45 protein-coding genes and 1 riboswitch (1 of these 46 running past the window's edge) are annotated in these 57671 nt (G+C 65.3%); of the genes, 16 read left to right on the top strand and 29 right to left on the bottom strand.

The features are described from left to right. Nucleotides 1-1269, bottom strand: partial view of a serine hydrolase domain-containing protein gene (locus tag AB4Y82_RS17595; RefSeq protein ID WP_441604977.1) — the 5' portion only. The gene continues 33 nt to the left of window position 1, outside the view; 1269 of the gene's 1302 nt are visible here — the first part of the coding sequence; the start codon lies at nucleotides 1267-1269; the stop codon falls past the left edge of the window. Nucleotides 1270-1414: 145 nt separating this feature from the next. Continuing rightward, a complete protein-coding gene (locus tag AB4Y82_RS17590) occupies nucleotides 1415-3016 on the bottom strand; it encodes a GMC family oxidoreductase (protein WP_441604976.1) in 1602 nt (533 codons plus the stop codon). Nucleotides 3017-3090: 74 nt separating this feature from the next. On the opposite strand from AB4Y82_RS17590, the gene AB4Y82_RS17585 reads away from it, so the two are divergent. After that, complete coding sequence (locus AB4Y82_RS17585; protein ID WP_441604975.1) at nucleotides 3091-4407, top strand: NTP/NDP exchange transporter; 1317 nt, start codon at nucleotides 3091-3093, stop codon at nucleotides 4405-4407. Between the two features lie 7 nt (nucleotides 4408-4414). Here the strand turns inward: AB4Y82_RS17585 and AB4Y82_RS17580 are convergent, their stop codons facing one another. The 3 genes from AB4Y82_RS17580 to mtgA all read right to left on the bottom strand — a co-directional run bounded on the left by AB4Y82_RS17580 (nucleotide 4415) and on the right by mtgA (nucleotide 6692). Next, nucleotides 4415-4843: a CBS domain-containing protein gene (locus AB4Y82_RS17580; RefSeq protein ID WP_121877911.1), complete on the bottom strand. Its 429-nt coding sequence runs from the start codon at nucleotides 4841-4843 to the stop codon at nucleotides 4415-4417. 103 nt (nucleotides 4844-4946) lie between these two features. Next, nucleotides 4947-5885, bottom strand: coding sequence for a glycosyltransferase family 2 protein (locus tag AB4Y82_RS17575; RefSeq protein ID WP_441604974.1), 939 nt, complete (start codon nucleotides 5883-5885; stop codon nucleotides 4947-4949). A 66-nt stretch (nucleotides 5886-5951) separates the two neighbouring features. Beyond that, nucleotides 5952-6692, bottom strand: a complete 741-nt coding sequence (gene mtgA, locus AB4Y82_RS17570; RefSeq protein WP_441604973.1) for a monofunctional biosynthetic peptidoglycan transglycosylase — start codon at nucleotides 6690-6692, stop codon at nucleotides 5952-5954. Between the two features lie 131 nt (nucleotides 6693-6823). On the opposite strand from mtgA, the gene hslO reads away from it, so the two are divergent. Next, nucleotides 6824-7723, top strand: coding sequence for an Hsp33 family molecular chaperone HslO (gene hslO, locus AB4Y82_RS17565; protein WP_441604972.1), 900 nt, complete (start codon nucleotides 6824-6826; stop codon nucleotides 7721-7723). Nucleotides 7724-7948: 225 nt separating this feature from the next. Here hslO and AB4Y82_RS17560 read toward each other — a convergent pair whose 3' ends face one another. Continuing rightward, the gene (locus AB4Y82_RS17560; protein WP_441604971.1) at nucleotides 7949-10786 is read right to left on the bottom strand and encodes an EAL domain-containing protein; all 2838 of its coding nucleotides are present in this window, start codon (nucleotides 10784-10786) and stop codon (nucleotides 7949-7951) included. Between the two features lie 323 nt (nucleotides 10787-11109). Between AB4Y82_RS17560 and AB4Y82_RS17555 the strand changes: the two genes are divergently transcribed. Beyond that, nucleotides 11110-12027: a hypothetical protein gene (locus AB4Y82_RS17555; RefSeq protein ID WP_441604970.1), complete on the top strand. Its 918-nt coding sequence runs from the start codon at nucleotides 11110-11112 to the stop codon at nucleotides 12025-12027. Nucleotides 12028-12107: 80 nt separating this feature from the next. Here the strand turns inward: AB4Y82_RS17555 and AB4Y82_RS17550 are convergent, their stop codons facing one another. From AB4Y82_RS17550 to AB4Y82_RS17530, 5 genes are all read right to left on the bottom strand, one after another. Beyond that, nucleotides 12108-13010 carry a DUF4097 family beta strand repeat-containing protein gene (locus AB4Y82_RS17550; RefSeq protein ID WP_441604968.1) on the bottom strand — a complete coding sequence of 301 codons (903 nt, stop codon included), beginning with the start codon at nucleotides 13008-13010 and terminating at the stop codon, nucleotides 12108-12110. A gap of 19 nt (nucleotides 13011-13029) precedes the next feature. After that, complete coding sequence (locus AB4Y82_RS17545) at nucleotides 13030-13476, bottom strand: hypothetical protein (protein ID WP_441604967.1); 447 nt, start codon at nucleotides 13474-13476, stop codon at nucleotides 13030-13032. Next, on the bottom strand, nucleotides 13473-14024 hold the full coding sequence (locus AB4Y82_RS17540; RefSeq protein WP_121877918.1) for a sigma-70 family RNA polymerase sigma factor: 552 nt from the start codon (nucleotides 14022-14024) through the stop codon (nucleotides 13473-13475). The genes AB4Y82_RS17545 and AB4Y82_RS17540 overlap by 4 nt, the downstream gene beginning before the upstream one ends. A 155-nt stretch (nucleotides 14025-14179) precedes the next feature. Further along, nucleotides 14180-16024, bottom strand: a complete 1845-nt coding sequence (locus AB4Y82_RS17535) for a phosphoenolpyruvate carboxykinase (GTP) (RefSeq protein ID WP_441604966.1) — start codon at nucleotides 16022-16024, stop codon at nucleotides 14180-14182. 174 nt (nucleotides 16025-16198) lie between these two features. Beyond that, nucleotides 16199-16777: a TetR/AcrR family transcriptional regulator gene (locus AB4Y82_RS17530; RefSeq protein WP_441604965.1), complete on the bottom strand. Its 579-nt coding sequence runs from the start codon at nucleotides 16775-16777 to the stop codon at nucleotides 16199-16201. Between the two features lie 127 nt (nucleotides 16778-16904). Between AB4Y82_RS17530 and AB4Y82_RS17525 the strand changes: the two genes are divergently transcribed. From AB4Y82_RS17525 to AB4Y82_RS17515, 3 genes are all read left to right on the top strand, one after another. Further along, on the top strand, nucleotides 16905-17795 hold the full coding sequence (locus AB4Y82_RS17525; protein ID WP_441604995.1) for an alpha/beta fold hydrolase: 891 nt from the start codon (nucleotides 16905-16907) through the stop codon (nucleotides 17793-17795). A gap of 42 nt (nucleotides 17796-17837) precedes the next feature. After that, nucleotides 17838-20309, top strand: coding sequence for an acyl-CoA dehydrogenase (locus AB4Y82_RS17520; protein WP_441604964.1), 2472 nt, complete (start codon nucleotides 17838-17840; stop codon nucleotides 20307-20309). Between the two features lie 97 nt (nucleotides 20310-20406). After that, a complete protein-coding gene (locus AB4Y82_RS17515) occupies nucleotides 20407-20874 on the top strand; it encodes a hotdog fold domain-containing protein (RefSeq protein ID WP_441604963.1) in 468 nt (155 codons plus the stop codon). 1 nt (nucleotide 20875) lies between these two features. Here AB4Y82_RS17515 and AB4Y82_RS17510 read toward each other — a convergent pair whose 3' ends face one another. From AB4Y82_RS17510 to AB4Y82_RS17470, 9 genes are all read right to left on the bottom strand, one after another. Beyond that, the gene (locus AB4Y82_RS17510; RefSeq protein ID WP_441604962.1) at nucleotides 20876-21871 is read right to left on the bottom strand and encodes a diguanylate cyclase domain-containing protein; all 996 of its coding nucleotides are present in this window, start codon (nucleotides 21869-21871) and stop codon (nucleotides 20876-20878) included. Then, a complete protein-coding gene (locus AB4Y82_RS17505) occupies nucleotides 21868-22431 on the bottom strand; it encodes a chemotaxis protein CheB (RefSeq protein ID WP_441604961.1) in 564 nt (187 codons plus the stop codon). Before AB4Y82_RS17505 ends, AB4Y82_RS17510 begins: the two co-directional genes overlap by 4 nt. Nucleotides 22432-22438: 7 nt before the next feature. Then, nucleotides 22439-23308 (bottom strand): CheR family methyltransferase, encoded by an 870-nt coding sequence (locus tag AB4Y82_RS17500; protein ID WP_441604960.1) that lies wholly within the window; start codon nucleotides 23306-23308, stop codon nucleotides 22439-22441. After that, nucleotides 23305-26973, bottom strand: coding sequence for a response regulator (locus tag AB4Y82_RS17495; RefSeq protein WP_441604959.1), 3669 nt, complete (start codon nucleotides 26971-26973; stop codon nucleotides 23305-23307). The genes AB4Y82_RS17500 and AB4Y82_RS17495 overlap by 4 nt, the downstream gene beginning before the upstream one ends. A 92-nt stretch (nucleotides 26974-27065) precedes the next feature. Next, a complete protein-coding gene (locus tag AB4Y82_RS17490; protein ID WP_441604958.1) occupies nucleotides 27066-27980 on the bottom strand; it encodes a CPBP family intramembrane glutamic endopeptidase in 915 nt (304 codons plus the stop codon). Between the two features lie 69 nt (nucleotides 27981-28049). Beyond that, a complete protein-coding gene (locus tag AB4Y82_RS17485) occupies nucleotides 28050-29651 on the bottom strand; it encodes a peptide chain release factor 3 (RefSeq protein WP_441604957.1) in 1602 nt (533 codons plus the stop codon). A gap of 120 nt (nucleotides 29652-29771) precedes the next feature. Next, nucleotides 29772-30941: a fatty acid desaturase family protein gene (locus AB4Y82_RS17480; RefSeq protein ID WP_441604956.1), complete on the bottom strand. Its 1170-nt coding sequence runs from the start codon at nucleotides 30939-30941 to the stop codon at nucleotides 29772-29774. Between the two features lie 70 nt (nucleotides 30942-31011). Continuing rightward, nucleotides 31012-31674 (bottom strand): M24 family metallopeptidase, encoded by a 663-nt coding sequence (locus AB4Y82_RS17475; protein WP_441604955.1) that lies wholly within the window; start codon nucleotides 31672-31674, stop codon nucleotides 31012-31014. A 77-nt stretch (nucleotides 31675-31751) separates the two neighbouring features. Then, a complete protein-coding gene (locus tag AB4Y82_RS17470; protein ID WP_441604954.1) occupies nucleotides 31752-32108 on the bottom strand; it encodes a DUF1304 domain-containing protein in 357 nt (118 codons plus the stop codon). Nucleotides 32109-32319: 211 nt separating this feature from the next. On the opposite strand from AB4Y82_RS17470, the gene AB4Y82_RS17465 reads away from it, so the two are divergent. From AB4Y82_RS17465 to AB4Y82_RS17450, 4 genes are all read left to right on the top strand, one after another. Then, nucleotides 32320-33111 (top strand): hypothetical protein, encoded by a 792-nt coding sequence (locus tag AB4Y82_RS17465; protein WP_441604953.1) that lies wholly within the window; start codon nucleotides 32320-32322, stop codon nucleotides 33109-33111. 152 nt (nucleotides 33112-33263) lie between these two features. Continuing rightward, nucleotides 33264-33379, top strand: a riboswitch (SAM riboswitch). A gap of 85 nt (nucleotides 33380-33464) precedes the next feature. Beyond that, on the top strand, nucleotides 33465-34493 hold the full coding sequence (gene metX, locus AB4Y82_RS17460; protein ID WP_441604952.1) for a homoserine O-succinyltransferase MetX: 1029 nt from the start codon (nucleotides 33465-33467) through the stop codon (nucleotides 34491-34493). A 36-nt stretch (nucleotides 34494-34529) separates the two neighbouring features. Then, complete coding sequence (gene metB / locus AB4Y82_RS17455) at nucleotides 34530-35720, top strand: cystathionine gamma-synthase (protein ID WP_441604951.1); 1191 nt, start codon at nucleotides 34530-34532, stop codon at nucleotides 35718-35720. Next, nucleotides 35717-36799 (top strand): homoserine dehydrogenase, encoded by a 1083-nt coding sequence (locus AB4Y82_RS17450; protein WP_441604950.1) that lies wholly within the window; start codon nucleotides 35717-35719, stop codon nucleotides 36797-36799. Before metB ends, AB4Y82_RS17450 begins: the two co-directional genes overlap by 4 nt. 163 nt (nucleotides 36800-36962) lie before the next feature. Here the strand turns inward: AB4Y82_RS17450 and AB4Y82_RS17445 are convergent, their stop codons facing one another. Beyond that, the gene (locus tag AB4Y82_RS17445; RefSeq protein WP_441604949.1) at nucleotides 36963-38570 is read right to left on the bottom strand and encodes an APC family permease; all 1608 of its coding nucleotides are present in this window, start codon (nucleotides 38568-38570) and stop codon (nucleotides 36963-36965) included. A 274-nt stretch (nucleotides 38571-38844) separates the two neighbouring features. Between AB4Y82_RS17445 and AB4Y82_RS17440 the strand changes: the two genes are divergently transcribed. Continuing rightward, complete coding sequence (locus tag AB4Y82_RS17440; protein ID WP_441604948.1) at nucleotides 38845-39849, top strand: tetratricopeptide repeat protein; 1005 nt, start codon at nucleotides 38845-38847, stop codon at nucleotides 39847-39849. Between the two features lie 109 nt (nucleotides 39850-39958). Here the strand turns inward: AB4Y82_RS17440 and AB4Y82_RS17435 are convergent, their stop codons facing one another. Continuing rightward, nucleotides 39959-41341, bottom strand: coding sequence for an L-serine ammonia-lyase (locus AB4Y82_RS17435; RefSeq protein ID WP_441604947.1), 1383 nt, complete (start codon nucleotides 41339-41341; stop codon nucleotides 39959-39961). Between the two features lie 161 nt (nucleotides 41342-41502). Next, nucleotides 41503-43671: a TonB-dependent siderophore receptor gene (locus AB4Y82_RS17430; RefSeq protein WP_441604946.1), complete on the bottom strand. Its 2169-nt coding sequence runs from the start codon at nucleotides 43669-43671 to the stop codon at nucleotides 41503-41505. Nucleotides 43672-43881: 210 nt separating this feature from the next. Between AB4Y82_RS17430 and AB4Y82_RS17425 the strand changes: the two genes are divergently transcribed. After that, nucleotides 43882-44121 carry a glutaredoxin family protein gene (locus tag AB4Y82_RS17425; RefSeq protein WP_441604945.1) on the top strand — a complete coding sequence of 80 codons (240 nt, stop codon included), beginning with the start codon at nucleotides 43882-43884 and terminating at the stop codon, nucleotides 44119-44121. Nucleotides 44122-44218: 97 nt separating this feature from the next. On the opposite strand, the gene AB4Y82_RS17420 is transcribed toward AB4Y82_RS17425, so the two are convergent. Genes AB4Y82_RS17420 through AB4Y82_RS17410 form a run of 3 tightly spaced genes read right to left on the bottom strand, consistent with a single transcriptional unit; the run spans nucleotide 44219 to nucleotide 45965 of the window. Continuing rightward, complete coding sequence (locus AB4Y82_RS17420; protein WP_441604944.1) at nucleotides 44219-44779, bottom strand: YceI family protein; 561 nt, start codon at nucleotides 44777-44779, stop codon at nucleotides 44219-44221. After that, complete coding sequence (locus tag AB4Y82_RS17415; protein WP_441604943.1) at nucleotides 44779-45351, bottom strand: cytochrome b; 573 nt, start codon at nucleotides 45349-45351, stop codon at nucleotides 44779-44781. Before AB4Y82_RS17415 ends, AB4Y82_RS17420 begins: the two co-directional genes overlap by 1 nt. After that, on the bottom strand, nucleotides 45348-45965 hold the full coding sequence (locus AB4Y82_RS17410) for a YceI family protein (protein ID WP_441604942.1): 618 nt from the start codon (nucleotides 45963-45965) through the stop codon (nucleotides 45348-45350). The genes AB4Y82_RS17415 and AB4Y82_RS17410 overlap by 4 nt, the downstream gene beginning before the upstream one ends. A gap of 163 nt (nucleotides 45966-46128) precedes the next feature. Between AB4Y82_RS17410 and AB4Y82_RS17405 the strand changes: the two genes are divergently transcribed. Then, the gene (locus AB4Y82_RS17405; RefSeq protein ID WP_441604941.1) at nucleotides 46129-49713 is read left to right on the top strand and encodes an ATP-binding protein; all 3585 of its coding nucleotides are present in this window, start codon (nucleotides 46129-46131) and stop codon (nucleotides 49711-49713) included. 120 nt (nucleotides 49714-49833) lie between these two features. Here the strand turns inward: AB4Y82_RS17405 and AB4Y82_RS17400 are convergent, their stop codons facing one another. Then, complete coding sequence (locus AB4Y82_RS17400; protein ID WP_441604940.1) at nucleotides 49834-50256, bottom strand: DNA polymerase III subunit chi; 423 nt, start codon at nucleotides 50254-50256, stop codon at nucleotides 49834-49836. 161 nt (nucleotides 50257-50417) lie between these two features. Beyond that, entirely contained in the window at nucleotides 50418-51905 is a 1488-nt protein-coding gene (locus AB4Y82_RS17395; RefSeq protein ID WP_441604939.1) for a leucyl aminopeptidase, read from the bottom strand. A 198-nt stretch (nucleotides 51906-52103) separates the two neighbouring features. On the opposite strand from AB4Y82_RS17395, the gene lptF reads away from it, so the two are divergent. After that, a complete protein-coding gene (lptF, locus tag AB4Y82_RS17390; protein ID WP_441604994.1) occupies nucleotides 52104-53201 on the top strand; it encodes an LPS export ABC transporter permease LptF in 1098 nt (365 codons plus the stop codon). Then, complete coding sequence (gene lptG / locus AB4Y82_RS17385; protein ID WP_441604938.1) at nucleotides 53201-54301, top strand: LPS export ABC transporter permease LptG; 1101 nt, start codon at nucleotides 53201-53203, stop codon at nucleotides 54299-54301. The genes lptF and lptG overlap by 1 nt, the downstream gene beginning before the upstream one ends. Before the next feature lie 64 nt (nucleotides 54302-54365). On the opposite strand, the gene AB4Y82_RS17380 is transcribed toward lptG, so the two are convergent. After that, nucleotides 54366-56129: a glucan ABC transporter ATP-binding protein/ permease gene (locus tag AB4Y82_RS17380; RefSeq protein ID WP_441604937.1), complete on the bottom strand. Its 1764-nt coding sequence runs from the start codon at nucleotides 56127-56129 to the stop codon at nucleotides 54366-54368. 153 nt (nucleotides 56130-56282) lie between these two features. Between AB4Y82_RS17380 and ltaE the strand changes: the two genes are divergently transcribed. Then, complete coding sequence (ltaE, locus tag AB4Y82_RS17375) at nucleotides 56283-57296, top strand: low-specificity L-threonine aldolase (RefSeq protein WP_441604936.1); 1014 nt, start codon at nucleotides 56283-56285, stop codon at nucleotides 57294-57296. Nucleotides 57297-57671 lie beyond the last annotated feature (375 nt).

The following is a 57671-nucleotide window of genomic DNA, read 5'->3' as shown; positions in this document are numbered from 1 at the left end:
CTTGCTCTTCTTGCGCGTCTTGCCCTTGGCCGTGTTGGCTGCCGGCGCATCGCTTTCGATGCCCGCCCAATCCACGTGCGGAAGCCCGAGCAGGCTGTCGAATACCATCGGCAGCAGGCCGGCGGGCAGGGGATCGGCGGAGTTCCACATCATCACCAGGCCCACGTGCTGCCGGGGCAGGAAGCCGATCATGGTGCGATAGCCTTCGACCGCGCCGGCGTGGAAGATCATCGTTTCGCCTTCGTAATCGAACACGCGCCAGCCCAGCGCGTAGGAGGCATCCTCCAGCCGCGCGCGACGCCACGGCGCCGAATGCATCTCGACCGGGGTGGACACCTCCGGTGCGTGCAGCGTGTTGAGCAGCGAGGCCGGCAGCACATCCGGTCGACCGCCCATCTGCGCGATCAACCACTGCTCCATGTCCTTCAGGCTCGCATTGACGCCCGCCGCGGGAGCCACGCGGTAATAGGCATCCTTGGGCTCGAACGGAATCCAGCCGTTGCTGCCGGGACGATGCGGGCGTGCCCAGCTCTTGCTCGCTTCCAGTGCTTCGCGACCGTAGCTCGCCGTTTTCATGCCCAGCGGGAAGAAGATGTTCTTGTCGACCTGGCGGGTGAAGAAGTCGCCGGTCTGCGCATAGACCACGTCGCCGATCAGGCTGAAAGCGATGTTTTGATAGCCATAGCACTGACCCACATCGCAGGTAAGCGAGACCTCGTCGAGCCGGCGCACCAGTTCTTCATAGGGCACGTTGTCCTCGAGCATGCTGTCGTAGGTGTTCTTGGGCAGGCCCAGACGCTGGCCGAGAATGTCGCGCACCGTCGCCTGCTGCGCGGCGCTGTCGCTCTTGAGCCGGAAGAACGGCAGCACGTTGACGAGCCTGGTATCCCAGGAGAGCTTGCCATTGCCCACCAGCACGCCCGTGAGGGCCGTCGCGAACGCCTTGGACAGCGATGCCAGCCGGAACACCGTCTCGGGCGTCACCGGCTCGCGCGTGGCGGCGTTGGCGTAACCGATGGTGTCTTCGAACACGACTTTGTTGTCGGCCACCACGGCGGTCGCCAAACCGGCCACCACGTTGCGCTGATCCACGCGCCCCAGCCACTGCTGGTAAGCACTCAGCGTGTCCTTCATGCGATCGGCAGGCACGCCCGGCGAGGACGCAGAAACGTTGGCGTCGTTCGCCGGTGCCGCCGCATATGCGGCGGGCAGGGTGCCGGCCCATCCCAGGGCGGCGGCAATGAGCAGTGGAAGCGTGCGTAACGTCATGCTGTTCGAATGGGCTGGGCGTCGCGTGACGCGGGTCGAAGGACAGCTCGGAGCGAGCTGGGCGTTGAGCCAGGTCGATCCATGACGGCCGCCGGAGAGTAGCGCAGGAAACCTGGAAAATCCTCTGCCCATATGGCGGATGGATCTACTGGGACAATCCCGCCGCCTGCTTGGTTTCATTCAGGATCAGCGCGCTGGCCCGCTCGGCGATCATGATGACCGGCGCATTGGTGTTGCCGGTGGGCAGGCTGGGCATCGCCGATGCATCGACCACGCGCAGGTTCTGCACGCCGCGTACACGCAGCTCGCTGTCCAGCGGCGCATCGCTGTCGCCGCCCATGCGGCAGGTTCCCACCGGGTGATAGATGGTCTCCGCCTTGCGCCGGATGAAGTCGGCGTACTCGGCATCGCTGGCGATTGCACGTTCGGGAAAAACCGGCGCGCCGCGAAACCGGTTGAAGGCGGATTGCGAGAGGATCTCACGCGACAGGCGGGCGCCTTCGATCATGCGCTGGAGATCGTGCCCTTCGGCATCACCCAGATAATTGGCGTGGATGGCGATGGGCTCGGCGGGATCCGCCGAGCGCAGTCGCAGCATGCCGCGGCTGCGCGGATGCAGGCAGCAGGCATGCACGGTGTAACCGTAACCGGGCAGGCGATGGCGGCCGTGGTCATCCAGTAGCGCCGGCACGAAATGGAACTGCAGGTCGCAGCGTTCGTCCGAGGCCAGCCGGCTGCGCACGAAGCCGCCGGCCTCGGCGATGTTGGAGGTGCCCGGCCCCTCGCGATGACGCAGGAAGCGCCACCCTGCCGCCAGTTCGTTGAGATGGTCGTAGGTGATCCTCTGCGTGCTGCCGTCGAGCGTGCAGATGTCCAGGTGATCCTGCAGATTCGCGCCCACGCCGGGCTGATCGACCTGCACGGCTATGCCATGTTCGCGCAGATGATCGGCCGGCCCGATGCCGGAAAGCATCAGCAGCTGCGGCGTGTTTACCGCACCGCCGGCAAGAATCACCTCGCCGCCTTCGATCAGTACATCGCTGCCTTGCAGTTGCACCCCGACCGCGCGCCCTTGGGCGATCACCACGCGCGCCGCCAGGGCGCCGGTACGCACCTGGAGATTCGGTCGCTCCTTCGCGGGTCGCAGATAAGCCGCTGCAGTGGAGCAGCGCGCGCCGTGGCGCTGGGTCACCTGATACAAGCCAAAGCCGTCCTGACTCGGGCCGTTGAAGTCGTCATTGCGCTGGTAGCCGGCGCTCAGGGCGCTGTCGATGAACACCTCCGACAGCGGATTGCGATACCGAAGGTCGCTGACGCCCAGCGGACCACCGCTGCCATGCAGGCTGCTGGCGCCGCGCGTGTTGTCTTCGCTGCGCAGGAACCACGGCAGCACCTGCTCCCATGACCAGCGCGCATCGCCGGTGGCCTGCGCCCAGCGATCGTAGTCTCCCGGTACGCCGCGGACGTAGCACATGGCATTGATCGAACTGGAGCCGCCCAAGGTTTTGCCGCGGGGCCACCACAGCGTGCGGTCATACAGCTGCGCCTGCGGTTCGGTGCGGTAGTTCCAGTTGAGGCGCCGGTTGTTGGCCAGGCGCGCGATGCCTGCCGGCATGTGGATCAATGGATGCCAGTCCGACGGCCCGGCTTCGAGCAGCAACACGCGCTTGCTGCCGCTGGCGCTCAAGCGGTTGGCCAGCACGCAACCGGCCGAGCCTGCGCCGACGATGATGATGTCGTAGGTCATCCCAATCCCCTGGTCCTTGTCGGCGTTCGCTAGGCCGCATGCTAGTCTGTGACGGACCCCCGCTGGAAACGCCGGTGAATACCCCCCGACCCGCCGCAGCGAACGAAGGCCTCGCGTCGATCCTCTCGGCAGTGGCCTTCTTCTTCGTGATGACGGCCTATTACATCATCCGGCCTGTGCGCGACCAGCTCAGTGGCGCCGTCGGCTCCCAATCGCTACCCCTGTTCTACGCCAGCACCTTCGGCGTGATGTTGTTGCTGACGCCGGTGTTCGGCGCGCTGGTCTCGCATTTTTCGCGCAAGCGACTGCTCGGCTGGAGCTACAGCTTCTTCGTCGCCTGCCTGCTCGCCTTTGTGCCGGCCTTCATGGCGCAGGATCGTATCGGTGCGCGCACGCTCGGCGTGGGCTTCTTCATCTGGGTCAGCGTGTTCAACCTGTTCGTGGTGTCGCTGTTCTGGAGCTTCATGGCGGACATCTTCAAGAGCGTGCAGGCGCGTCGCGTGTTTCCGCTGATCGCGCTGGGCGGCATGGCCGGCGCCATCTTCGGGCCGCTGGTCACCAAGTTCCTGGTGCAGGTCATCGGCGTGGCCTCATTGCTGGTGGTCTCGGCGGTGGCGCTGGTGATCGCGCTGACCCTGCTGGTGACACTCTCCTCTCGACACGATTGCCGCGAAGAGGCGCGCAACGACGAACCCATCGGCGGTTCGCTGTGGGCCGGCATCAAGGAATTGTGGACGCGTCCGTTCCTGCGCTACATGGCGGTGCTGATGGTGCTGGGTGATGGCATCGGCACGCTGGCCTATGCGCTGATGGCCGACTACACCAAGGCGCATCTGCCGGATCGGGTGGCGCGCACCTCGTTCTACAACGACCTGGATCTCTACGCGAACCTGCTCGGCGCGGTGCTGCAACTGACGCTGACGCGCTGGCTGCTGGTGCGCAAGGGAGCGGGCCCGGGGCTGGTGCTGCCTTCGATCGTGAACTTCGTGCTGCTCGTGTTGCTGGTGATCGTGGGCATCGGCAACGTCAGCCTGTTCGGTGCCATGGTGCCGATGCTCTCGATCATGCTGGTCGGCTCGCGGGGCTTCGCCTATGGCATGACCAAGCCGGCGGTCGACGCGCTGTACACCCGCGTGCCGCGCGAGACGCGCTACAAGGGCAAGAACTTCGTGGAGACGGCGATCTGGCGTTTCGGCGACGTGCTGGTCACCAGTGGCGTGAGCGTGCTTGGCACGCTGGGCATGGCAGCCACCGGCATGGCCGGCATCGGTGCGGGCGTCGCGGTGGTGGCCACGTGGGTGGCTGCGCGCGCCGGTCATTCACCCGACCTGCTGCCGGAGCAGCGGGCCGGAGAGGACGCGGCCGCGCAGGCCGAAACCGCCAAAGCCTGAGCGTCGCTCAGCTGGTGATGTAGCGCTGCAGTTGTTCGATCTGTTCGGCCTGGGCGTCGATCACTTCCTTCACCAGGTCGCCGATGGAGATGACACCCACGACCCGTTCGCCGGTCACCACGGGCAGGTGACGGATGCGGCTGTCGGTGCACAGGCGCATGCAGTCGAATACGTCGGTATCGGGCCCCACCGTCAGCGGCGGGCTGCTCATGATCTCCGAGACCGCGGTCTGCGCGGAGGAACGACCCTGCAGGATCACCTTACGGGCGTAGTCACGTTCGGAGACGATGCCCACCAGCCGATCCTCGCGCATCACCAGCAGCGCGCCGACTCGGCGTTCCGCCATGTGCTTGATCGCTTCGAGCACGGGCGCGTCCGGTGCAATGCTGAAAATGTCGGTGCCCTTGCCTTCCAGCAAATGCTTGACTTGTCGCATGCTTGAACCTCCCAGGAGGCCGCCGATCGGCCGCATGCAGGGAGTCTAGCGCCGCCGCGCGGACGTGGTGTTGGCCCGATGTGAAGCGCGCGGCGAAAGCCGCTCAGGGCTTGGGACGCTCGTCGTAACGCTCTTCGATGAAGTACAGCGGACGCTGTTTGCTCTCGGCATAGTTGCGCCCCAGGTACTCGCCGATCACGCCCAGTGCGAGCAGCTGCACGCCGCCCATGAACAGGATCACCACCATCAGGGACGGGTAGCCACGCACCGGATCGCCGAGCAGCATCGCCTTGCCGAACACCCAGATGCCAAACAGAAAGGCGAGCAGCGAGGCCAGTACGCCCGTCCAGGTGGCCAGCCGCAGGGGCGCGGTGGAGAACGAGGTGAAGCCTTCGACGGCCAGCTGCAGCAGGCGCCAATAATTCCATTTGCTGGCGCCGGCCTGGCGTGGCTCGCGCAGGTAATGGACGGCCGTCTGCCGATAGCCGATCCAGGTGAACAGCCCCTTCATGAAGCGCTGGCGCTCGCGCAGCTGGCGCAAGGCGTCCAGCGCGCGGCGCGACAGCAGGCGGAAATCGCCGGTGTCGCGCGGCACCTGGATATCGGAGACCTGTTCCATGCTGCGATAGAACAGGGCCGAGGTGAAACGCTTGAAGCCGGTATCGCCCTGGCGCGTGTTGCGCGTGGCATAGACCACATCGAAGCCCGCGTGCCAGCGCTCCACCAGCGAGGGAATCAGCTCCGGCGGGTCCTGCAGGTCGGCATCGATCACGACGGCGGCATCGGCGTCGACCTGATCCAGGCCGGCGGTCAGCGCCGCTTCCTTGCCGAAGTTGCGCGAGAGTTTGATCGCGCCGACGCGGGCGTCGCCGGCGGCCAGGGTGTTGATGAGTTCCCAGGTGGCGTCGGTACTGCCGTCGTCGACGTAAAGCACGTCGCAAGAGAACGGCAGTTCGTCCAGCACCTGGCTCAGGCGGAGGTGGAAGCTTGGCAGCACGGCTGCCTCGTTATAGGCCGGCACGACAACGGTTAGGCGTGACATGGCAGGCGCGACGATTCCCCGGAGAGTGGGCGCATGCTAGTGCACTGGCAGGTCGCGGGGCGAGCCTCAGTGTCGCCGCGTGTCGCGCGGGGGCTGTCGGCTTTGCAGGTAACCCGGGCCGCCCAGTTGCCCCATCTGCTGCTGGATCCAGTTCGCACGGCTCTGTACGTAAGGCGTGGGGCGATCCGCGTGGAAGCGTCGAGGGCTGGGCAGCACCGCGGCGAGGCGCGCCGCCTGCGCCGCGCCAAGGCGCGCCGGGGCCATATGAAAATACGCGTCGCTGGCCGCACCGACGCCGTAGATGCCATCGCCCAGCTCCGCGATGTTCATATACACCTCGAGAATGCGTTGCTTGGGCCAGGTCAGCTCGATCAGCACGGTGAAATATGCTTCCAGCCCCTTGCGGATGAAACTGCGCCCGTTCCACAGGAACAGGTTCTTGGCCGTCTGCTGGCTGATCGTGCTGGCGCCGCGCAGGCGACGGCCTTCATCGGCGGCATCAACGGCGGTCTGGATGGAGTCGAAATCAAAGCCATGGTGGTAGGGGAACTTCTGGTCCTCGCCGGCCACCATCGCTAGTGGCACATACGGCGACACCTGACTCCAGGGCACCCACCGATGCTGCAGGCGAAAGTCTTTCTCGCCATGGATGAGCGCGCCCAGCTGGCGCTCCATCATCACCGCCGAGGTCAAGGGCGGCACGAAGCGCAGCACCAGCACCACCAGCCAGCTCAGCGCCAGCCAGGAGATCGCAAGCAGCATCAGGGTGCGGAGCAGGCGGGCGGCGAACGGGCGTCGTGGATTCATGGCGGCGCTTGGACGGAATTGGCGGCAGTATAGGAGGCGCCAGCCCCTTCCCCGACAGCCCGTATCAAAGGTCGTTGTGCCTGGATGCAGGCGCCCCCATCTAGGGGGATTGCTCTTGAGAGGTCGATCCCGTGGAAACCGTGCTAGTCGAAGATGTACTGCATCGCTTCATGCTTGAGCGCGCCGGCGTGCGCGGCGTGCTCGTCCGTCTCGGCCCGGCCTGGCGCGAAGTTGCCGGCCGCGCCCACTATCCGGCGGCGCTGCGCTCGGTGCTCGGCCAGACCCTGGTCGCCAGCGCGCTGCTGACCGGCAACATCAAGCTTGATGGCGCGCTCTCGGTGGAATTGAAGAGCAGCGGCCCGCTGCGCCTGTTGTTCGCCGAGTGCACCGATCACGGCCGCCTGCGCGGCCTGGCGCGCTGGAACGATCCGCTGCCCGAAACGCTGGACCTGGCGGCGATGCCCGACGCCATCATGGCGATCACGATCGGCAATGCCGAGCGCGGCCAGCGCTACCAGGGCCTGGTCGACCTGCAGCATCCGGAGCTGGCCTCGGCGCTGGAAAATTATTTCAGCCAGTCCGAACAGCTGCCGGCACGCATCGTGCTGGCGGCCGATGGCGAGCATGCCGTGGGCCTGATGCTGCAGAAGCTGCCGGACGAAGGCGGCCACGACGCCGTGGAAGACGAAGACGCCTGGACGCGCATCCAGCATCTCACTGCCACGCTGGGCCAGCAGGAGCTGCTGTCCACGCCGCCGGAGCAGCTTTTGTATCGCCTCTACCACGAGGAGTCCGTGCGCCTGTTCGACCCACGCCCGCTGGCCTTCGGTTGCAGCTGCACGCGCGAGCGCGTGGAAGCGGTGCTGCGCTCGCTTGGCCGCGACGAAGTGGAAGCGGCGCTGGAAGCGCGCGAAGGCGAAATCGAAGTGATCTGCGAGTTCTGCGCGCAGCGCTATACCTTTGATCGCGTGGATGCGGAGCATCTGCTGAGTGTGACGCCGGCGGCGAGTGCGCCGCATACGGCACAGTAAACCTGCGGTGTCACAAAAGGGCCGGCAGCCGAAAGGCGCCGGCCTTTTCTTTTGCCCGTCATTCCGGCGCAGGCCGGAATCCAGTGGCGTGGGTATTTGGTTCTAGCGTTACGACAGCCTGCGTTGGAGGCTCCGCAAAAATCCATTGCATCGCAACTGGATTCCGGCCTGCGCCGGAATGACGATCAGGTGGAACCGAGGGAGAGAAGCGAAGGGTGCGAGGCCCTATGGCAACGCAAAATGATGCTCTCGCTGCAGCCACACCTCAGCCATCTTCGGCGTCGCAAACAGGAAGCCCTGGCCGAAGCGGCAGCCGATGCGCAGCAGTGCCTCGCGCTGGTCTTCTTCTTCGATGCCTTCGGCGATCACCTGCATCTGCAGCGAATTGGCCAGCGCCTGGATGGCGCGCACCACCGCGGCGCCGTGACCGCCTTCGCGCGGCAATTCCACGATAAAGGAGCGGTCGATCTTCAGCGTCTCGATCGGGTACTGGTGCAGATAGCTCAGCGACGAGTAACCCGTGCCGAAGTCATCCAGCGCGATGCTCACGCCATGACCGCGCAGATTGTCGAGCATGCGCTTCACCTGGACAGCGTTCTCCAGCAGCGCGCGCTCGGTCACCTCGACGCGCAGGCAGCGCGGCGGCAGGTGATGCGACTCGATCAGGTCGAGCAGGCGCTTGTCCAGGTCGAGCGAACGGAAGTGGCGACCGGACACGTTGATGCTGACGAAGCCATCGCTGCCCGCCAAGGCTTCGGCCTGCGCGCAGACCTGCTCGAAGATCTGCCAGTCGATGGCTTCCGAGCAGCCGCTTTCTTCGGCCACGGCAAGGAAATCGCCGGGCGTGAGCAGGCCGCGGTCCGGATGGCGCCACCGCAACAGCGCTTCATAGCCCACCGTGCGGCCGGTCTGCAGCGCCACGATGGGCTGGTAGAACGGCACGAATTCGTTGCGGCTCAGCGCGCGGCGCAGGTCGCCTTCCATTTCCAGCAGCGACAGAGCTTCGCGGCGCAGGCGATCGTCGAACACCGCGGCGCGATGGCGACCTTCGTCCTTGGCGCGATACATCGCCGCATCAGCGTCGCGCAGCAGCTCTTCCGGACGCTGGTAATGCGGGCTGGGCAGGGCGATGCCGATCGATGCCGAGGTGAAGATTTCCTTCGCGCCGAGGCGGAACGGCGTCTGCAATTCGTCGATGATGCGTTCGGCGATCAGCATCGCCATCTTCGGATCGGTGATGCCTTCGGCCAGCACGGCAAATTCGTCGCCGCCCAGGCGCGCCACCACGTCGCGCGTCTTCAAGCACGCGCGGATGCGGCCGCCGACCTGGAACAACAGATCGTCGCCGACCAGGTGGCCGACGGAATCGTTGATGACCTTGAAACGATCCAGGTCGATGAACAGCACCGCGAACAATTCCTGCGTGTCGCCGTGATAGCGCTGCAGGGCCTGCTCGAGGCGCTGCAGCAACAGCGTGCGATTGGGCAGGCCGGTCAGCGAATCGTGCAGGGTCTCGTACTTGAGGCGGCGCTCCACGCGCTCGCGCTCGGCAATCTGTTCGCGCAGGTCACGGTTGGCCAGCGCGAGGGCGCGCGTGCGCTCGGTGACGCGGCGCTCCAGGCTGGCATAGGCCTGCTTCAGCGATTCGGTGGTGTGCTTGCGTTGCAGCGCGTTGGCGACGTGGTAGCCCACGAAGGTGAGCAACTCCTGGTCGCGCACGTCGTAAGTATGTTCCGGCGAGTAGCTCTGCACGGCCAGCACGCCCATGGCGCGATCGCCCCAGACCAGCGGCACGCCCAGCCAGCACACCGAACGCGAACCACGATGGGTGATTTCGCCGCTCTGCTGCAGGCGATCGAATTCCGCCGGATCGGCCAGCAGTGGCTTGGCGTGGCGCAGCACGAATTCGGTGACGCCGCGGCCATGCGCGCGCGGCAGGCGCACGGTGTCGAATTCGTCGACGGAGTAGGGGAAGCTAAGGGTTTTCTGCTCTTCGTCCAGCAGCGCGATATAGAAGTTGCGCGCATAGAGCAGGCCGCCGATCACACGGTGAACGGCGGCATAGAAGTTGTCGATGCTTTCGGAAGCATTGGCCAGCTCCGCGATGCGGAACAGCGCCGCCTGCAGGCGCTCGCCACGCTGGCGCTGCAGCACCTGCTGGCGCAGCACGCGGTTGGCTTCGCGCAACGCCGCCGTGCGGCTGGAGACGCGGCGTTCGAGTTCTTCGTGCGCCTCGCGCCGTTCCAGCGCGGTCTGCACATGTTTGGCGACATAGCTGAGCAGTTCGCGGTCGTGCTCGCTGTAATGGGTGTCCTCGCGATAGCTCTGCATCACGATGCCGCCGACCACGCGACCGTCGCGCAGCAGCGGCACGCCCAGCCAGTGTTCGCACACCGGGCCCAGCAGCACGAAGCGTCCCTTGAACTGTTCGGTCAGCTCGGCCACCGAACCCATGATCGCCTGGCCGCCCTGCAGCAGATTCCAGGTGAGGCTGTAACGCATCTCCTGCAGCGGCACCGATTCGTCGGGCGAGGGCGGTTCCTTGTCCATCGTGTCGACGTAGTACGGAAAGCGCACCGTATCGGTCGCGGCGTCGTACAAGGCGATGTAGAAATTTTCCGCGTACATCAGGCTGCCGAGAATGGCGTGCAGCGAGTGCATCATCTCGGTCATGTTGTGCTCGGCGCCCGCCTGGTCGGCAATGGCGTAGAGCGCGCGCTGCAGACGCTCGGCCAGCGCCAGCCGCGAAATGGCTTCGTACAGGCGCGAGGTTTCCGCCAGCTGGCGCAGGCGGCAGGCCAGCAGCCGACCGATCCACGCCAGGTTCTCTCTCATCGGGTCCGAGATCGAACCCGTGGGCAAGGCCAGCACCAGCGAACGCAGGCCTTGCGGATCCTCCGCCAGATCCAGCTGGGTGATCTGCTCGTTCGGCGGCTCGGTGTCGCCCAGCAGGCGCCAGTGCAGGCGGCCTTCGATGCCCAGATCGCGCAGCATGACTTCGCAGATTTCCGCCACGCTCGCAGCATCAGCCGCGCGGAAGAGTCGCTCCACCGCGGCATGCATGGCTGCGACAGCGCTGTCCGCAGGCCATGAGGGCATTGTGCTGGAAGGGACCGATGTCATCAGTCGTGGGGCGATTCCGGGCATTGTCGACAGGAGAGGACTATATATCGCCTCCATTCAGCTTTGTCGCCGGGTCTGTAAACCGGGAACCTATTGGGTTGGCAGATGTCAAAAATTCGTGAGATGGGCCATACGGACTTGGTTCACAAACTGGGAATCTGGGTGTTAGCAAAAAGTAAAATGTGGTATCGTTAGGCCTAACTCGTCTCTGGGAGGGGGCGAATCCGTTCCTGCCTATCTGTATCGCGGGGGTTTCGCGTTTCATGCGTCGTCTGTTCTTGTCATTGCCACTGCTGTTGATGCCGCTGATCGCGGCAGGACAGACTGCGGCCAGTGATTCGTACAGCGCGGCCGGTCGCCTGCTCTCGCAGACGCCGGATCAGACCTCCCAGGCCGCTGCCAACGGCGTGCCCCTGTGGCGCGGCTCCGATGGCCGTTGGCTGGCGTTGCAGTCGAACAGCGACACGCTGGGTTCGGCGCAATTGGCCGATACGCCGCTGCAGTTCCGCGCGGTGGATTCGGCCACCGTGCAGTCTTCCGAATTCCGCTACGGCATCGCCCCCAACGTGCAGGCGCACGTGGGCGTGAGCGAGCACAACTGGGCGAACAACCAGGCGCCGCGCATCATCGGCAGCGAAGTGGGCGCAACGTATAACGATGGTCGCTATTCGCTCGGCCTGAGCGTGGGCACCGACAATGTGCAGGGCGCTGCCACGCTGCCGCGTCTGCTCCCCGGCGCCATGCCGGGTGTCAACGGCCTCTCCGGTTTCGACAGCAGCACCCAGGTCAATGCGCGTGGTCGCTTCGCCCTGGATGGCAAGAGCGGCATCGATCTGGGCGCCAGCGTCGGCCGTGTGCGTCTGCTGCCTGGCAACGTGCTGGGCGTGAATGCACTCGACCAGAAAGCGGTGAGTTTTGGCGTCGATCGCGGTCCGCTGAGCGGCAGCATCGTGGGTCGTACCATGGCGCCGGAAGCGGGTGTGCCCGGTGGCGCCGGCTACAACCCGGATCGTCGCTGGAACAGCATTGACCTGGGCGTGACCTGGCGTCTGCCGTGGCAGGGCCAGCTGAGCATCGGCGCGCAGAATCTGTGGTCGTCGGGCAATGCCATCAATACGCCGGCGGGCCCGGAACCTGACCAGTCGCGCACGCCGTACGTGCAGTACCACCAGGATCTCTGATTCAAGCCGTCGACCATCGGTTGAACGCGCAAAGAAAACGCCGGGCTTGCCCGGCGTTTTTCGTTGCTGCCAGTCGGTGATCAATCCTGCCGGCGGATGCGCAGGTCGCCGCTGAAGGTTTCGACATTCATCTTGGCGCCGCCCGCACCCGCCGTGGCTTCCAGCTCGCTGCCGGGGCCGTGCTCGGGTTTCTTCACCGTGCCGAAGTCGCTGCGCAGGTCGCCGCTGAAGGTGGAGGCCTTGATGATCGCCGACAGGTTGGACGGCACCTGGATCTGCACGTCGCCGCTCATGCTGTCGACGTCATAGCTGCCATTGGGCGCGACGCCGCCGGCCAGCTGCACATCGCCCGAGACCGTGCTCAGGTTGAGCCTGCGCCACGGACCACCGCTGACATGGATGCGGCCGGAGACCGTCTGCAGGTTGGCCTCGGTGCCCACGTTCGGCGCGAGGATGTCGCCGCTCACCGTCTGCAACGCCACCTTGTCCGCGCTGCCGGCCAGCTCCAGGCTGCCGCTCACGGCGTCGGCATCGACGCTGGGCGAGCGGGCATTGATGCGCGCCTTGCCGCTGACCGTGTTGACCTTGATGCTGCCGCCGTCGATGCCGTCGATGTTCATCGGCGCGCTCACCACGTCGACATCGAGCGAGGCGCCCTTGGGCACGCGCACATCCAGCGTGGTGGAACCCATCGAGCTGTCGCTGCCCCAGCTGAACAGGCCGGACTTGCCCTGCGGTTCGACCTTGATACTCAAGCTGCTGTTGCTGCCTTCGATGGCCAGCGGCTTGGCGCCGTCGCCGAGTCGGCCGGTGACTTGCACCTGGTTGCGATCCCAGGCGCTCACGGTCACGGCGCCCTTGACGTTGCTGATGCTCACATGCGCGTTGGGCAACGCGTCGTGGCTGAGGTTGATGGGCGTGTCGGCCAGGGCCTGGCCGATCGACAGGCTGAGCAGGAGTGGGATGACGCGTGCGGTTTTCATGGTGAAGGCTCCGCTGGACTCAACCAGCCTGGTGTTCCATCTGTCGCAGCTGCGACTGTTGTTTCTGGGTGCGCATCAGCAGTCGCTGCAGCGCCGGTGAGTCGGGCGCCTGTTCGATGGCCTGGCGCAGTTCCATGTTGGCGGCATCCAGTTCCACCGCCGCGCCGGCAAGGCGCGGATCGTTCGGACGCCAGCGGCTCACGTCCGGCGTGGTGGACGCCGTGGCATTGGCCAGCGTGCGATCGCGCAGGTGCACCGCAAGACTGCCGGCAAACAGCGACAAGCCGACGAAGCTGGCGGCGATCAGCCAGTTTTGCGGCTGGCGCCATGCGCGTCGTGCAGTGGGCACGACCGTGCTGGTATCGGCTGCATCGAGTGCAGCGTCGATCCCGGACCACAGATCGCGACGTGGAGTAACCGGTTCGCGCAGGGCGCGTGTCTGGCGCAGCCATTCAAATTCGTTCATGAGCGTTCTCCCAAAACTTTCCGCAGCAGGCCGCGGGCGCGATGCAATTGCGCCTTGGACGAACCCACTGCCATGCCGAGTTCGGCACCGATCTCCTCGTGTCGCCAACCTTCCACGTCGTGCAGCACCAGCACGGCGCGCGCCCGTGGCGGCAGTTTGCCAATGGCACGTTCCAGTTCGTCGCGTTCGGCGGCGCAGAACGGCGTTTCACCGTGATCGGGGATCAGTTCCTCGTCCATCATGGTGACCGGGTCCGAACCGCGCGACCTGATATCCATCAACGCGACATTCACCGCCAGGCGATACAACCAGGTACTAAACGCACTATCGCCGCGAAAGCCGGACAGTTTCTGCCAGGCGCGGATGAAAGCTTCCTGGGTGAGATCCTCGGCGCGGGCGTGGTCGTAGCCGGCCAGGCGCAAGATGGCGCCGTAGATGCGGTCCACATGCGCCCGATAGAGCCGCTGGAAAGCCGCACGATCGCCACTCGCCGCCGCCTGGACGTCGTCCATGTCATGAGACTCCGCGGCGGGCGCTGGCGGCGGCATGGTGGTTCCGGTGGCGGGGCAGGCAGCAATCATCTTGCCAGCTTGGATGCACCGGCGCGCAGCAAGGTTTAGAGCCCTTGGGCGAGGAGAGGGTCAGCCTGCCTCAGTAGCAAGAGATCCTCGCCGGCCGCGTCGGGCCGGCGAGGGGGAGGGCGTCAGGAGGCGACGGCCGCGCGCGGCGGGACAGCCGCATCGTTGAGCGCCTTGGCGACGCGCTGTTGTTCGGCATGCAGCTCGTGCGGCATGCGCTGGCCGAAGCTCTCCAGGTACTCGCCGATGGCGGCGAGTTCGGCGGTCCAGCCGGCCTGGTCCACTTCGAACAAGGTGTCGACCGTGGCGCGGTCGAGCTGGAGGTCGTCGAGCTTGATCTCGCCAGCCTTCGGCAGCGTGCCGATCGGCGTGTGGTTGCCCGCGGCGCGGCCTTCCACGCGATCGATCATCCACTGCAGCACGCGCAGGTTGTCGCCGAAGCCCGGCCACAGGAAGCGGCCGTCCTCGCCCTTGCGGAACCAGTTGACGTGGAAAATCTTCGGCAGCTTGGCGCCCGGCTGGTCAAACGAAAGCCAGTGACGGAAGTAGTCGCCGTAGTGATAGCCGGCGAACGGCTTCATGGCCATCGAGTCGCGGCGCAGCACGCCGACGGCGCCGGTGGCGGCGGCGGTGGTTTCCGAGCCCATGGCGGCGCCGACAAGCACACCGTGCTTCCAGTCCTTCGCCTCGAACACCAGGGGGATCAGTGAAGGACGGCGACCGCCGAACACGATGGCGCTGATCGGCACGCCCTGCGCATCCTCTGCGCGCGGCGACCAGGTCGGGCACTGCCTGGCGCTGACGGTGAAGCGCGAATTGGGATGCGCGGCCGGGCCGTTCGCCGGGTCATACGGACGCCCCTGCCAGTCGGTGACCGGCGTGCCTGGCAAGCCTTCCCACCACGGCTGGTTGTCGGCGGTGACGGCGACGTTGGTGAAGATGGTGTCGCGCGCAATCGTCGACAGCGCATTGGGATTGGTGGCGTCGCTGGTGCCCGGGGCCACGCCGAAATAACCGGCTTCCGGGTTGATCGCGTACAGACGTCCATCCGCACCCGGGCGCATCCAGCAGATGTCGTCGCCCACCGTCCACACCTTCCAGCCGTCCTGGCGGTAAGCCTCCGGCGGAATCAGCATGGCGAGGTTGGTCTTGCCGCAGGCGGACGGGAACGCGGCGGCGATGTAATGCGTTTCGCCCTGTGGGTTTTCGATGCCCACGATCAGCATGTGTTCGGCCAGCCAGCCCTCGGACTTGGCCTGGTAGCTGGCGATGCGCAGCGCGTGGCACTTCTTGCCGAGCAATGCATTGCCGCCGTAGCCCGAGCCGTAGGACTTGATGGTCAGCTCTTCGGGGAAGTGCATGATAAAGCGGCGCTCGGGATCGAGTTCGCCAGTGGAGTGCAGCCCCTTCACGAACGTGCCTTCGCGCTCGATGCGCGCCTGTGCGGCGGCGCCCATGCGCGTCATGGTGCGCATGTTGGCGACCACGTAGGGGCTATCGGTGATCTCAACGCCGCAACGGGCGAGCGGGGAGTCGATCGGGCCCATGCAGTAGGGAATCACATACATGGTGCGGCCTTCCATGCAACCGTCGAACAGCGCGTCCATCTTGGCGTGCGCATCGGCCGGGGCCATCCAGTGATTGTTCGGGCCGGCGTCGACCTCGTCCTTGGTGCACACAAAGGTGAGGTGCTCGACGCGGGCCACGTCGGAGGGGCTCGAGCGATGCAGGTAGCAGCCCGGATGGGTCTCCTGGTTCAACTCGATCAAGTCGCCGGTGCCCAGCATGTGCTGCACCAGCTGCTGGTACTCGGAGTCCGAGCCGTCGCACCAATGGATCTTTGCCGGACGGGTCAGCGCCGCGACCTCATCAACCCAGCGCTGCAGCGCTGCCAGCTTGCTCGACATCGTTTCCTCACTCTGGTCTTGAGCTAAAAAAGAACAGAAACGGTAACTTACGTGCACTGGCATGGCAAGGCATGGCGCAGCAAAAGCCAACTGGGCGCACCCCTAATTCGCTGCCAGACCCGATAGTTACAGGTGTAACTGCAGACCACTTTGCCAGCTGGACTACCAGTGGTTGGCAACATAAAAAAACGCCGCCCGAGGGCGGCGTTCGTGCGAGCGATGGTGCCTGGCCGAGGGTCAGGCCGGCGTGAGGGTGCGGATCATGTGCTCCACGTACGCATCGAACTCGTCATGGCTGATGCGCGGCAGGCCCAGCGTAAAGTTGAGCTGGAGGAAGCCCACATAGGCGGCATAAGTCAGCCGGGCGCGATTGAGCGCTTCTTCCGGCACCAGGCCGGCCTCGCTGTAAATGGTGGTGAGGAATTCCATGCGGCGCTGCGAAACGCGCGCCATCACCGGCACCACCTGCGGGTGATCCAGCGCCTTGAGCAACGCGGCATACACGCGGTGCGGTGCGATTTCATGCGCCACGCGGCGGAACAATTCGGGCAGGCGCGCGCGGGGATCGGGCATGGCCTCGATCTGGCTGATCACCTCTTTCTCGCCGTATTGCTCCCAGCGTTCCAGCGCCGCCTGCAGCAGCGCCTCGCGGGTACGGAAATGCCAGTAGAAGCTGCCCTTGGTGACGCCCAGCTGGCGTGCCAGCGCCTCGACGGCGAGTGCGCCAACGCCTTGGTCGGCGATCAGCCGGAGGGCGGCGTCTTCCCAATCCTCGGCGGACAGGCGGGTGCGTTCGGGTTTGGCGCTTGCATTCATACGCGTATGGTAGCCCCTGCGGGCCGCTTTGCAATTGGCGTCCGGGCAAGTCGTTGAATCGACGGAAACTCCGCGTTGCCGCAGCGCATATTGACGCAGCCATTTGTTGCAATCCATACTCATGCGTATGGTATCGACAACCCCGACCCAGAAATCCAGTAACTACGTCACGGCCGTCGACGGCCTGACGCTGGCTATCGATATTCGCCAGCCCACCGGCCATCCCACGCTGCTCTTCGCACACGGCTTCGGCCAGACGCGCGGCGCGTGGTGCACCACTGCCGAAGCGCTGGCGGACGAAGGCTTCCGCTGCGTCACCTTCGATGCGCGCGGCCATGGCGAGAGCGGCCACGTGGCGGGCGGCGATTACCACATGGAGCAATTCATCGGCGACCTGCGCCTGCTGGCGCACGCCGAGCTGAGCAAGCCGATCCTGGTCGGCGCGTCGATGGGCGGCCTGCTCGGGTTGGTGATCGCCGGCGAGATTGATCCGGAGGCGTTTCGCGCACTCGTGCTGGTCGACATCACGCCGCGTTGGGAAACCAAGGGCGTGGAACGCATCCTGGCCTTCATGCAGGCCCATCCCGACGGCTTCGAAAACTATGCGCAGGCGGCGGACGAAATCGCTAGGTACATGCCGCATCGCGCCGAGCGCAAAACCGAAGATCAACTGCGCCCCCTGCTGCGCGAAGGCGACGACGGTCGCCTGCGCTGGCATTGGGATCCGGCCCTGCTCAACGGATTGGTGAGCGAGAGCGAACGTTACCAGCCGCGCCTGATGTCGGCGGCGGCCAAGGTGCGCGTGCCGGTGTTGTTGTTGTCGGGCGGTCGCAGCGATGTCGTTTCGCGCGACACCGTCGATGAATTCCTGCAGCTGGTGCCGCATGCCGAGCATGTGGAGCTGCCGCGCGCCACACACATGGTCGCCGGCGACGCCAACGACGCATTCACCCGCGAGATCGCACGATTCGTGGGCCAGCTTTCTTCTACCGATCGCAGCGATGCGGTCACCGCCTGAATCCATGTTCCACCAAGACGTCATGCGTAACGAGGTGTTTGAATGTCCGTGATACTGACTTTGCTGGCGGCGCTGATTGCCACTGGCGCCTGTGCCTACCACCGCAGCAGTCTGCGCACGTGGGCGATTGCCACGGTGATCACGACCGTCGTGGTCGGCCTGGTTGCCGGCGCGCCGTGGACGACTTTCGTCCTGGTGGTGATCGAACTGGCGATCGCCGTGCCGCTGCTGATGGACGGTTTCCGCCGCAAGCAGATCAGCACGCCGCTGCTGAAGATGTTCGCCAAGGTCACGCCCAAGCTTTCCGAAACCGAACAGACGGCGCTTGAAGCAGGCACGGTCGGTTTCGAAGGCGAGCTGTTCTCGGGCAAGCCCGACTGGCATGAGCTGCTCAAGCAGCCCAAGCCGGAGTTGAGCGTGGAAGAACAGGCCTATCTCGACGGTCCCGTGGAAGAACTCTGCGGCATGATCGACGACTGGCAGATCACCCACGAGCTGGCCGACCTGCCGCCGGAAGTCTGGGCCTTCATCAAGAAGCACAAGTTCTTCGGCATGATCATTCCCAAGTCGTATGGCGGCCTGGGCTTCTCGGCGCTGGCGCACTCGGCGGTGCTGCAGAAGCTCGCGACTATGTCGGCCACGGTGGCATCGACGGTGGCCGTGCCCAATTCGCTGGGCCCGGCGGAACTGCTGCTGCACTACGGCAGCGACGAGCAGAAGAACCACTACCTGCCGCGCCTCGCGGTGGGCGAAGAAATTCCGTGTTTCGCGCTCACCGGCCCGTATGCCGGTTCCGATGCCACCTCGATCACCGACTTCGGTGTGGTCTGCAAGCAGGTGGTGGATGGGGTCGAAACGCTGGGCATGAAGCTCACCTTCGACAAGCGCTACATCACGCTGGCGCCGATCGCCACGGTAGTGGGTCTGGCCTTCCGTCTGTACGACCCGGAGAAACTGCTGGGCGACAAGGAAGACCTCGGCATCACGCTGGCGTTGCTGCCGCGTTCCACGCCGGGCCTGGAAATCGGTCGCCGTCACTTCCCCCTCAACGTGCCGTTCCAGAATGGTCCGCTGCACGGCAAGGACGTGTTCGTGCCGATGTCGGTGCTGATCGGCGGCCCGCATATGGCCGGCCATGGCTGGCGGATGCTGGTGGAATGTCTCTCGGTGGGTCGTGCCATTTCGCTGCCGTCCAATGCCACCGGCGGCGTGCGCGCTGCCGTTGCTGCGACGGGTGCCTATGCGCGCATGCGCAAGCAGTTCGGTCTTTCGATTGCACGCTTCGAAGGCGTGGAAGAAGCACTCGCCCGCATCGGTGGCCTGACATACGCGACGGCCGCTTTGTCGCGTGCCACCGCAGCCGCAGTGGATCGCGGCGAGAAGCCGGCGGTGCCGTCGGCGATCGCCAAGTACCACGCCACCGAGTGGGGCCGCATCATCGCCGGTGATGCGATGGACGTGCACGGCGGCAAGGCCGTGCAGCTGGGTCCGAAGAACTACGCCGGCCGCGCCTGGCAGGGCGTGCCCATCGCGATCACGGTGGAAGGCGCCAACATCATGACGCGCAGCCTGATGATCTTCGGTCAGGGCGCCATCCGCTGCCATCCTTATGTGTTGAAGGAAATGCAGGCGCTGTCGATTCCGGACTACGGCGATCGCCTCAAGGCGTTCGATCGCGCGTTGTTCGGTCATATCGGTTTCGGCATCTCCAACGCCGTGCGTTCGCTTACGCTGGGCCTCACCGGATCGCGCATCGGCGACACCGCGGGCGACGCCTATGTGCGTCGCTACTACCGCAAGCTCAACCGTTACTCGGCGGCGCTCGCGCTGTGTGCCGATACCTTCATGGGCGTGCTGGGCGGCAAGTTGAAGTTCAAGGAAAAGCTGTCCGCCCGCCTGGGTGACGTGTTGAGCTATCTCTACATCGCCAGCGCCATGCTCAAGCGTTATGAGGACACTGGCCGTCCGGAAGCCGATCGTCCGCTGTTGGCATGGGCGTTCCACGAGTGCATGTGGCGCATCCAGACCTCGCTCGACGGCGCCATCCGCAACTTCCCGGTGCGCCCGGTGTCCTGGCTGCTGCGTGCGCTGGTGTTCCCATGGGGACGCCGCGAAGTGCCGCCGTCCGATCGCCTGGGCCGCCGCGTCGCCGCCATCATCACGGCGCCGGGCGAGGCGCGTGATCGCCTGATCGAGTGGACCTATCTCACGCCGACCGCCAACAACACCATCGGCCGGATGAACGCACTGCTGCCCGACGTGATCGCGGCCGAGCCGGTGGAACGCAAGTTCGGCAAGGCGCAGAAGGCCGGCCAGTTCAAGTCGCACGACTTCGTGGGGCAGCTGGTCGAAGCGATGCAGGCGGGCGTGATCAATGCCGCCGAATTCGAACTGCTCAAGCGCGTGCGCGAGGGCGTGTTCGAGTTCATTTCGGTAGACGACTTCGATCCGTCCGAACTCCGTGCCGCGGTGACGCGCGCCGACCGCAACAAGAAGCTGGCCGACGCGGCCTGACGTTGCCGGCCGCCATGCCTGTTCACGCAAGCATGGCGGCAATCCATCGACACACGAAAGGGCAGCGCCGCCGCGTTGCCCGCGAGGGAGGTTTGGCATGAACCAGGCACTGTCGCTGTATCGTCGGTTGGTCACACTGCCCGGTGGCCGCTGGCTCTATGGCCGCCTGATCTGTTTGAAGGCGCCTTACTTCGCCACGATCGCTCCTCAGTTCCGCGCACTGGAACCGGGGCTCTGCGAAGTGGCGATCCGCGATCGCCGCCGCGTGCACAACCATATCGGCACCGTGCACGCGATTGCCCTATGCAATGCCGCCGAACTCACCGCGGGCATGATGACCGACGTGACCATCCCGTCGAGCATGCGCTGGATTCCCAAGGGCATGACGGTGGAATACCTGGCCAAGGCCACGGGCACCCTGGTGGCGCAGGCCAGGCCGGAATCGCCGGCGCGCGAGGCGACCAGCGGTTATGCGTGGCCGGCGCTGGTAAGCGTGCGCAACGAAGCGGGCGACGAAGTCTTCCGCGCGCGCATCGACATGTGGGTGTCGCCGCGCAAGTCGTGAATCAAGGCGACATCACGCAGCAATTCTTGCCGCTGTCCTTGGCCTGATAGAGCGCGCGATCGGCGGACTGGATCAGATCCTCGTCGGCCTGTCCGTCGCCCTTCCACAGGGTCACGCCAATACTTGCGCTGACCTGCGCGTTGAACGGGCCGTGGCGCCCCTCAAGCGGGTAGGGAGCGGCGAGCGCGTTGCCGATGTCCTGGCAGCGGCGCATGAGCAAATCCACGTCAGCCACGTCTTCCAGGATCAACGCAAACTCATCGCCTCCGAGGCGCGCGACCGTGTCGTTGCTGCGCACCTGATCGCTGAGTCGTTCCGCAATGGCTTTCAGCAGGGCATCGCCCGCCGGGTGGCCGTGGTTGTCGTTGACGCCCTTGAAGCCATCAATGTCGAGCATGGCCAATGCGAAGCAGGGCCCGTGCCGCGGTACGCGTTGCATGGCGGTGAGCAGGCGGTCGTGGAACAGCGTGCGATTGGGCAGGCCGGTGAGTGTGTCGTGGGTGGCCTGGTGGCGGATCTGCGCTTCGATGCGCCGGCGTTCTGAAATTTCCGTGTTGAGCTGCTCGTTGCGCTCCTCCAGTTCGGCCAGCGTCGACTTAAGCGCCGCTCGCGCGCGGTACAGCTCGAGGAAAACGCGCACCTTGGACTGCAGGATCATGTCGTTGATCGGCTTGGCGATGTAATCCACCGCGCCAAAGTGATAGCCGCGCACGCGATTGATGTCGTCGGCATAGGCCGCCGTGACGAAGATGATCGGCGTCTCGCGCAGACGTTCATCCTCGCCGATCAGGAAGGCCACCTCAAAGCCGTCCATCTCCGGCATGTTCACGTCGAGCAGGATCAGCGCGAACTCATGGTCCAGGCACAACGCGAGCGCTGCGTTGCCGTTGTCGGCCTCGTACAGCTGTGCGCCGCTGTCGGCAAGCAGGTGGCGCATGGCGACGAGGTTGGCGGGGGTATCGTCGACGACGAGGATCTTTGGGGCTGGCAGGTTCATGGCAGGCATAGACGGTTGAGCAGCGGCGCGATCGCCGCCAGTGGAAGGCAATGGTCCGCGCCGGCGCGTTCGAGCGCGGCGGCGGGCATGGTCGCAACGTCGGCATCGGCCGGATCCTGCACGACGGCAATCCCCCCGGCCTGCCGTACATGCAGCAGTCCATCGGCGCCATCGCTGTTGGCGCCGGTAAGCACGATGCCGATCAGCGACTCGCGATACGCCTCGGCAGCTGATTCAAACAGCACGTCGATGGATGGGCGGGCAAAGCTCACGCGCTGATCCACCGACAACGAAAAACGTCGACTTGCTTCGACCAGCAAGTGATAGCCGCTTGGCGCCACATGGATCACGCCGCCGCGCATGGGCGCGCGCTCGCGCGCCTCCTCCACCGGCAGCGTGGCGTGCTTGGCCAACAATTCACACAACAGATCCACCGTGGCCGAACCGGTGTGGCAGCACACGGCAATCGGTTGGGGCAGGGCCGGATCGATCCCTGCGAACAGCTGCTCCAGCGCGGTGAGACCGCCCGCCGAACAACCGATCACAATGGCCTGCGGCATGGCCATGTCATTCCTTGCCCGTGCCGCGCGAGCCGAGGCGATAGATGCGGCGTGCGGCATCCACCGGCGTGAAGTCGGCGGCTGAAGGCGCGAAATCCAGGCTTTCGCGCGTGCCCAGGCAGAGGAAGCCGCCGCGCACCAGGCTGTCGCGGAACAGCGCCAGCGTCCTGTCCTGCAGCGAGTCCGAAAAGTAGATCAGCACGTTGCGACACAGCACCAGATGCGCTTCGCAGAACACTTCGTCGGTAACCAGGTTGTGGTTGGCGAAGGTCACGTTGCGGCGCAGGCGCTGGTCGAGCTTGATCAGCTCGTAGCGTGCGCTGTAATAGTCGGCCAGCGTGTGACTGCCGCCCGCGGCGAGATAGTTGCGCGACCAAAGCTGTGCCTCGCGCGACGGGTAAATGCCTTCCTGCGCGTGCCTGAGCGCGGCCTCGTTGAAGTCTGTGGCATAGATCTGTGTGCGGTCGTACAGGCCGGCTTCCTCGAGCAGGATGGCCAGTGAGTAGACCTCCTGTCCATGCGCGCAGCCAGCCTGCCAGATGTTGATCTGCGGATAGCTGGCAAGCACGGGAAACACCTGTTCGCGCAGCGCGAGGAAGACATCCGGGTCGCGGAACATCTCCGATACCGGCACCGACAGTCCTTCGAGCACAGCGGGCAGGAAATCCTTCTCGTGCAGCACGCGGGTGGTCAGCGCGCTCACCGTATCGGCGTGCTGCGCATGGGCCAGCTGCAGCACGCGCCGCTTCAGCGAGGCCGGCGCGTACTGGGTGAAGTCGTAGCCGTGACGCAGCTTGAGCGCGCGCACGAACAGCTCGATCTCGATATCTTCGAGTGCCGTGTCGACCACTTTCGCCTTTTCGGCCCGCTTGCTCATCGATGCAGCCACACGTGCATCATCGAGGACAGCTTGTCGATGTCGATCGGCTTGGACAGGTAATCGTTGGCGCCCGCTTCAAGGCATTTCTCGCGATCGCCGCGCATCGCCTTGGCCGTCAGCGCGATGATCGGCAATTTGGCCAGCTGCGGCTGCGCACGGATCTCGCGGATGGTGTCGTAGCCGTCCATCACCGGCATCATCACGTCCATCAGCACCAGCTCGATGTCGCTGTTGTCGGTCAGGGCCTTGAGTGCCTTCAGGCCATCCTGCGCCATCGTCACATGCATGCCCCAGCCACGCAGCACCTTGGACAGCGCGAACAAGTTACGCATGTCGTCATCCACCAGCAGCACCTTGCGGTGGATCAACTCGTTCGCATCGGTCAGCGCGGGCGAGGGCGAAGCTGCCCTCGCTTTGGCGCCAACAGCGGCCTGTCGCGCGCGGCCACCCTGGATGCTGTGCAGGAACAGGCTCACTTCATCCAGCAGGCGCTCCGGCGACCGTGCGCCTTTGATCACGATGCTGTCGGTGTATTGGCGCAGCTTCAGGCTCTCTTCCCGACTCAGCTCGCGGCCGGAATAGACCACAACCGGCGGAATGCTGCCCGCGGCGGAGAGCTGCTCGAGAAACTCGATGCCCGAAATGCCCGGCAGGCCCAGATCCAGCACGATGCAGTCGTAGGTGGTGTCGCGCATGCGCTCGAGCGCTTCTTCGGCGCTGCCGGCCTCCTCGATGCTGACGTCGTCGTTGCGCAACAGAGTGCGCATGGCCGCGCGAGAATCGGCGTCGTCGTCGACGATCAGCAGGTGGCGCATGTGGCCTTCGGCAAAATGCAGCAGGCGATCGAAGGCCTCGCCGATCGCCTCGCGGCTGACCGGCTTGGTGAGAAAGCCCACGGCGCCCAGGTCGCGGCCGCGGTTGGCTTCGTCCACCGCGGAAATGAAATGAACGGGGACGTGCCGCGTGGCGGTGTTTTCCTTCAGGCGCTCGATCACCGTCCAGCCGTCCATGCCCGGCAGCATCACGTCGAGCAGGATGCCGGTGGGGCTGTGCTTTGCCGCCAGTTGCAGGCCCGATTCGCCATCGGCGGCGGCCAGCACGCGATAGCCCTTACGACGGACCATGTCGGCGAGGATGCGCGCGAACACCGGATCGTCCTCGATGATGAGGATGGCAGTGTCGCCCGGCATCACGCTGGCGCGATCGTCTTCGATGGTTTCCGGCAGCAGCGCCTGAGTCATCGTGGGTCGGATTGGGCTGGGCGCTGCCACGCTGCTGGAGGGTGCCGTGATGGGGACGCCGGAGGGCCCTTCCAGCGGCAGCAAGATCGTGAAGGTGCTGCCGTGCCCGACCTCGCTGTGCAGCACGATGTCGCCATCGAGCAGTTCGGCGATGCGCTTGGAAATGGTCAGGCCCAGGCCGGTGCCGCCGTACTGACGGCTGGTGCTGGCGTCGACCTGTTCGAACGCCTGGAAAATCTTCTGCGCTTTATCCGGCGGAATACCGATCCCGGTGTCGGTCACGGCGATGGCGATCACATCCTTGCCCTGCATGCCCGGCGGCAGGCTGATGGCCGCCGAGGGGCGCCCGATATGCGCCGTGACCGAACCCTGGTGGGTGAACTTGAAGGCATTGCCGATAAGGTTGTTGGCGATCTGCTCGAGCTTGGTCGCGTCCGTGCGTAGCGTGGTCGGCAGACCAGCATCGATCTTCACGATGAAGTCGATCTGCTTGTCCTGCGCCACATGGTTGAAGGTGCGCTTGAGCGCGCGTTCAAGGTCGGCCAGCGGGAAATCGTCCAGTACGACGTCCATCTTGCCGGCCTCGACCTTGGACAGATCGAGGATGTCGTTGATCAGGCGCAGCAGGTTGCTGCCCGAGTCGTGGATGATGCGCGCCGATTCGACCTGCTCCCCATCAAGGTTGCCCTCGCGGTTGTCGGCAAGACTGCGCGACAGAATCAGCAGGCTGTTGAGCGGCGTGCGCAACTCGTGCGACATGTTGGCGAGGAATTCGGATTTGTACTGGCTGGCGCGGGCCAGTTCCTCTGCCTTCTCCTGCGTTTCGCGCTGCAAGGTTTCCAGCACGTGTTTCTGCTGGTTGAGCGTGTCGGTCTTCTGGCGCAGTTCTTCGTTGGATGCCTGAAGTTCTTCCGTTTGCACGCGCAGTTCTTCTTCCGACGCGAGCAGGCGCTGGGATTGCTCCTGCAGCTCGTGGGTCTTGGCGTTGAGTTCTTCGTTGGTGACCTGAAGATCCTGCTGTTGGCGGCGCAGCGTTTCCTCCGAAGCGCGCAGCTCGTCGGCCTGCTCGCTGGTGCGCTTGAGCAAGTCCTGCGTGCGAATGGCGCGGCCCAGGTTCTCCAGCGACAGCGACGCAATCGGCAGCAGTTCGTTCAAGAGGCGCTGCTGGGGTTCGCTGAAATGGTGAAAGCTGGCCAGTTCCAGCACACCGAGCAGTTTGTCCCGCAGGATCAGCGGCAGCACGCTGATGGTGTTCGGCGACGCCTCCCCGCTGCCGGAATGGATGCGCACGTAATCGTCGGGCACGTCCTGCAGCGTGATCGGCTTGCGTTCCAGCGCGCTCTGGCCGACCAGTCCTTCACCCAGCGCGTATTCGGTGCTCAGGTGGCGACGCTGCTGGTAGCCGTAGCTGCCCTGCAGGCGCAATCGCTGATCCTGCTCGTCAAAACGATAGAACACGCCCACGCCGCATTCGAGCAGCGGTCCCAGCGTGCCAGTGAGCTGCTCGGCGAAGTCGCGTTCGGTCTCCACTTTCTGCAGGTCGCTGGCGATCTGCGAAACCTGCGTCTTCACCCAGGTCTGCGCCGCGGTTTCGATCGCCATCTGCTTGAACACCTGCAGGGCCCGGGCGATCTCGCCGATTTCGTCGCGACGTTCCAGCTGGCGTATTTCCACGCTGTGATCGTGGCTGGCCAGACGCGTCATCAGATCCGTCATGCGGCGAATCGGGCGCGTGATCAGGCGGAACGTCATGTACACCACCGAGCCGCCGAGCAGCAGGCTGAGCAGCATGGTGATCCAGGTAACGGCGCGTACTTCCCTCACGTCGCGCTGTTGCGTGGCTTCGCGCTGGTCCAGCAGGGCGGCCTCGGTATCGTCCATCTGCTTGAGTACGCCGAGGATGTCGGCCACGAAGACGGTGCGGTGCGCGAGGTAGCTGGTCTGCACACGCACGCGTTCCATCGCCGCTTCGGTGGCGTCGTTGGCACGGATCGCCTGCATCGGCTCGATGCCGTTGGCCAGTGCGTCCTTCTGCCATTGGTCCGCCATCGATTCGATACGGTCGATGCGGCCTTGCTGCAGCGGGTTGTCGCTCGTCAGGGTGCGCAGCTCGCTCAGGTCCCGGGCGAGCGCCGCGTCGGCCTGCTGGTGCGCCGCCAGCTCAGAGCCTTGCGGGTTGAGCAGGAAACCGCGCAGCGCCATCTGGCTGGCCTGCAGTTGTTCGGTCACGTCGTCGATCTTGGCGCGCACGTCGTAGGTGTGCCGCGACCAGTGCGTACTGACGTCCTGCCGCGACAACGACTGCAAGCTGACGACGCTGCAGATCACGAACAGCAACACGAGGGTGCCGATCGCGACCAGGATTTTCTGCTGCATCGGCTGGTGGGCCAGCCAGGAATAGCGGTTTTTCGGGGCGGCCATACGTCTTCACAATGGGCAAGGCCTGGCAGTCCTGCCAGGCCGGGGCGGTTCCCTTCAGGGTATCCGCAGATTTGTGAAGACGATAGCTGGCCTCAGGACTTGCTGGAGGTACGACGCCACGACGGCGGCACGATGCTGCCGCGACGCACGGCCACAATCAGCAACAGGGCCGAGCAGGACGAGCAGACGATCAGCGCGACGACCGAAGCCTCAGCACCGAACACGCCGCCGCTCAACCAGTCCGGCCCGGTGCAGTTGGACACCAGCCAGCCGTGGGCGGCCGTGCCCGAAACCGGTATGCCGTAGACCGTGCCCTGCATCACATTCCATGCCGCATGCAGTCCGATGCACGGCCACAGCGAGCGCGTCACGTGATAGAGCAGGGCCAGCAAAATGCCGGCCTCGATCGCGATGGCGAGCGAGCTCCACAGCGTGGCACCGGGATTGAAGATATGGGCCGCGCCGAAGAACACCGCCGAGATGGCCAGCGCCCACCAGGTGCCGAGGCCTTCTTCGAGCGTGCGGAAGAGGATGCCGCGCGCGACGATTTCCTCAAACACGCCGGCGCCAATGCCCGTCAGCAGTACGGCCGGCAGCCAGTCCACGTCCGGGTTCGTGCCGGTGACGTGATAGCTGCCGGCGAGCCAAAGCACGAACACGACAAGGCTGATCAGCAAGGCGCCAGCCAGCAGTCCGGCGAGGCCGAGCGTGAACATGTCGCGCACCGCAAGTTCTCGCAGGGGGCGGCGTTCGATGGCCTTCACCAGCACGGCATACGCCACGAGCGATGAAATCAGCTCCATCGCCAGAATGCCGACGGCGCGCGACAACGGCGACACGCCAGGGCCGACCAGGCCCATGGCTGCAACGCTCACGGAAACGAGCTTGAACAGCACAAAGCACAATGCGCCGAAAAAGAAGATGCGGCCCATCGGCGAGAACACCATCCAGCGTTGCCACGGCGTGGCGGTGGCGGGCGTGGTGAAGGCGAGCTGTCCTGCTGGCATGGATGGATTCCCCTGAGAATGAAGGGGAGGGTAGCAGGCCCCGGCCGTTGCCGGGGCCGCCCATCCGGCTTACAGATCCAGCGAGGTCGCGTGCTCGCGCGTCGCTGAGAAACGCACGCCGGGCGAGCGCTCTTGCACCAACTGCAGGTTCACTCGCGACGGCGCGAGATAGACCAGTTCGCCGGCCGCATCGATGGCCAGGTTGTTGGCGTTCTTCTCGCGGAATTCCTCGAGCTTCTTGGCGTCGTCGCAGTGGATCCAGCGCGCGGTGGCGACGGTGACCTGCTCGAAGCTGGCGTCCACGCCGTATTCGTCTTTCAGGCGATAAGCCACCACGTCGAACTGCAGCACGCCGACCGCGCCCAGGATCAGGTCGTTGCTCATCAGCGGACGGAAGAACTGCGTGGCGCCTTCTTCGGACAGCTGCGCCAGGCCCTTCTGCAGCGCCTTCATCTTCAGCGGATCGCGCAGGCGCGCGCGGCGGAACAGTTCCGGTGCGAAGTTGGGAATGCCGGTGAAGCTCACCATCTCACCTTCCGTGAAGGTATCGCCGATGCCGATGGTGCCGTGGTTGTGCAGGCCGATCACATCGCCGGGATAGGCGCTCTCGACGATTTCGCGGTCGCTGGCCATGAAGGTGAGCGCGTTGGCGATGCGCACGTCCTTGCCGGTGCGCGTCTGCATCATCTTCATGCCGGCGCTATAGGTGCCCGAGCACACGCGCATGAAGGCGATGCGGTCGCGATGCGCGGGATCCATATTGGCCTGGATCTTGAACACGAAACCGGTGAGGGCTTCCTCTTCGGGCCTCACTTCGCGCGACAGCGTAGCGCGCGAACGCGGCGACGGTGCGTGCTCGACGAAGAAATCCAGCAGTAGCTGCACGCCGAAATTGTTCACCGCCGAACCGAAGAACACCGGCGTGAGCTTGCCGGCGAGGTACTGCTCGATATCGAACGGATGCGAGGCGCCTTGCACCAGTTCCAGCTCGTCGCGCAGTTCGGCCAGCGCTTCGGCGCCGATCATCGCCTCGAGGCCGGGTGCATCCAGGCCCTTGAAGATGGTCGAGTCCTGGCGCGTAAAGTTCTTGCCCTGCTCGAACACGTGCACTTCATCGAGCAGCAGGTGGTACACGCCCTTGAGGCGCTTGCCCATGCCGATCGGCCAGGTGAGCGGCGCGCAGGCGATGCCCAGCACGGATTCCACTTCGTCCAGCAGTTCGATCGGCGAGCGGCCTTCGCGGTCGAGCTTGTTGATGAAGGTCATGATGGGCGTGTCGCGCAGGCGGCACACCTCCATCAGCTTGATGGTGCGTTCTTCCACGCCCTTGGCGCAGTCGATCACCATCAGCGCCGAGTCCACCGCGGTTAGCACGCGGTAGGTGTCTTCGGAGAAGTCCGCGTGGCCCGGGGTGTCGAGCAGGTTGACGATGCGGCCTTCGTACGGAAACTGCATCACCGACGAGGTCACCGAAATGCCGCGCTCCTTTTCCAGCGCCATCCAGTCGGAGGTGGCGTGGCGGGCAGCCTTGCGGCCCTTCACCGAGCCGGCCATCTGGATCGCACCGCCGAACAGCAGCAGCTTTTCGGTCAGCGTGGTCTTGCCCGCGTCAGGATGGCTGACGATGGCGAAGGTACGGCGGCGGCGGGTTTCGGCGAGATGGGCAGACATGGAGGCGGGTCGGCAGGAAGGCTAGCCGCCAATGATAGCGTGGAACGGCCGGCCAGCCGGGCCTGGCGCCTCGCCGTCCCGGCTACGCCAGGCTTCCGGCGCGCCCGCTGGGCGTGCTGTTCAGTTTTGCGGGAGGGGTTCCAGCGCCACCGGCGCTGCGAGGGCATCCGGCTGGCCCATGCGCTTGAGCCAGCGGTAATGCGAGGCGAGGCCCGCGCCAAACGAGGCGTTGGCGTGATAGGGCACGCCGTACTCGCGGCAGGTCGCTTCGACCACCCGCGAGATGGCCGGGTAGTGCACGTGGCAGATGCGCGGAAACAGGTGGTGTTCGATCTGGAAGTTCAGGCCGCCGACCAGCCAGGTGACCAGCCGGTTGTTGCGCGAGAAATTCGCCGTGGTTTGCAGCTGATGGATCGCCCACGGCGTGTTCATGTGGCCCGGTTCGCTGGGCTGTGGAAACGCGGCCTCTTCCACCGCATGCGCGAGCTGGAACACCAGGGCCAGCTGCAGACCCGCCACCACGGCGACCAGGCCATAGCAAAGCAGCACGGCGCTCACCGAATGGAAGATCAGCGGCAAGCCCAGGGCCAGCGTGAAGAACACCAGCTTGCCGATGACGAAGACCGCCAGATCCTTGCCTTTGGGGCGCGGAAAGCGGCGCTTGCCGATGGTGCCGGTGATCACGTCGCGAAAATCGTCATGCAGATGCCAGCTCACCACCGTCAGGCCGTACAACATCCACAGATAGATGTGCTGCCAGCGATGATGCCAATAGTGCTTCTGCTGCGGCGCGAAGCGCGCCAATGCACCGAGGTTGATATCGCTGTCGTAGCCGTCGATGTTGGTATTCGTGTGGTGAAAATGCGCGTGCTTCCAGTGCCACACGTACGAGCTGCCGCCGACCAGGTCCAACGTCATGGCCATCCACTTGTTGACGCGGCGATGCTCGGAGAAGGCCTGATGGCCGGCGTCGTGCATGATGTTGAAGCCGATCTGCGCGGTCGCCACGCCGAGCGCGACGCTGAACAGCACGCCCTGCCACCAGGTGGCCGCGAAAAAGACCAGCAGCACATACGTGGCGACGAAGCTCGCCAGGATGATCGCCGTCTTCAGATAGATGGCCGCGCCGTCGCGCTGCTTTTGCCCGCTGTGCTTGAAATGGGCCTCGACACGCCGTCGCAACTCGCGCTGGAACGTGTTGTCGCCGTTGAACTTGAGCCGATCCGTGGAGGCAGCCGCATGCGACGTTCGAGCGGCCTCGGCCGTTCGATGAGGTGAAACAGGGGACATGCAGGGCACTCGGGGCGGGCGGGGAGTGAGTGCATGCTAGCTGATGCACCGATAACGGTTTGTTCGGCGACTAGTCGCGGGTCAGCAGGTCCTCGTAGAACGCGCCGTAGGGCTCGGTCGGGTGCGCGATCTGGATCTCAAGGATCCATAACCCGCTGGACGGTGGTTCGCCGTATTCGCCCAGATCGCCCGCCTTGTGCACCGAATGAGGGAAGTCGCTGACGCGATGACCCTTGATCTCATGGTTGAGGCGCCAGCCCATGGCCTGAGCCTGCTGCTCGGCAAACGCGTACAAGGCTTCGCCGCTGAGGCCTTGGCTCCGCCATGCATCGGCGGTGACGCGGAACAGCTCTCTTGCGGCATCCGCGCAGGCCTGCAGCTCCGGCGCGTTGCCCACCACGAAGGTGTCACCCACATCGCCTTCATGGCCTTCGAACACCAGGCCCAGATCGATGAAGTAGATATCGTTTTCGCCCAGGCGCACCGGCTCGGAACGCTCGCGATAAGTCTTGGTGGTATTGCGGCCGATGCGGATGATCACCGGATGCCACAGCCGCTCCATGCCCAGCGCGCGGAACACCTCGGCGGCTTCGGCCTTCGCCTCATCCTCGGAAATGCCCGGACGCATGCGCTCGCGGATGCCGTGCAGCGCCGCCCAGGTGCGTTCGCGGGCATGTTGCATCTGTTGCGGGTCGAAACGGTCGCCGACCGCTTCCTGAGGCACGAGAGTCATGACTGGCCGGTGCTGGCGGGGAAGAAGAAAAGCATCGCACAGAGGAGGGTCCGATGCAGGCCCGCCTCCGCAAACGCTCAGGACAGCACCACCAGCACGATGCCGATCAGGGCAGGCAGGGCCTGGATCCACAGCACCTTGCGGCTGGCGGTGAAGCCGCCATAGATCCCGGCCACCAGCACGCAGCCCAGGAAGAACAGCGTGATCGGGCGCCCGGCGTCGCCCAGCCACAGGCCCCAGCCCAGTCCGGCCGCCAGAAAGCCGTTGTACAGGCCCTGGTTCGCCGCCAGCACTTTGGACTGCTCGGCAAACTCTTGGCTCAGCCCAAAGGCGCGGCGACCGGCGGGGCGAGTCCACAGGAACATCTCCAGCACCAGGAACCACACGTGGAGCAGGGCGACGAGGGCAACAACGAGATGGGCGGCGAGTGACATCGGGATCCAGGGGCAGAGAGGTCAGGCGCGCAGTGTTGCAGCCCGCGTAGAGGCCCGCAAACCCGTCAAAACTAACCCTTCCGGCCAGTGGCTGTGGTGCTGCCCCCGGCGTAGGTTGATCGGGCTGGGTCTTGGCGCCCGAAGGACAAGGACGTGGCACCTGGGGGTTAGGGCATGGCCTGGCCATTCCTTACTCCGGGGAGTCACCTCCATGAACAAGTCAGTATCGCTAGGCCTGTGCCTGCTTCTGCTGTTTCCCGTTGCCGCGATGGCCGATGGGCCGTTCGACGGCACCTGGAAGGTCGACATGAGCAAGGTGCAGATGCCCAAGAAGCCCGATGTCTTCGTGCTCAAGGACGGCATGTACGATTGCAAGACCTGCGTGCCGGCGGTGAGCATCAAGGCCGACGGACAGGATCATGCGGTCAGTGGGCATCCGTATCTCGATTCGATGGCCGTGCAGGTGGTGGATGCGCACACCATCAAGGAAACCGACAAGAAGGGTGGCAAGGTCGTCGCCACCACGACGATTACCGTGGCACCCGACGGCAAGACCGCGCATTTCGAGTTCAGCGACAGCAGCAACAGCAGCGGTGCGCCGGTCACCGGCAATGGCGAGATGAAACAAGTGGCGGCGGGCCCGGCTGGCTCGCATGCGGTATCGGGCTCATGGGTCACCGCCAATATCGCCAACATGTCGGAGAACGCCACCGAGATCACCTTCAAGGAGGAGGGCGGCATGCTCCACATGAGCGCGCCGACGGGCCAGTCCTATCAGGCGAAACTGGACGGGACCGAAGCGCCGTACAAGGGCGATCCGGGCATCAACAGCGTGACCGTGAAGCAGACCGGCAAGATGTCGATGGTGGAAACCGACAAGCGCGACGGGAAGGTCGTGACCGTACTCACCTCCACCGTGTCGGCCGACGGCAAGACCATGAAGGTCCTGATGGACGACAAACTGCACGATCGCAGCATGGCATTCGTTGCGGTGAAGCAGTAATGATCACCGCGCCCGGCCTCCTTGCAGGCCGGGCGCGGGCTTGATGTGGTTGCAGCTGTAACCGTCACATCCGTCGAAAAATGTCGATGGCTAGATGCATAGACGTTTAGACGTCTATTGACACAGCCGATCAGGCTCGTTAGATTCCCCTTTACTCATCGAGACCGGCGGAGGGACAGGCCCTTTGAAGCCGGGGCAACCTGCGGAATTTTCCGCGACGGTGCCAATTCCTGCGGCAGCGCCTAGGGCGCAAGCCGCGAGATGAGGGCAAACCAGCACCACCGCGCCCCGTGCCGGTCGTGCCTTGCTCTCCTCTCCGGTCCGCAGGTCGATGCCGACCGGAGAAGAGCCCCATGTCCAGCCAGCCGCAACCCATCCCGCCCGTCGCCACCGCTCCCGCCGCGGTCGCTGGCGGCATGCGGCCGGACCTGACCACCCAGCGCTGCAGCCGTCGCATCGTCATCACGCCCAAGTACGGCAGCGCCCCGTGCGAGCTGGAAGTGAGCTACCTGTGGTGCGGCGCGCCTGATGCGCCCACCGTAATCGTGCAGGGCGGCATCTCCGCCACGCGTGACGTGGTGGCGCTGGACGGCGAGACCCCGCCGGGCTGGTGGCAGTCCCAGGTGGGCGCCGGCCAGCCGCTGGATCTGGGCCGCTACCGCGTGCTCTCCATCGACTGGATCACCCCGGCCGATCTCGATGGCGCGCAGGCCGTGTCCAGCGAGGACCAGGCCGATGTGCTCGCCGCCCTGGTGGAGTCGCTCGGCATTGGCCGTGTGCACGCCTTCATCGGTTCGTCCTACGGCGCCATGGTGGCCCTGGCCTTCGCCGCGCGTCACCCCTATGCCCTGGGTCGGCTGGTGCTGCTGGCCGGTGCTCATCGTCCGCACCCGCTCGCCACGGCGCAGCGCTCGGTCCAGCGCGGCATCGTGCGGCTGGGGCTGGCCAGCGGTCAGTCCGACGAGGCCTTGTCGCTGGCGCGCCAGCTGGCCATGACCACCTATCGCGGCAGCGAGGAATTCGCACGGCGCTTCAATGCCGCGCCGGAGTATCGCGACGGCCGTTTCCATTTTCCGGTCGAGGACTATCTCGAGCACGCCGGCCGCCGCTTTGTCGAGCGCTTTGATGTCGAGCGCTTCCTGGCCCTGTCCGAGTCCATCGACCTGCATGACGTGACGCCCGAGCGGGTGGCCGCGCCGGCGACCCTGATCGGCTTCCCGTCCGATCGCCTGGTGCCGCTGGCCGACCTGTGCGAGCTGCAGCGCCGCCTGCATGGCCCGGCCACGCTCGAAGTGGTCGAGTCGCCCTACGGCCACGACGCCTTCCTCAAGGAAACCGACCGCCTCGCGCCGCTGCTGCGCGACGCGCTGGCCGGTTGTTGACCCGAATTCAAAACGCATCACGCACGGAGATTCACCATGAGCGACACCCCCAGCCTGTTCACCCGCGCCGTGCGCGCCGGCATCGAATCAGACACCCAGCACGGCGCGGTGGTGCCGCCGCTGCATCTGTCGACCAACTATGCGTTCGAAGGCTTCGGCAAGAAGCGTGCGTATGACTACTCGCGCAGCGGCAACCCGACCCGCGACTTGCTGGCGGAGGCCCTGGCCGAGCTGGAGCAGGGTGTGGGTGCGGTGGTGACGGCCAGCGGCATGGCAGCCGTGGCGCTGGCGCTGGAACTGGTGCCTGCCGGTTCCCTGGTGCTCGCTGCACACGATTGCTACGGCGGCACCTGGCGACTGCTGGATGCCTGGGCCAGGAAGGGCCGCTTCCAGGTCCGTTTCGTCGATCTCACCAATGCACACTCTCTCGCCGAAGGCCTGGCTGCGAAACCGTCGCTGGTGTGGGTGGAGACGCCGTCGAACCCGCTGCTGCGCATCACCGATATCCGCCACGTGGCGCAGGCGGCGCATGCCGTGGGCGCGCTGGTGGTGGTCGACAACACCTTCCTCTCGCCGGCCCTGCAGCAACCACTGACCCTGGGCGCCGATGTGGTGGTGCATTCCACCACCAAGTACATCAACGGCCATAGCGATGTAGTGGGCGGCGCGGTGGTGGCACGCGATGCCGCCGTTGCCGAGCAGCTGAAGTGGTGGGGCAACTGCAATGGTCTGACCGGCGCGCCGTTCGACAGCTTCCTCACGTTGCGCGGCCTGCGTACCTTGAACGTGCGTTTGCGCCAGCATCAGGAAAACGCAGTGCGCATCGCCGAACGTCTGGACGGCCATGCGGCCGTGCGCAAGACGTATTACCCGGGCCTGCCGAACCATGTCGGCCACGCGCTCGCCGCGCGCCAGCAACAGGGCTTTGGCGCCATGCTCAGCTTTGAACTCGAGGGCGGCGAGGAGCAGGTGGCAGCCTTCGTCGAAGGCTTGCACTACTACTCGCTGGCCGAGTCGCTCGGTGGCGTGGAAAGCCTGGTGGCGCATCCCGCTTCGATGACGCATGCCTCGATGGCGCCGGAAGCCCGTCGCGCCGCCGGCATCGCTGACACGCTCCTGCGCCTGTCGGTGGGCATTGAAGATGGCGACGATCTGTTGCGCGATCTGGATGCTGCATTGCTCCGCGCCGAAGCGGTGAGCCATGCCAAACGTCGGGTGATCGCATGAGTGCGGTGCTGATCGAGCCGCTGCAGGCATCGAAAGCGCAGGTGTCTCCCGCCATCGCCGCCGTGCTGCTTGGCACCGGCGTGGTCGGTGGCGCCTTCCTGAAGTTGCTCAACACGCCGGCGGCGGCATCGATCAGGCTGGTGGGTGCGGCCAATTCGCGACGCCAGCAGACACAGGTGGAGCAGCTCGCGGACCGTGCCTTGCGCGAAAAGCTCAAGACCCACGGCGACGTGCGCAATGACGCGGTGTTGCTCGAAGCGCTGGAGACGAACGCTGCGGCGGTCAAGGTGATCATCGACGCCACCGCCTGCGGCACGCTCGCCTCGCGCCATGCCGAGTGGCTGGCGCGTGGGTATCACGTGGTGACGGCGAACAAGTCCCTCGCTGGTGGCGATCTGCCGGGATGGCGCGCGTTGCAGGCGGCGCTCGCGCAGGGCGGGCGTTATGGCGATTCGGCCACCGTCGGCGCGGGCTTGCCAGTGATCTCGACCTTGCGTCGCCTGCGTCATTGCGGCGATGCATTGCTTACCCTGGAAGGCGTGTTCTCCGGTTCGCTGTCGTATCTGTTCAACCAGTACGACGGCAGCCAGCCGTTCTCCGCGCTGCTGCGCCGAGCGCGTGAACTGGGCTATACCGAGCCCGATCCGCGCAGCGATCTTTCGGGTGAAGACGTGGCGCGCAAGCTGCTGATCCTCGCGCGCTGTGCGGGTTTTGCGTTGCGTCCGGATGAAGTAGAAGTGGAAAGCCTGGTGCCGGAAAGCCTGCGACAGCTCGACGTCGAAAGCTTTCTGTCGCGCCTGGAGGAACTCGACGAACCGCTTGCTGCGCGCTACGCCGAAGCAAAAGCGCGCGGCGGTGCATTGCGCTTCCTCGCCCGCCTCAACCAGCGTGGCCGTGCGCGCGTCGGTCTGGTCGAAGTGCCGGCAAACCATCCGGCCACACGCCTGTACGGCACCGACAATCAGTTTGCACTCAGCACCACGCGCTACAACTCGCAGCCGCTGGTGATCCAGGGACCGGGTGCGGGACCAGAGGTGACGGCGCAGGCGTTGTTGGGCGATGTGTTGGCGTTGGTGTGAAGCCTGAGGGTTCGTGAGTCGCGCACAGGGTGCGCTCCCACAGGTCACTCGAAACCTTGTGGGAGCGCACCCTGTGCGCGACTACCCTGTCGGGAATCTGCCACCGACAAAAGAAAAACGCGCGGTGGTAAGCCGCGCGTTTTTCATGTCACACCACTGACGATCAATCGTGCACGTGCGGATTGGCCTCAGCCTCTTCCACCGACGGCGTGCGCCAGCCGGACTTCACGCCCCACACGTAGAACACCAGTCCAATCAAGGCGACCACGGCCAGGTCCCAGCCATAGCTGAGGTAGCCCTGGCCACCGAAGTCGGTGCTGCCCACGTGCGACACCAGCGCCAGCGTCGGCAGATAGAAGATCAGCCACCACGCGCCCTTAAGCTGGCGGCCGAAGTCGTGCCACTTCACCTTGGCTTGGTAATACAGGTAGACCGGAAGCGCCACGACCATCAGCAGGATGATCTCGCCGGTGAGCGGCCAGCGCGCCCAGTACAGCAGCTCGGTCGCCATGATGAAGGCGACGCCGGCAAGGATCGGCAAGCCGGTGATGCGCAGCGGGCGATGCAGATTCGGCGCGGTACGGCGCAGCGTCATCGCACTCACCGGGCCGGTGAGATACGAGATGATCGTGGCCACCGAAATCACCGCCGCCAGCGTGCCCCAGCCGCGGAACTGGAACAGGAACAGGTAGGACACCACCAGGTTGAACCACATCGCCGGGCGCGGCACGCCCCACTTGGGGTGAATGCGGCCGAGCACCTTCGGCAAGGTGCCGTTGCGCTCCATGCCGTAGATCATGCGTGCGGTGGTGGCGGTATAGGTCATGCCGGTGCCGCTGGGGCTGATGAACGCATCCACGTACAGCAGCATGGCCAGCCAGTGCAGGTTGACGATGATGGCCAGCTCGGCGAACGGCGAGCGGAAATCGATGCCGTGCCAGCCGGCCTTGGCCAGCATGTCCGGCGGCACCGAACCCAGGTAGGCGACCTGCAGGATGATGTAGACAACCGTAGCCAGCAGGATCGAGCCGATCACCGCGAACGGGATGCTCTTGCCCGGATTGCGCGCTTCGCCCGCCAGATTCACCGGGCTCTGGAAGCCGTTGAAGCTGAAGACGATGCCGGCGGTGGCCACCGCGGTCAGCACGGCGGCAAAGTCGATGGCGTGCGTATCGCCATTCACGCCCACCGAGAAGTTTTCGCTGTGGAAGCCGCTGGCGATCAGGGCCAGGCCAGTCGCGGCCGGCACCACCAGCTTGAATACGGTGATCAGCGTGTTGGAGCGCGCGAACAGTTTCACGCTCCAGAAGTTGACCAGGAAGTAGATCAACACCAGCACGGCGGCGATATACAGACCGGGCAAGCTCAGTTCGCCATGGCCGTCGGGCATGTGGATGTACAGATCGTGCGCCCACTGCCACGGCCACGAGGCCATGTACTGCACCGAGGCCTCGGCTTCGACCGGGATCACCGAGACGATCGCGATCCAGTTGGCCCACGCACCGATAAAGCCGACCAGCGAACCGTGCGAATAGTGGCTGTAGCGCACCATGCCGCCGGACTCGGGGAACATCGCGCCCAGTTCCGCATAGGTCAGGGCGATGGTCATGATGATGGCGGCGCCAAGCACCCAGGCCCATACCGCACCCGGACCGGCGAGGCCGGCCGCACGCCAGGCGCCAAACAACCAGCCGGAACCGATGATTGAGCCCAGGCCGGTAAGCATCAGGGCGAACGGGCCGACATCGCGGCGCATTGAAGATTGAGACATGCAGGTCCCCAGGGACAGTGGATCGACGGCCGCCTCCCGGGCGACACAAGGGGCGGATGATGACAGACCGGTTGGGGAACTGTCAGCCCGCCGGCCGCCGCGAAACGTGGCGCAACGCAGCACCCAGGTCATTGAATCGACGGCTGAAACGACTAGTCCGGCGGCCGGACGAGGCCCTCCCGGAGCGGATTGGCGGCATTCCCGGCATCCCGGAAATTGGCGTAGGCGGGGCGGACAGCTAGTATCGGGGCTCCCCCCTCGAGGTCGGCGAACCATGATCCGTGCGACGTGGTTGGTGGTGATGGCCGCGGCGGTTGCCGTGCTTTCCATGCCGGCGGGCGCGGCATCGGGCGATGCGACCCGCGACGCGCTGACCAAGCGCGCCCAGGCCGGCGACACTCAGGCGCAGGTAGCGCTGGGGCGCTCTCTGCAGGACGACGGTATCGCGGCCGACAAGGCCGCCGGCACCGAGTGGTATCGCAAGGCGGCCCTTGCTGGCAGTGCGGAAGGCGCCTGGATGCTGGGCTCTGCCACCATGGCCGGGGTGGGCGTCGCCCGCGATGTTCCCGCTGCGATCGACTGGATGCGCAAGAGCGTGACCATCGACCAGAACCCCGATCATATGGCTGTGCTCGCCGTGGCGCTGTTGTCCACCGGCGGCATGCCCGAAGCCCTTCAATGGGCGCAAAAGGCCGCCGACAAGGGATCGTCCAAGGGCATGGAAGTGCTGGCGATGGCGCGTCTGTCGGGAGAGATGGGCGTGCCCAAGGACATCGCGCTTGCCGAGAAGCTGTTGAACGCAGCGGCGCAGAAGGGCGATGTAGACGCCGAGCTGTCGCTGGGGCAGTTCTACATCACCGGTCTGTTCGGTCGCCAGGACGTGGCCGCAGGCGTGCGCTGGCTGCAGACGGCTGCCGATGCCGGCAGCGCGAAAGCGGCGGGCACGCTGGCGTATTTCCTGATCACCGGCAAGCAGGGCGTGCCGGTGGATGCCCCGCGCGGCGTGGCGCTGGCGCGCAAGGCGATGGCCGCCAACGAGATGCTCGGCCACTACGCGATGGGCGTGGCTTATGTCTCGGGAGCGGGCGTTGCGGAGAATCCGGCGGAAGGCTGGTACCAGATCTCGCTGGCGCAGCGCATGGACAATCAGCAGCAGTTGAAGAGCGCCGCCGACTATCTGGCCAAGGCCTCGGCCAAGTTGACGCCGGCACAGCTGGCGCAGTTGAAGGCGCGCGTGGATGCGGATGCGGGAGCCGCCACGGCGGCATCGGGTTCGTGATTTAGCTGGTGGAGGCGGTGGGGCGCGCAACGCACGTCCAAGGCTTCCATCTGACTTTCCACGGGCGAAGGGGCGCCAATGTCGGCGCCCACGCTCCGCAATTGCCAACTCAGCACTCGATGACGTTGACCGCCAGACCGCCGCGCGAGGTTTCCTTGTACTTGTCCTTCATGTCGCGACCCGTTTCGCGCATGGTCGCGATCACCTTGTCCAGCGACACGCGGTGCTTGCCGTCGCTCTTGAGCGCCATGCGGCTGGCGTTGATCGCTTTCACCGAGCCCATCGCATTGCGCTCGATGCAGGGAATCTGCACCAGGCCGCCGATCGGGTCGCAGGTGAGGCCAAGATTGTGTTCCATGCCGATTTCAGCGGCATTTTCCACCTGCAGCACGTTGCCGCCGAGCGCAGCGGTGAGGCCGCCGGCTGCCATCGAACAGGCCACGCCCACTTCACCCTGGCAGCCCACTTCGGCGCCGGAGATCGAGGCGTTCTCCTTGTAGAGAATGCCGATGGCGCCGGCGGTCAGCAGGAAATCGACGATGCCGTTCTCGTCCGCCTTCGGAATGAAGCGGTGGTAGTAGTGCAGCACGGCCGGCACGATGCCCGCGGCACCGTTGGTCGGCGCGGTGACGACACGGCCGCCGGCGGCGTTTTCTTCGTTCACAGCGAGCGCATAGAGATTGACCCAGTCGAGGATGGTCAGCGGATCTTTCAGCGCCGCTTCGGGCTGGCTGCGCAATTCCTCGGCCATCGCCGGCGCGCGACGCGCCACCTTCAGGCCGCCAGGCAGCACGCCGGGCGAGCGCAGGCCGCGATTGACGCAATCCTGCATCGCCTTCCAGATCACCAGCAGCCCGGCGCGGGTTTCTGCTTCGCTGCGCCACACCTTCTCGTTTTCCAGCATCAGCTGGGCAATCGTGAGCTGGTGCTTTTCGCACAGCGCCAACAGTTCATCGCCGGTGGAGAACGCATAAGGCTGTTCAGTGGTGTCGGCAACGATGCGGTCTTCGGCCGCTTCATCGTGGTTCACCACGAAACCGCCGCCCACCGAGTAGTAATCGCGCGTGGCCAGCTCGTGGCCTTCGGCGTCGTAGGCGGAGAAGCGCATGCCATTGGTGTGGAACGGCAGCTTCTGGCGCTTGTTGAACACCAGGTCGCGCTTTTCTTCGAATTCGATCTCGTGCTTGCCCAGTACGCGCAGTCGATGGGTGGTGCGGATGCGCTGCAGCGTCTCAGGGATGTGGTCCGGGTCGACCGTATCCGGATGCGCGCCTTCAAAGCCCAGCAGCACGGCCTTGTCCGTGCCATGGCCACGACCGGTCATCGCCAGCGAGCCGTACAGCTCGGCGCGCACGCGCACGACGCGATCGAGCACGCCTTTTTCTTCGAGCCACCGTTCGGCGAACCGCGCTGCGGCGCGCATGGGGCCAACGGTATGCGAGGAGGACGGACCGATGCCGATCTTGAACAGGTCAAATACGCTGACAGCCATGGAGACACGCAAAGTGGGCGGGGAGAACCACCTATTCTACGCGCGCCGCCGGGCGTGCGTTACCGCGCCGCAGCGATGCGACGGTGCGCGGGCGTATGGACTGATTCGTCACATGTCGGAAGGCAGCGTAGCGAGAAGGCGTCCCGCTACGCTGCACCCGTTCAGAACGAGTAGCGGACATTCACCATGTAGCTGCGCGGCGCCGCGTAAAAGCCCTGATCCCAGTACAGGCTCGGGATGTACTTGCGATTGGTCACGTTGTCGAGGTTGAGCGTGGTGCTCCAGTGCTGGCCGAAGTCGTAGCCGGCCATCAGCCCGAGCACGGCATACGAACCCTGCGTGGTGAAGATCTCGCTGCCGTCCAGCGCCACGGCCTGCTGGTCGCGGTAGATGCGATCCTGCCAGCGCAGCGTGCCGCCCACCTTGAAGCCGGGCAGGGCGTCGAAGCGGTAGCTGGTGGCGAGACGGAACATGCGGCGCGGCACATAGGTGCGCACGTTGTTGCCCTGCGGATCGACCAGGCCCAGCTGCGTGTAACCGCCACTGAGCTGCCAGTTGTCGGTGAGCTGGCCGCTCACGTCGAACTCGTAGCCCTTCGAGGTCGCATCAATGCCGGTGTAGTAGTCCTGGTTGGTCGCCAGGTTGTGGCCGGCGTATTCGGCCAGGCCGTCCTGGCGCGAGCGGAACAAGGCAAACGTTGCGTTTAGACGTCCGTCGTACCACTCGCCCTTCACACCCACTTCGAGATTCGCACCCGTGACCGGATCGAGCACCTTGTTGTTGATGTCGAGCGAAGTCTGCGGATTGAACAGCTGTGCATAGCTCGCATACGCCGAGTAGTGCTGTGCAAAGTCGTACACCAGGCCCACAAACGGCGTGGTCTGGGTCTTCTCAAAATTGCTTGGCACGCCGTAGTTGGCGCCGTATTGCTCGATATGCACCAGGCTGGCGCCGGTGATCAGAGTGACCGGGTCGGCCAGGCTCCAGCGCGCGGTGGCGTACATGGTCTTGCGCTTGATGTGAAAGTCGCCGTTGCCATACGACGCATCGAACGGCGGTTCCGGATAATCGCCGGTCCACTCGTTGAGCGGCGGCAGCGGCGTGCCGATGCCTTCGCCATAGCTGGACAGCTGATGCACGTTGTCCTCGGCCCAGTTGGCGCCGAGCACCAGCTGGTGTGTGCGGCCCAGCAGTTCGAACGGACCGGTGGCGTACAGGTCGGCCACGTACTGGCGTTCCTTGCTGGTATACGCGGACGGGTAGGCATACAGGCCCAGGCCGGTCTGCGCGTCGGGTGTGCCGTAGACGTAGAACAGGTTGCTGTCCTCGGCGATGCGGCGATAGTTGAGCGATCCCTTGATGCTCCAGTCGTTGCCCAGCTGCTGGGTGAGTTCGACGAAGGCGCGCGTATCGGCCACATTCCAGCGCGACCAATCGGCCGACGTGCTGGTGCTGCGGTCGTAATCGGTCGGCGTGCCATCGGTGTTGTACAGCGGCAGCGCGCCCCACATGCCGCCGTGGGTTTTGTTCTTCTGGTAAGTGACGCCTGCGGTGAGCAGGGTGCTGCTGCTCAGGTCGGCTTCGACGATGCCGCCGAGCACTTGTTTGCGCAGGTTGTAGCGATCCAGATAACTGTCGGTGTCCTGGCCGGCGGCGATCAGGCGGCCGCGCACGCTGTGCGACTCGTTGAGCGGGCCGGACAGATCCACATCCAGGCGACGGTTGTCCCAGCTCCCCACGGTCAGGCCGACGCTGCCCTGGAAGTCGGCCGTGGGACGCTTGCGCACGAAATTGATCGTGGCCGAGGGATTGCCGGTGAACGACAGCAGGCCGTTCGCGCCGCGCAGCACTTCGACGCTTTGGTATAGCGCCGTATCCAGGTCGCCTTCCTGCTGACCGTTGGCGAACGGCAGGCCGACGCCGTCGACGAGGAAGTTGGTGATGTCGAAACCGCGCGCGCTGTAATAGGTGCGGTCGGTTTCCACCCGTTCCACGTTCACGCCGGTGGTGGTGTCCAGCACCGCATTGATGTTGGTCAGACCGAAGTCCTTCATCTGCTGCTCGGTCACCACGCTGACCGACTGCGGCGTCTCGCGCAGCGACAGCGGCAGGCGCGTGGCGCCCGAGGCGGCCTTGGTGGTGTAGGAGTCGCCATCGCCGGTCACCGTGGCGGTGGTTTGCACGCCTTCCAGATTCTTGACCTTGGTGGTGTCGGACGAATCGGGCACGTCTTCGGCGTGCAAGAGGGGAGCGGACAGAGCTAGCGACAGCGCGAGGAACAGGGCGCGGTGAGGCAACTGGCGTCGCGCGGGCGATGCGAGGGAGGGCATGGGCAGGCCTTGGGTCTTGTTGGTATCGGGAACCCGGGGCGGCGGCAACCCGGTGGGCTCGTGTGGCCCTTGGTGCAAATGATAGGCATTATCATTTACGTTTACCAGTCTCGACCTTGGTCGAGATGCCGCAGGAATCCCTCGCTACCGCCGCTGGCCGGCCCAGAGGGCATCGCGAAAACGCGATGCGCAAGCTATTGTCCCGCCCCTATGCCGATGCGATACGTGCTCTATCAGCGGGACTACTGCCACCTGTGCGATCAGGCGCTGGCCGTGATGGCCCAGGCGCGTGCGCCTGATTTCGACAGCCTATGGGTGGACGACGACGAGGCGCTCGAGCAGCGCTACGGCACGCGCGTGCCGGTGTTGCGTGACAGCCACGATGGGCGGGAGCTGGATTGGCCGTTTGATGCAGCGGCGGTCCAGGCCTTCGTGGATCTTCCCCTGTAGGAGCGCACTCGTGCGCGACCGCGGCCTCTGGCGTTACCGCACCGTGCGAGGTGGCGGTCGCGCACAAGTGCGCTCCTACAACAAAAACGCTGTGCGCTTATTTGGCCGTCAACGCCAGATGCGCGTTGATCTTCACCTCGTTCGCGATCACCGACGTATCGGCGTAATCGCCGGTGCCCACGCCGAAATCAAGGCGCTTCACCGTACCGGTGACATCCATGCTGGCGCCGGTGCCTGCGGGCTTGAACACCACGGTGAGGCTCACCGGCTTGGTCAGGCCGCGCAGCGTCAGGTTGCCATCGGCAACCACCTGCGCGCCGTTCTGGCGGAAGCCGGTGGTGACGAAGTGCGCCTTGGGGAATTTGGCCACGTTGAAGAAATCCGAACCGGGCAGGGCGCCGTCGCGATCCTTGTCGCCCGTCTTCACACTGGCCAGGTCTACTTCCACGTCGAACTTCGACGCGGCGAGTTTGGCCGGGTCGTAGCTGATCGCGGCGGTCCACTGGCCAAACGTGCCATCGAACGACTGCCCCTGGAAACTGCCGCTGAAGGCGAGCTTGCTGGCTGCGGGCTGCACGGCGTAATCGGCGGCGCCGGCCAGGCCGGGCACGGCCAGAGCGAGCAGCAGCGGGGCGAGCTTGAGCGCGTAGCGGTTCATCAGCGTTCTCCTTGAGAGTTCGGGCGCACACGAGCAAAGGGAAGCATGCGCCGCAGAGTGTTGTCGCGATCGATCAGGTGATGCTTGAGCGCACCGGCGATGTGCAGGACCAGCAGCAACACCAGGAACCAGAACAGGTATTCGTGGACGCTGTGCCACAAGCGGCGCGTATCCTGGTTGGCGGCGGTAAGCGCGGGCAGGTTGAACATCTTGAAATACTGCAGCGGCTTGCCGGCGATGGAATTGAACCACCAGCCACTCAGCGGCAGCAGCGCGACCAGCGCGTAAAGCGTCGTATGCACACCATGCGCCACATAGTGCTGCAGGCGCGAGGTGGGCTCATCTCGCGGCGGGCGATTGGCCAGGCGCCACAGCACGCGCAACAGGAACAGCGCCAGCACGGTCAGGCCGATCGACTTGTGCAGGGCGAGCCAATTGATTTTCTGCATGGGGCCATTGGCGAGATCCATGCAAAGGCCGAAGATGCCGTTGCCCAGGATCAGCAGCGCAATGGTCCAGTGAAAGAATTTGGCGACCGATCCCCATTGATGGTCGGTGTTGCGAAAACTCATGGTGATTCCTTGCTATGGGCCTGGTCTTCCTGGATGGCTTCCAGTTCCAGCCACACGCTCACGCCGTGGCCGATGGAATTGGGCGTCGCGGTGATGCCGTAATCGTCTCGATTGAGCATCGCCGTGCCAGAGAAGCCTGCAATCGTATGCATGCCGTAAATCGTCGTGCCGTGCCGGTTGAAGGTGAATGCAATATCCACCGTATGTGTCACGCCACGCAGGGTTAGGTTGCCATGCAGAACGCCGTGCGTGTCGTCCTTGCGCTCCACGGAAGTACTTGCGAAATGCGCATAACGGGACTTTTCCGCGTCCAGATAGGCCGGCTTGAGCACCGCCGCGTTCCATTCGGCGTCGCCCATGTCCAGGCTGGCCAGGTCGATGTCCAGCTCGGTGGCCGATTGCGTCCAGTCGTCGGGATCAAAACGCAACCAGCCTTTCGCTATATGCAGCCGCCCGAACGGACGCGAGAACCCGTTGTGGTCGATGCTGAAAAGGATCTGGCTGTGCGTGGTGTCGTAACTGTACGTGGTCGCTGCAGCCTGCACGGCGGCAAGCGGAGCGCAGGCGCACAGGAGGGCGAGCAGCAGGCGGCTGGAGCGGCATGAGCTTGGCATGCCGGGAAGTCTGGACGATCCGCCGCGGTGGCGCCAGCCGTCGCGCCGGAACGGATTGTTTCCCCACGGCAACGTCGTCGGGGTGGCCCGTCGCGTCGGCCAAAAGCCATGCTCGTTCCTGCGCGGCAGGTCTGGCAAAATCGAAAGATTCCGGGGGAAGTGCATGCTGCCGTCCTTGCTGCTTCGCGTTGTCCTGATCATGGGCGCGTCCACGCTGGTGGCAGTGTGCGTGCCCGCGGCCGCGCAAACCGCGCCGGCGGCAGCAGCGCCTGAGCACGTCAATGCGGCACTGGCGACGCCACAGTTCCGTCGCTTCGGGACGGCCGAAGGCTTGCCGAGCAGCAGTGTCTATACCGTGGTGCAGGCGCCGGATGGTTCGATGTGGTTCGGCACCAAGAGCGGCATTGCGCGCTACGACGGCGTCAACTTCAAGGTGTTCCGCCATGTGGCGGGCGACAGCCAATCCTTGTTCAACAACGGCATCTCCGCGCTGATCTTCGATCGCGCCGGCGGCTTGTGGGCCGCGGGCCTCGAGGCAGGCCTCAACCGCTACGACGATCGCTCGGGCACGTTCCACCACTGGGGTCACGACGCCAACGATCCGGCGAGCCTGGGCAGCGACAAGGCCTGGTCGATCGCCCAGACCGGCGACGGCTCGATCTGGGTGGGCACGGCGCTGGGTCTGGACCGCATGCGCCGCGATGGCCGCGGCTTTGACCACGTGCTGGTGACGGGCAGTGCACCGGAAGCCCTGGGCACGGTGGGCGCGCTCTACGTGGACGCCCACGGCCAGCTATGGGTGGGCAGCGACAACGGCGTCTTCCGTCGCGACCCGGATGGCGAGTTCCATCCGATCGCCATGGCGTCGCCGGAGAAGTCGCTCGACGCATGGCGCATCGAGGGCGACGGCGATGAAATCCGCGTGGCCTCCTCGCACGGCCTGTTCATCATCGGCGCGGACGATGTGGCGCGACAGGTGGGCAGCAGCGAACTGCCCGACACCAATATCCTCAGCAGCGTGCGCGACCGCAGCGGGCGCCTGTGGGTGGGCACGCAGCACGGACTTTTCCTCAAGAAGGCGCACGACGCAAAGATCGAGGCGGTCACTAACCAACCGGTGCTCTACGGCAACCTGCCGGGCACCTGGGTGTGGCAGATCCGTCCCGACAGCGAAGGTGGCCTTTGGATCGCCTTGTTCGATGGCGGCGTGGCCTACCTGGCTCCAGGCTGGGACAGTGTCAGCCGTTTCACGCACATTCCCGATGACGACAACAGCCTGCGCGATTCCGTCGCCTACGCGGTGGCGCGCGGCCGCGATGGTGCGATCTGGGTCGGCGAACGTGGCGGCCGCGTCGATCGACTGTGGCCGGCTACCGGCAGAGTCGAGCACGTGATCTCGGGCCTGCGCGGCGACGTGCTCGGTCTTACCGAAGATGCGCAGTCGCGCCTGTGGGTAACCGTGCAGGGCGCATTGTTCCGCTACGCCGACGGCAAGCTCGATGCCGTCGATGGTTCCAAGCACGGACTCAAGCATCCGCTCGAAGTGGAAGTGGGGCCGGACGGCAAGCTGTATGCGCGCAGCTTCGGCGAAGGGCTGTTCCGGGTCGACCAGGACACGCTGGCGGTGACTTCGGTGTCCGTGCAACCCGCGCAGGAAAAAGCACGCTGGGGCAGCCAGCTCACCCTGAGGAACGGCACGTTCTGGTACGCCAGCGACGGCGGCATGCTGCGCCTGGATCGCAGCTACGATCATTTCGAACCGGTGCCCGGCGTCGACAATCGCCAGGCGGTGGATGCGTTCGACTTCACCGACGATGGCGTGTGGATGGCTCGTCCCGATGGCCTGGAGCATTACCACTACGACGGCGACGGCCTGGTGCTCGATCGCAAGATCGACGCCACCCGCGGATGGCCCTCGGTCAACGTGGTGGACCTGGCTGTCGACCAGCATCAGCGTGTATGGGTATTCGGCCGCGATGGCCTGTGGCGTTTCGATCCCGCCATCGCACAGTTCCGCGAGCTCGGGCTGCAGGATGGCCTGAGCAACGGCGAATTTCTCCGCGGCTTCAGCCGCATGCCCGACGGCATGATTTATTCGCCCACCCTGGGTGGCGTGATGGGCTTCAATCCCAATCGCGCGTCACGTGCCACCGAACCGCCGCGCCTGGCGCTCACCCGCATCAGCGTGCGCCGCGAAGGCGCCGTGCGCGAGCTTCCCGTGCCGGAGTCCGGTCATCTTTCCATCGGTTGGCGCGATTCGGGCCTGATCGTGGACACGCGCGTGTTTTCCTATGTGGATCCCGCCGCGAATCGCTATCGGTTTCGCCTCGCCGGCCTCGACAACACCTGGGTGGATACCGGCGGCCATGGCGAGCGCGACCTCACCGGCCTGCCGCGCGGCGATTACACGCTGGAGGTCATGGCCGCCGGCGCGGACGGCGTGTGGACGCAGCTTGCGCAGCCGCTGCACATCCATGTGCAGGCGCCGCCGTGGGCGCGCTGGTGGGCGTGGTGTGCGTATGTGTTGCTGGCGGCGCTGCTGGCGTGGCTGGCCTTGCAGGCGTGGCGTCGTCGCCTGGCCGAGCGGCACCAGATGCAATTGGCGGAGCAGCGCAGCCGCCTGGCCGAGCAGGCTAGCGCCGCGAAAACGCAGTTCCTCGCCACGCTCAGCCACGAGATCCGCACGCCGATGACGGGCGTGATGGGCATGGCCGAGCTATTGCTGACCACCACGCTCAGCCGCACCCAACGCGACTACGCCGAAGCCATGCAGCGCTCGGGCGGCATGCTGCTCAAGCTGGTCAACGACGCACTCGATCTCGCGCGCATCGAAGCTGGCAAGCTGGAGCTGGACAACGCACCGTTCGACCCGCGCACGCTGATCGACGACGTGGCGAAACTCGAGCTGGGCCAGGCGCGCGCCAAGGGCCTGCGCTTCGAGCTGGACATGCCCGGCGATCTGCCGCCGCGCATGATCGGCGATGCGCTGCGCATCAAGCAGGTCTTGCTCAATCTGGCCAACAACGCCCTGAAGTTCACCGAGCGCGGCGGCGTGACCCTGCGCGTGCGTCGCACCGACGACGGCCTGCGCTTCAGCGTGATCGATACCGGTCCGGGTATTCCCGAGGCGAGCCAGGCACGCTTGTTCGAGCGTTTCGAGCAGGTCATCGGCCCACAGCGCCGCGCAGGCAGCGGCCTGGGCCTGGCGATTTGCCGCGAGCTGGTGGCGATGATGGGTGGCAGCGTCGAACTGGAATCAAAGGTTGCCTTTGGCAGCACCTTCCACGTGCGCCTGCCGCTGCCGGTGACGCAGGAGCCGCTGCCCGCGACGACGCAGCGCGGCGATGGCCTCGAGGCATTGCCGCTGCGCATCCTGCTGGTCGAAGACGACGTGATCGTCGCCGCCGTGATTCGCGGCCTGCTCGAACGTGCGGGGCACGAGGTGCGCTATGTCGGCAATGGTTTGGCGGCGTTGGCCGAGCTTGCCCAGGCACCGTGCGATGTGATCCTGCTGGATCTGGACCTGCCGGGCATCGATGGTTTCCAGATCGCCCGGCTGATCCGTCAGCGCGAGGCATCCGAGCAGCGCACTCCGATCGTGGCGATCACCGCGCGTTCGGGCGGCGATGAGGAAGCGCGGGCTCGCGAAGCGGGCATGGATGGCTTCCTGCGCAAGCCGCTGACGGGCGAGCAGCTGCAGGATGCGATCAACCTGCAGATGGCGGTGCACGCGTCGGTCGACGACTGACGCAATGGATTCTCTGTGGGAGCGCACCCTGTGCGCGACAGGCACCCATGGTGAGGCAACGCTACGTAGCTGCCGTCGCGCACAGGGTTCGCTCCCACAGGTGAATGCCGTGGCGCGGCATCACATATCGTGCTTGCTCACCTCAAACTGCCGCCGCCTGTATTCGGTCCACCGCGTGCGCGAACCCTCGCGCTCGGCCGGATCGGCGGGCACCACTTCCAGCACGCGGTCGTAGCGGCCCGGCGCACACTCTTCGCGCAAGTTGATCAGCATCGGGCGATCGGGCGTATCGATGCCGGGTGGCACGATCAGCACGGCAGTCGTGTGGTCGTCGTCGTCACCGGCGATCTGGTGCGTGATAAAGCCGTCCGGATCAAACTCCCACAGCAACTCGTCGATCGCCTCGGCTTGCGCAAAGTCGCGCGCCAGCACCAGGGTGGGTTGCTGGGCGGCGTGCGCGCGCTTGGCCAGCTCGCACACGAGCAGCAGCGGTTGCTCGCGGAAGCGCGGCTTGTCGATCAGGTAGAAATCGGCGCGAGGCATAGCGGGAGCCTTTCAAATTTCGTCATTCCGGCGCAGGCCGGAATCCAGTGACGTCGGTATTCGATTGTCGCGATATGCTCAGTGCATTCAAGCGCACCGGCGACAGCCGACCAATACGGCTGCTGGATTCCGGCCTGCGCCGGAATGACGGCAGTGATGGTTTACGCGGCGCGGTCAATCAGCCACTGCACCAGCAGCGACACCGGGCGGCCAGTGGCCAGGCCCTTGCGGCCTTCGTCCCACGCGGTGCCGGCGATGTCCAGGTGCGCCCAGCGCTGGCCCTCGGTGAAGCGCGCCAGGAAGCAGCCTGCGGTGATCGCGCCCGCGTTCTTGCCGCCGATGTTGGCGACGTCGGCAAAGCCCGATTCCAGCTGCACCTGGTAGTCGTCCCACAGCGGCAGGCGCCATGCGCGATCGAGCGTGGTTTCGCCGGCGGCGATCAGCTCGGCGGCGAGGTCGTCATGCTTGCTCATCAGGCCGCTGGCGTGCTTGCCCAGCGCGATGACGCAGGCGCCGGTCAGCGTGGCAGCATCGATCATCACCTTGGGCTGGAAGGTCTGCGCGGTATAGGTCAGCGCATCGCACAGGATCAGGCGGCCTTCGGCGTCGGTGTTGAGCACTTCGATGGTCAGGCCCGAGAGGCTCGTGAGCACGTCGCTGGGACGGTAGCTGTCGCCATCGGGCATGTTTTCCACGGCCGGCACCACGCACACCAGGTTCACTGGCACGCCAAGCTTCACCGCGGCGACGAAACTGCCGAGCACGCCCGCGGCGCCGCCCATGTCGAACTTCATTTCTTCCATGCCCGGGCCGGGCTTGAGGCTGATGCCGCCGGTGTCGAAGGTGATGCCCTTGCCGACGAAGGCGTACGGCTTGTCGCCTTCCGTGCCGCCCTTGTATTCGAGGATGACGAGCTTGGGCTTGTTGGCCGAGCCGCGGGCCACGGCCAGCAGCGAGCCGAAGCGCAGCTCTTCCATCTTCTCGTGATCGAGCACCGTGCAGCTCACCTTGTCGTGCTGCGCAGCGAACTGTTCGGCCTGCGTGGCGATATAGGCGGGGTTGCAGATATTGGGCGGCAGGTTGGCCAGCTCACGGGCGAAGCGCACGCCTTCGGCGATGGCCGTGGCCTGGGCGAGGCCGGTCTTGGCATCGTCGGCGCCGGCAAAGGTGATGGCGGCCAGCTCAGGCTGCGCGGACTTCTCGCGCGGCTTGAAGGTGGCGGTATAGCGGTAGGCGGCGTAATCGGCGGCCAGGGCGGCCACGCGCACGCGCCAGGAGGCATCGTGACCGGGCACGTCCACCTCGGTGAGGTAGGACACCGCGCTGTCCAGCGGCAGGCGGCCCAGGGCGCGCGCGGCTTCGATATTTATCTTCTGATAGCGTGCACCGTCGAAGGTCTTCTGCGTTCCCAGACCCACCACCAGCACGCGCTTGGCTGCCACGCCCTCCGGCGCGAACAGCACGGCCGTGGTGCCGGCCTTGCCGTTGATGTCCCCGCTCTCGACCTGGCGCTTGATCGCGCCGTGCGCAGCGGTGTCCACGCGGGCGGCGGCACTGGTGAGCAAACCGTTCTCATAGACGCCGACCACCACGCAGGGGGTTTCGACGGATTCGGGAGCGGCGGAGCCAAGGCTGAACTGGAGAGTCATGGAGAAGTCCTACGGAAAGGTCCGGAAAGGCCCGGACAGGCTAGACTTGGGGATTGCCGCGCCCGGGGCGGGCCGGCGCCAAGCCCTTCATCTTATCGCATGTCGAGAAACTGTCCCTCCAACCCGTACACTGCGCAGTCGTTTCTCCTCCCGTGCGACGCGCGCGGGTTCGACCCTGCCTGAGGACCGGTTCTGAGCATCCTCGATCGTTATTTCCTGCGTGAGCTGGCACAAACCGTGGCCGCTACCGCCATCGTGCTGCTGGCCGTCATGGCCGGCACTTCGTTTGCGCACGTCCTGCAGCAGGTGGCGAACGGCAGCTTCCCGGCCAGCGTGATGTTCCAGGTGCTGGGCCTGAACATGCTCGACGGCCTGTCGACCCTGCTGCCGCTGGCGGCCTTCCTGGGCATCCTCAATGGCCTGGGCCGCATGTACCGCGAGAGCGAGATGCATGTGTTGGCCTCTTCCGGCATGGGTCCCGACGGCTTGCTGCGTCCGGTGTCCATCCTTGCCGTGATCTTGGCCATCCTGGTCGGCATCGTGGCGCTGTGGCTGGGCCCCTGGGCCGCACGCACGTCCGACCAGCTGGTGGCGGCCGCCAACCGCTCGGTGATTGCCGCGGGCCTGGACGCCGGGCGCTTCACGCCGCTGCCGGGCAAGGGCGGCATCATCTTCGTCGACGAGCTCAGCCGCGACGGCAGCACGCTGGGCAACACCTTCATTGCCACCGAGCGCATGGGCCACGACAACGTGCCGCACCTCAAGCTGGTCACCGGCAAGCACGGCCAGCTGTATCAGGAAACCGACGGCAGCGGCCGCTTCCTCGCCTTGTGGAACGGCTTCCAGTACGACATCCCGCTGGGCGCGGACAACTGGCGCAAGATGAAATACGAGCGCAACGACGCCTCGCTGGACAGCATCCAGTCCGATGAGGACGCCGAAGATCCCGCGCACTCGATGACGCTGGCGCAGTTGCTGCGCACCGACAACCCGGACACGCGCGCCGAATTCGCCTGGCGCAGCATCGCGCCGGCGATGACCCTGGTGCTGCTGGCGCTGGCCTTGCCGCTGTCGCGCCAGAGTCCGCGCGAGCCGCGCTTTGGCCGCATGTTCCTGGCCATCCTCACCTTCTACTTCTACTACCTGTTGCTGGCGATTTGTCGCGGTCAGATCGTCAAGGGCCACTGGCACCACTCGTTCCCGATGTGGATGGTCACGCTGCTGGTGTTTGCCGTGGCGGCACGCATGTTCAAGAACCAATACTCGCCGCGTAAACCGCGCAAGGCAGGTGCCTGATGGCTGCATTGCGCATTCGTCGCGTCGACTGGCTGGTCGGCACCACCGTCCTGGGCGCCATGCTCACCGTGTGGCTGGTGATCACCGGTCTCGATGCGGTGTTCCAGTTCCTGCGCCAGCTCGGCAACGTGGGCAAGAACGGCTACACGGTGACCAACGCCGTGGTGTACGTGCTGGTCACCTTTCCGCGCCGTCTGTACGAGATGTTCGGCAACGCGGCGCTGATCGGCGGCCTGCTCGGCCTGGGCGGCCTGGCTGCCACCAACGAGCTCACTGCGTTGCGCGCCTGTGGTCTGTCCAAGCTGCGCATTGCCGCGTCGGCGGTGGGCGTGGTGGCCATCCTCGTGGTCGGCGTGGTGATTCTTGGCGAAACCGCGGCACCCTGGGGTGACCAGCAGGCGCAGGCCATGCAGTTGCGCCTTAAATCCAACAACGTGGGCCTGGGCGGCGAGTCCGGCCTGTGGGCACGCGATGGCGATCGCATCATCAATGCCAAGGGATGGATGGCCAAACACACGGCAACGCACAGCACCGTGCAGTTGCATGACGTGCGGGTGTTCACGCTCACGCCGGACGGCCAGGTGAAGCGCTTCGACTGGGCGCAGACGGCCGAACACGATGGCCACCAGTGGGTGATGAGCAAGGTGCGCAGCACCACCTTAGACGATGCCGGCACGCACTCCACCACCGCCGACAGCCAGACCTGGGATTCCAAGCTCAATCCGCAGGTGCTGGAGCAGTCGGTGATCCAGCCGCAATACCTGCCCATGCGCGACCTGCGCCGCAACATCACCTACCTTGAGCAGAACGGCCAGAATCCGGGCGTGTATGCCTCAGCGTTCTGGACGCGCGCGCTGTATCCGCTCAACGTGCTGGTGCTGGTGTTGCTCGCCATGCCGTTCTCGTTTGGCACTTTGCGCTCGGGCGGCCTGGGCAAGCGCATGTTCATCGGCATGCTGCTCGCCATCGGCTGGTACTTCCTGCAGAAGGCGATGGTGAACTTCGGCACCGTCTACGGCGTGCCGCCGCTGGTGGCCAATGTGCTGCCCGCCTTGATCCTGGCGGTGATTGCCTGGGTGTATTTCCGAAAACACGGCTGACGTGGCGCCGCCCGGCATGGGCGGCAGATCCCCGCCCCGTCCTGGTCGTGGCCATCACACTTGGCTAAGCGCCGGTGGCGGCGGAATCGTCCGGTGCATCCGGCGCGAACTGGCCTTCCTGGGCGAGGCGGGCGAATAGTCCGCCTTGGGCGATGAGCTCTGCAAAGCGCCCCTGTTCCACCAGCCGACCCTGGTCCAGCACCAGGATCAGATCGGCGTTGCGTACGGTCGACAGGCGATGCGCGATCACGAACGTCGTGCGGCCGACGGTCAGCCGATCCAGTGCGCGCTGGATGCGTGCCTCGGTGGCGTTGTCGAGTGCACTAGTGGCTTCGTCAAGTATCAGGATCGGTGCGTCCTTCAACATCGCACGGGCGATCGCCAGGCGCTGACGTTCGCCGCCCGAGAGGGAGCGCCCGCGCTCGGCGACCAGCGTTTCCAGACCGGCGGGCTTGCGTGCGATGAACGCGGCTGCTTCGGCTGCGGCAACCGCGGCGTCGATCTGGCCGGGCTCCGCTTCCGGATTGCCCACGCGCAGATTGTCCAGGATCGAGCGATAGAACATGCCGGCGTCCTGGAACACCACGCCGATGTTTTGCCGCAGCGACTCCAGCGTGACATCGCGGACATCGTGGCCATCGACCGTCACCCGCCCGGCGCTGGGATCGTAAGCGCGATACAGCAGGCTCAACGCGGTGCTCTTGCCCGCGCCGGTGGGGCCGACCAGGGCGATGGTGCTGCCGGGCGGCGCGCGGAAATTCAGCTCATGCAGGGCTGGCTGCACCGGGTCGTAGCCAAAACTGACCTGCTCGAATACCACTTCGCCACGCACGCGGGGCAGGGCGATGGCCCCCGGGCGATCGGCGATCTCGGACTGGCGGTCAAGCACGGTGAAGAAATCGCGCAGCGACTGCGACTGGAAGAACAGGTTCGACAGGAAGGTGGCGAATTGCTCCAGCCTGCCGATCAGCAGCATGGAGAAACCCACGAAACTGACGATGCCGCCCACGCTGATCTCGCCACGCGAGTGCAGCGCTGCGCCCACCGCAAAAATCGCCACGATGGTGAGCGTGCTCGCCGCACGATTGAGCACCGAAAGTATCGCCCAGCCGCGCAGCACCGGATATTGCGCATTGAGCGTGCGCGTCATCAGCTCGTGCAGCGCGCGCGATTCGGCGGCCAGTCGCGTGAAACTCTGCACCACCGTCACGTTGCCGAATACATCGCCGGCGCGCGTCGCGATCTCGTGGTGCAATTCCTCCACTTCGCCTTGTGCCTTGTGCGTACGCTGCACGGCGACGGCGTTGAAAATCGAGAAACACAGCAGCAGCGCAATCATCAGCAGCGCCAGCTTCCAGTTGATCCACAGTGCCACGGGCACCATCACGAAGATCGACAACAACGTAGCCAGGTGCTCGCGGAAGAAACTCAGCCAGAGATTGAACAGGTTGCTGACGCCCACGTTCATGATGCGTGACAGCCGGCCCGTGTGGTATTCGCCGTGGAACGACATCGGCATGGCCGCGGCATGTTCGAAAAACAATGCGATCGCGGCGAGGCGTCGGCGATGCGCGAGCCGGTCCGCATGCAGCGACACCCACACATTGGCCAGCACGCCGGCAAAGCCCACGCCGGCCCATAGCGCGATCAGGCGGGGCGCATTGCCGGCCTGCGTACTGCCCAAGGCGTCAACCACGCGGCCAAACAGCACCGGCTCAAGGAAGAACACACCGGCCAGCGCCAGGTTGGCCAGCGCCAACGTGATTGCCAGCTTCTTTTCGGGAGCCAGCAGAGCAATCACCCGAAGATACAGACGCAGGAACGACATGCCGTCGCCTCGATCGGCTCGCGTCCCCGCCGCATGCGGAGACCCGATGACAAGGCTAGCCCAAGCCGCCGTGGCCCGTCAGGCTCGCCGCCTTTGATTCTGCCAAAGCGAGCGTTCAAACTCGGGGTCTGATCCAGCTACCGGAAGTCCATCGTGGAACTCATCGACCTGCGCAGCGATACCGTCACCCGTCCCACCCCGGCCATGCGTGAGGCCATGATGCAGGCCGCCGTGGGCGATGACGTCTATGGCGAAGATCCTACGGTGAACGCCTTGCAGCAGCGGCTTGCGGCGGATCTCGGCTTTGAGGCGGCGCTGTTCGTGCCCACCGGCACGCAATCGAACCTCATCGCACTGATGTCGCATTGCGAGCGCGGCGATGAGTACCTGGTGGGTGCCGATGCGCATACCTACAAATTCGAAGGTGGCGGCGCCGCCGTGCTCGGCTCGATCCAGCCACAACCGATTCCGCACGACGTGGATGGCAGCCTGCCGCTGGACAAGCTCGCCGCGGCGATCAAGCCGGTCGATCCGCATTTCGCGCGCACGCGGCTGCTGGCGCTGGAAAACACCTGGCATGGGCGTGCCTTGCCGCTGGGCTACCTGAAAGCGGCTCGCGATTTCGCGCGCGAACGCGGGCTGGGGTTTCATCTGGATGGTGCCCGCTTGTTCAATGCCGCCGTCGCCAGTGGCGTGCCGGCTCGCGAGATTGCCGGTCTGTTCGACAGTGTGTCGGTCTGCTTGTCGAAGGGCCTTGGTGCGCCGGTGGGTTCGGTGCTGGTCGGCTCGGCGGCGCTGATCGACAAGGCGCGGCGGTGGAAGAAGGTGACCGGTGGCGGTTGGCGTCAGGCTGGCATGCTTGCTGCTGCTGCGCAGTACGCGCTGGATCACCATGTGGAGCGTCTCGCCGAGGATCACGCTCGCGCGGTGATGTTGGCGGCGGGGCTGGGTGACCTTCCTGGCGTGAAGCTGCTGGGGCAGCACACCAATATGGTGTTTATCGATGTGCCTGCCGATCGGCTGCGGGAATTGGACGTCCATTTGAAGCAGGCGGGTATTCGCATCAGCATCGGGTATTTGCCGACGTTGCGGTTGGTGACGCATCTGGATGTTGATGATGAGGGGGTGGCGCGGACGGTGGCGGCGTTCCGGCAGTTTTTTGCCTGATTCTGCGGGTGCCGGCGATTTTCTCCCTCTCCCCGCCGGGGAGAGGGTTGGGGTGAGGGGCGGGTGCTCGCGGGAACGCGTCTATTCGTCATCCCGGCGTAGGACGGAAGCGCTCTTCAACAGCCGAATGGCTGGTCATCCAGTAGCGATAGTCTTCGGTTGTCGCGATACCGCGACCTGGCTCGCCTGCCGCGGGCTTCCGTCCTCCTGCCGGAGGCCGGGTCACTTTTCTTTGCTTGCCCAAAGAAAAGTAACCAAAAGAAAGGGCCCCCCGGATGACGCGCCTTCCGGGCCTTTGGCCCTCCAGGTGCGCGTGCGGGTTGCGGGGTTTTTCGACAGGACATCCGTGTCCTGTCGAAAAACTGGCCGCATCTC

This window comes from Dyella sp. 2YAF14, assembly GCF_052114725.1.
In the GTDB taxonomy this organism is placed as follows: Bacteria; Pseudomonadota; Gammaproteobacteria; order Xanthomonadales; family Rhodanobacteraceae; genus Dyella.
The sequence above is the reverse complement of the archived record's forward strand: the minus strand, read 5'-3'. Positions and strand labels throughout refer to the sequence as shown.

What these genes read in the sequence shown, in the direction of transcription:
- AB4Y82_RS17590 (WP_441604976.1), bottom strand. Translation starts at nt 3,016, where the DNA reads ATGACCTACGACATCATCATCGTCGGCGCAGGCTCGGCCGGTTGCGTG.
- AB4Y82_RS17580 (WP_121877911.1), bottom strand. Translation starts at nt 4,843, where the DNA reads ATGCGACAAGTCAAGCATTTGCTGGAAGGCAAGGGCACCGACATTTTC.
- AB4Y82_RS17575 (WP_441604974.1), bottom strand. Translation starts at nt 5,885, where the DNA reads ATGTCACGCCTAACCGTTGTCGTGCCGGCCTATAACGAGGCAGCCGTG.
- mtgA (WP_441604973.1), bottom strand. Translation starts at nt 6,692, where the DNA reads ATGAATCCACGACGCCCGTTCGCCGCCCGCCTGCTCCGCACCCTGATG.
- AB4Y82_RS17560 (WP_441604971.1), bottom strand. Translation starts at nt 10,786, where the DNA reads ATGCATGCCGCGGTGGAGCGACTCTTCCGCGCGGCTGATGCTGCGAGC.
- AB4Y82_RS17555 (WP_441604970.1), top strand. Translation starts at nt 11,110, where the DNA reads ATGCGTCGTCTGTTCTTGTCATTGCCACTGCTGTTGATGCCGCTGATC.
- AB4Y82_RS17550 (WP_441604968.1), bottom strand. Translation starts at nt 13,010, where the DNA reads ATGAAAACCGCACGCGTCATCCCACTCCTGCTCAGCCTGTCGATCGGC.
- AB4Y82_RS17545 (WP_441604967.1), bottom strand. Translation starts at nt 13,476, where the DNA reads ATGAACGAATTTGAATGGCTGCGCCAGACACGCGCCCTGCGCGAACCG.
- AB4Y82_RS17540 (WP_121877918.1), bottom strand. Translation starts at nt 14,024, where the DNA reads ATGCCGCCGCCAGCGCCCGCCGCGGAGTCTCATGACATGGACGACGTC.
- AB4Y82_RS17535 (WP_441604966.1), bottom strand. Translation starts at nt 16,024, where the DNA reads ATGCCAGTGCACGTAAGTTACCGTTTCTGTTCTTTTTTAGCTCAAGAC.
- AB4Y82_RS17530 (WP_441604965.1), bottom strand. Translation starts at nt 16,777, where the DNA reads ATGAATGCAAGCGCCAAACCCGAACGCACCCGCCTGTCCGCCGAGGAT.
- AB4Y82_RS17525 (WP_441604995.1), top strand. Translation starts at nt 16,905, where the DNA reads ATGGTATCGACAACCCCGACCCAGAAATCCAGTAACTACGTCACGGCC.
- AB4Y82_RS17520 (WP_441604964.1), top strand. Translation starts at nt 17,838, where the DNA reads ATGTCCGTGATACTGACTTTGCTGGCGGCGCTGATTGCCACTGGCGCC.
- AB4Y82_RS17515 (WP_441604963.1), top strand. Translation starts at nt 20,407, where the DNA reads ATGAACCAGGCACTGTCGCTGTATCGTCGGTTGGTCACACTGCCCGGT.
- AB4Y82_RS17510 (WP_441604962.1), bottom strand. Translation starts at nt 21,871, where the DNA reads ATGAACCTGCCAGCCCCAAAGATCCTCGTCGTCGACGATACCCCCGCC.
- AB4Y82_RS17505 (WP_441604961.1), bottom strand. Translation starts at nt 22,431, where the DNA reads ATGCCGCAGGCCATTGTGATCGGTTGTTCGGCGGGCGGTCTCACCGCG.
- AB4Y82_RS17500 (WP_441604960.1), bottom strand. Translation starts at nt 23,308, where the DNA reads ATGAGCAAGCGGGCCGAAAAGGCGAAAGTGGTCGACACGGCACTCGAA.
- AB4Y82_RS17495 (WP_441604959.1), bottom strand. Translation starts at nt 26,973, where the DNA reads ATGGCCGCCCCGAAAAACCGCTATTCCTGGCTGGCCCACCAGCCGATG.
- AB4Y82_RS17490 (WP_441604958.1), bottom strand. Translation starts at nt 27,980, where the DNA reads ATGCCAGCAGGACAGCTCGCCTTCACCACGCCCGCCACCGCCACGCCG.
- AB4Y82_RS17485 (WP_441604957.1), bottom strand. Translation starts at nt 29,651, where the DNA reads ATGTCTGCCCATCTCGCCGAAACCCGCCGCCGCCGTACCTTCGCCATC.
- AB4Y82_RS17480 (WP_441604956.1), bottom strand. Translation starts at nt 30,941, where the DNA reads ATGTCCCCTGTTTCACCTCATCGAACGGCCGAGGCCGCTCGAACGTCG.
- AB4Y82_RS17475 (WP_441604955.1), bottom strand. Translation starts at nt 31,674, where the DNA reads ATGACTCTCGTGCCTCAGGAAGCGGTCGGCGACCGTTTCGACCCGCAA.
- AB4Y82_RS17470 (WP_441604954.1), bottom strand. Translation starts at nt 32,108, where the DNA reads ATGTCACTCGCCGCCCATCTCGTTGTTGCCCTCGTCGCCCTGCTCCAC.
- AB4Y82_RS17465 (WP_441604953.1), top strand. Translation starts at nt 32,320, where the DNA reads ATGAACAAGTCAGTATCGCTAGGCCTGTGCCTGCTTCTGCTGTTTCCC.
- metX (WP_441604952.1), top strand. Translation starts at nt 33,465, where the DNA reads ATGTCCAGCCAGCCGCAACCCATCCCGCCCGTCGCCACCGCTCCCGCC.
- metB (WP_441604951.1), top strand. Translation starts at nt 34,530, where the DNA reads ATGAGCGACACCCCCAGCCTGTTCACCCGCGCCGTGCGCGCCGGCATC.
- AB4Y82_RS17450 (WP_441604950.1), top strand. Translation starts at nt 35,717, where the DNA reads ATGAGTGCGGTGCTGATCGAGCCGCTGCAGGCATCGAAAGCGCAGGTG.
- AB4Y82_RS17445 (WP_441604949.1), bottom strand. Translation starts at nt 38,570, where the DNA reads ATGTCTCAATCTTCAATGCGCCGCGATGTCGGCCCGTTCGCCCTGATG.
- AB4Y82_RS17440 (WP_441604948.1), top strand. Translation starts at nt 38,845, where the DNA reads ATGATCCGTGCGACGTGGTTGGTGGTGATGGCCGCGGCGGTTGCCGTG.
- AB4Y82_RS17435 (WP_441604947.1), bottom strand. Translation starts at nt 41,341, where the DNA reads ATGGCTGTCAGCGTATTTGACCTGTTCAAGATCGGCATCGGTCCGTCC.
- AB4Y82_RS17430 (WP_441604946.1), bottom strand. Translation starts at nt 43,671, where the DNA reads ATGCCCTCCCTCGCATCGCCCGCGCGACGCCAGTTGCCTCACCGCGCC.
- AB4Y82_RS17425 (WP_441604945.1), top strand. Translation starts at nt 43,882, where the DNA reads ATGCCGATGCGATACGTGCTCTATCAGCGGGACTACTGCCACCTGTGC.
- AB4Y82_RS17420 (WP_441604944.1), bottom strand. Translation starts at nt 44,779, where the DNA reads ATGAACCGCTACGCGCTCAAGCTCGCCCCGCTGCTGCTCGCTCTGGCC.
- AB4Y82_RS17415 (WP_441604943.1), bottom strand. Translation starts at nt 45,351, where the DNA reads ATGAGTTTTCGCAACACCGACCATCAATGGGGATCGGTCGCCAAATTC.
- AB4Y82_RS17410 (WP_441604942.1), bottom strand. Translation starts at nt 45,965, where the DNA reads ATGCCAAGCTCATGCCGCTCCAGCCGCCTGCTGCTCGCCCTCCTGTGC.
- AB4Y82_RS17405 (WP_441604941.1), top strand. Translation starts at nt 46,129, where the DNA reads ATGCTGCCGTCCTTGCTGCTTCGCGTTGTCCTGATCATGGGCGCGTCC.
- AB4Y82_RS17400 (WP_441604940.1), bottom strand. Translation starts at nt 50,256, where the DNA reads ATGCCTCGCGCCGATTTCTACCTGATCGACAAGCCGCGCTTCCGCGAG.
- AB4Y82_RS17395 (WP_441604939.1), bottom strand. Translation starts at nt 51,905, where the DNA reads ATGACTCTCCAGTTCAGCCTTGGCTCCGCCGCTCCCGAATCCGTCGAA.
- lptG (WP_441604938.1), top strand. Translation starts at nt 53,201, where the DNA reads ATGGCTGCATTGCGCATTCGTCGCGTCGACTGGCTGGTCGGCACCACC.
- AB4Y82_RS17380 (WP_441604937.1), bottom strand. Translation starts at nt 56,129, where the DNA reads ATGTCGTTCCTGCGTCTGTATCTTCGGGTGATTGCTCTGCTGGCTCCC.